The following is a 57,671-nucleotide window of genomic DNA, read 5'->3' as shown; positions in this document are numbered from 1 at the left end:
TCCGATGCTGCCCCTTCGGCAGGTAATCGTAGTAGGCACGATAGGTGTCCTGCGCGCGCTCCTCGAAAGCCGGCGTGGCGCCTTCGCTCTTCTCGCCTTGCGTGGCGATGACCGAATCGCGTCCAAGCCCGCCACCCAGCACTGTCGCCCCGCCAGGCAGCGGATCGCTCACCACGACCCAGCGCATGTCGGCCTGCGCGTCGATATCCAGACGCACGCGCAATACCGCACCACGCACGAAGCGATCTCCCGAACGATCGGCGGCGTCCTGCACTTGAACACTGCGCGTCACGCGATAGCCGGCGGAGAACGGCGCCTTGAGCGGAACGGCGGCCAGGCTCTGGATCGTTGCCCAAGGCTTGCCGACGCCCGTCTGGTCCAGGCGCAATACATCGCGCGCGCTGTCCTTTGCGGCAGCCGCGTTGCTCAACCATGGCAACGAGACGGCCGGCGGCACGGTGCCCGCCTTGAGCTTGTCCCAGTCGACGGTTTGCACGCTGCCGCTCGTCTGGTTGTCGCGCTGCCACTGAATGGCCGTGTGTCCCGTCGGCGTGTCGCGCTCGAATCGTGCCGAGAATCGATCCACGGCCAAACCGCCCCAGACGTTCGCCGTGGTCGTCGACCAGGCCCCGCGCGACTGCAGTCCCAGCAGGCCGATCACGAGACGCGGCATCTCGTCCTTCCATGCCGGGTTCGCGTTCATCAGCAACGCCAGCCGCGCCGCGTTAGTCTCGGGGCCGACCATCAGCCACCAGAGCCCGTCGCTTGCCTGCGTGGAGAAACCCACACGTGTTCCCTGATATGACAGACGCGCCCGCAGGATCTGCTCGGCCTGCGCCATGCGCTCGGCACGCTGTGGCGCGTCGGGCAGGCGCTGCAGGATCGCGTACCAGTCGATGACCGCAGACGTCGGCCAATCGTTCGGCGCTAGGGTGAGCGAACTCAGCATGCGTGCGCTTGCCCGACCGTACCGGGACAACGCTTCGATGGCGCTCAGCTTGCGCAACGTCAGGTCGTCACGCGGGGCCCAGAAGCGGCGCGTGAGACGCCCTTCGACGAACGCCGTCAGTCCGTCCTCCATGCGTGCCAGCGTGTCGTCCGGCAACGCATAGCCTGGGTCGAGCGCCTTCGCTTCGCTGCTTACGGCCAGCAGATAGGCAGTGAGCGTATCGCTGCCCTGATTCGCAAAACCCTCTTGCGGCGGGAAGTAGCTCGCCAGCCCGTCGTCGTCGAGATACGACGGCAGCGTGCCCATCACCCGTTTCCACTGCGCAGTGTCGCGCATGCCGATCGCCTTCGACGCCAGTTGCTCCAGGCAACCGTACGGATAGACCTCGAACCAGCGCTTCACTCCCGGCAATCCCTGCGACAGACGCGGTTGCAGGCTGATGCGAACCCCGCCGCGCAACTTTCCGGTGCTGTCTGCCACCGCGCCCGCTGGCGGTGCCATGGGCAGCGTCAGACTGCCTTCGACCTGCGTGAGCACCGACTGCTGGACGCTCGCAGGCAACGACGGCTGAATATCCTGCCCGACCTTGATGGCATCGCTCGCGGCGGGCGCCGTGCCCGTCGCCAGTGCCTGTGCGCTGACTTCCCACAACACGCGTTGGGCACGCGTGTCCGCCAGTCCGGCAGGCGCCGTCACGTCCCACGTCACTTCACGCGATTCGCCGGCCGGCACGTCAACCCGTTGCGGTGCCAGGGTCAGTTGCGTGGCGCGTGCGATCAACTGCACCTGCATTGCATGTTGCGTGGTATTGCGCACGGTGAACTGGGCACGATACATGTCGCCCTCGCGCACCAGCGGCGGCAAACCCGAGATCAATTGCAGGTCCTGCGTGGTGCGAATGGTCGCCGTCCCGGTGCCGAACCAGCCAAGCGCCTGCGCACCGGGCCTGCCATCATCGGCCACGGCCACGATGCGGAAACTGGACAGCGCGTCGCCCAGCGGCACGTCCACACTCGCCTCGCCCTTGTCGTCGAGCACGACGCGCGGTTGCCAGAGCAGCAGAGTGTCGAACAGCTCGCGCGTCGGACTCTTGCCGCCGCCGCCGCCCGCCGGTACGGCCTTGCGACCGTAGTGGCGGCGTCCGATGATCTCCATCTGTGCGGTGGCCGTCGTCACGCCGTAGCTGCGACGCTGCCACATGGCATCGAGCAGATTCCAACTGGTGTTCGGCGCCAGCTCCAGCAGCGCCTCGTCGACGGCCGCAACGGCAACCTCGGTGCCGGCCACGACCGGCTTGCCGTCCGGCTGCGTGACTTTGATGCGCACCTTGGCATGACCGCGCACCGGGTACGTCGCCGCGTCCGGCTTTACTTCCACGCCAAGACGCTGCCCCGCCGTGCCCACACGCAACTCGGTCAAGCCGAAGCGATAGGCCGGTTTGCCCAGATCCACCAGCCCCGTCGGGGCCTGATACTCCCGGCCCTCGTACCAAAACGCCCGGAACCATTCCAGCGGCTGCTTCCAGCCCCATTGGAAGAACGAGTACCAGGGCACTTCATGGATTCGACCGCGCACCGCGAGCACCGACACGTAAACGTTGGGGCCCCAGGTGGGTTCGACCTTGAGCGAAATGCTGGGGTCCTTGCCGGAGATCTCCATCGTGCGCGTCTGGATCACGCCTTCGCGCTCGATCGCGACGAGCGCCGTTGCCGAGCGGAACGGCATGCGCACCTGAAGCTTGGCCGTCTCGCCCGGCTCGTAGGCCCGGCGCTCCGGCAGCACATCCATCCGGTCGGTATTGTCACCGCCGAACCAGACCTCGCCGCGTCCCGTCACCCACACGCTCGTTGTCGACGTACTCAGATTGCCCTTGTCGTCCTTGGCCTGTGCCACGAGCGTAATTTCGCCCGGCTGCGAGAGCGAAACGTCGCACGCCAGCAAACCGCGCTCGTCCGTCTTGCCGCTGCACACCGTGCCGAGATCCTTGACCTCGGTGTGGTTGTCGTACGCATAGAACCCCCCCACCATGCGCTTGCGACTGCTGGTGGTCATCCGCGCCTCGGCGCGCACGTCCATCGCCACCCCGGCCTTCGGCTTGCCCTGCAAATCAAGCGCGAGCGCCTTCACCGGAAGCTTGTGGGTCACCGACACCCAGCTCTCGCTGCGCACGCCTGTGATGAGATTCGCGGGCCACAACGTGGCATTGCCCCGAAGCGTCTGAATTTCGCCGTTCGGATCCGCGAAGCTCGCCTCGAGCACGAGATCGCTTGGACGGTCGACCTTGGGCAAGTCCTTGAGCGTCAGATTACCTGCACCGTTTCTGTCGAGCACAAGCCGCTGCTTGTCGGCGACCAGCTTCTGATCGCTCGCTCCCGCACTCTCGTCATTGCCCTGATCCCCGTCATCGGCCCCCGACTGCGCCGACGGCGGACGGTACGGCGTGAAGCTGAAATCGTCGTACCCGTCGAAGGTCATGTCTCGCACGCGCAACAACGCCGAGACGCGCACCGGCAAGTTGCCCGCCGGGCCACCCGCCACGTAGTTCACCTGCACATTTACCGGGGCTTCGGTCTTGTTGATGAGCGGTGACTTCGCGGCATCGCGCACACTAATCGATCCGGCCAGCACCGGCAGCCGGAAAGCCTCCACGCGGAAATGCCCCGCGTCGAGCGATGAGGGATACGACTTCGGACGCGAATCCGCCTCCGTGTAGTCGAGCGTCACCGCGTACTCGCCAAGCTTCGCGCCCTGCGGAATCTGGAAAGTGTTTTCGGCGAGCCTTCCGTTGCGCCACTTGATGGGCTGCGTGTAGGTTTGTCCGGAACCCTCATGGGTGATCGTCAATTGCGACGGCAGACTCGCGGGCAACACCAGCCCCTGCATCGTTTCCTGACGGATGAAGTGCTTCATCGACACCGTTTCGCCAACGCGGAACAGCACGCGGTCGAATACCGTTTGCGCGCGCACGGTGGGACTGCTGCCACCGTCGGTCGGCACATGAAACCGCCAGGGCTCGATGCCGCGATCCCAGTCGGAAGACACGAACGCCATGTCGGGATCGTTCCCCTGCGTGCGGGCGACCACGAAGTACCCCGAGCGCATCGACTTCTCGCAGTACCGGTATCGCTCGAGCGACTTGTCGATCTTCGCCACGCCCGTCTTGTCGGTCACGGCGCTCGCCACTTCGCTGCCATCGCAATCGAGCACTCGCACCTTCGCATTGGCCACCGGCTGGCCTTTGTCCAGCGTCGTCACCCACGCAATGGAATTCTCGCGGCCCATCTTGAAATGCACCCCAAGATTGGTGACGAGCACCGTCGTGCGTACGTACATCGGCAACGACTTGCCCAACAGGGCCGCCCCGAGCGATGGCGAGGCCAACTCCACGACATAAAAGCCGGGCTTCTGGAATGGAATGCCGACCACTTCGAACGGGCGCGGATCTTTCTCCTTGGGCACGGGCAGGGTCAACGCCTGGACGCCAGGCCATCCGGACAGCAACGACAGGCTGCGCGTGTCATAACGCGTGATCTTGTCCTCGACGATCACCGCGGCATTCGGCCCGAACGCCACATTGGCCGCTGGGGCCGTAAGAATCGACGGCATCTCCTGCGCAATCTGCTTGCGGGTCATCGTCGTTTCGTCGAATCGGCGCACGCGCGACATCCAGTTCATGACCTCGGCGTCGTCGTCGACCCGCAGTTGCAGGGTGCGTCCGCTCTCGCCGCCCCCGCCGGTCTTTGCAGCCTCGCCAGCCACGCCCAGCCCGTTGATCTGCAGCGCGGGCTCGACCTTGCGCAGCGTGACCGGCAGCATCGGCGGCATGCCGGGCTCGGCAAAGCGCTCCACAATGCCGAACGGCGCGGCCGCGAACTTGGCCAGCGGCGGCATCGTCGCCGTCTTCGTCTTCAACGGGAATTCGCCTGCGTTGTCGAGCGCTCGGCCACTGTCGTCCGTAAATCCTTTCGGCAGCGAGATCGTCAGCTCGGCCTTCTCGGGGAACGGCGCGTTGAAAGTGACATCGCTCACACTGGACGTGCGATCCGAATCGCTGAACGCCGGCGACCGTTCGGCACCCGCGCCATGCAGACGAATCTTGGCCGCCATGTCGCGCGCAACGGGCGAGTTGAACGTCAGACGCAGTGGCCGCAACGGCGTGCAGGGCGCGTTCGCGTTCTCGCGCTCGCAACTGAAACTGGCCGTGAACGGTTCACGCACATCGTATTCAAAACGTCGCGCCTGCTTCGTTGGCACGCCCGATGGCGTGGTGATACCCGCGCCCCACACCAGATGCATCTTGGCGCCCGCCGCAAGCGTTCGGTTGCATTGCAGCATGACGACACGCGCGGCCTGCTTCTCCAGACTGAAACGCTTGAGCAACGCCGAACGCGTGTCGCCCTCGATTCCCTTCACGCCGATGCGTTCCCCAACCCCTTCCGTCTCGCACCAGGCGTGTTGAATCACACTGGCGGGCTGCGCCGCGCCATTGAGCGTAAGGATGAAGATCTGGTTTTCGTCGATGGGACCGTACGACGGACGGATGGCCGTGACGGCCGGGCCGCCCGTGTTGAACGCGTAACGCGTGGTGCCCGACAGCGCGGCGCCCGAGACGGCGGACAACCCGCCGCGCAGCTCCACCGAGCATTTCGCACCCGGCGGCAGCGACGACTTGAAATCGTAGACCCAGATCTTCGGTTCGAGCCAATGGCCCTCGCCTGCGAGCGACGTGTCGGAGCACTTCACGGCGGCTGGCGCCTGCGCGCGCGGATCGCCCGCCGGCACCATGGCTTCGTCGAACTTCACGACGACCTGGTCCACACTCGCGACCTCGCCTTGCGGACTGACGCTCGTGACGCGCGCCGCCTGCACGGGCGACGCGGCGAACCCACCAAGACACAGCACCGCCCACACCCACGGCGCGGCCGGCCAGACGCGTTGCGTTCGGCTTTGCATGCCGGTCTCCTCCCGAGTTCTGGTCAGGCGATTCTACCCCGCAGTCGTTGGCATTTCGAACCGTTTCCCTTCCCATGCACATCGGGAAACCGCATTTCGGATCGGCCGCTCGACCAAGGCGGAATCTTCTGGGTTGGGTTCCAGGATTCGCCTATGTCACACTGGCACCTTTCCATGTTCGCAACGTGGGCGCGTCATGTCTCTAGCCATTCTCCACCCCAAGAAGAACGCACTGGTCTATCTGGTGAAGATTCTTAGCGGCTCGCTGATCGTCTGGTTCGGCCTGCGGGCGGCAGGCTTTCCAGAGCCTTATTGGGCAATGATCTCGCTCATCATCGTGACCGAACCGGACCCGATGCAGGCGCGCAGCAACTTCAAGGCGCGCTCGATCAACACGATCACCGGGGCCGTCATCGCTTGCATCGTCTTGCTCGTCTTCGGGCCCGGGCTGGCGGCCATGCTTGTGGGCATCACGCTGGCCACGCTGGCTGCAATGCTGGTGCAGAACTATCCGGCCAATTGGCGTCTGGGCCCGGCCACGGTGGTCATCCTGATGTCGGCAGCGTTGAGCGGACAGGGGCAAGGGCTGCATCAGGAGCTCAGCCTCGCCATGTTGCGCGTGATCGAAGTGCTGATCGGCTCCACTGTCGCGCTCATTCAGTCGCTAATCTATGGGCGCTACGTGAAGCCCTGGTTGATGCCTACTGACTGAGCCGTCGAACATAAGGCCGCGCAAACGGCTTGCCGTCCGATCCATCGATCGGACAAGCGAACGCCTGCCCCAAGCGCGCAGGGACATGCCGGGACATCCGGCAAAGGGCGGGAAAATAGCGATGCGAGGCAGCGTGGCGCCGCACCCGCTCAGCGAGACGATTGTCGGTTCGCCAGATAGTGCAGCGGCAGCGCATTGCTGCGCTTGAAAGCGCTGAGCACGATGTTCGAGCGCACGTTCTCCACGCCCGGCACCTGCATCAGCCGCTTCATGACGAAGGCCGACAGGGCATTCAGGTCCGGCACCACGATGCGCAGCAGGTAATCCGCCTCGCCAACCACCGCGTGACACTCGAGCACTTCGGGCAACAGATCGATTTCCGCCTGAAAACGTTCGATGACCTGATCGCCATGATGTTGCAGACGCAACGTCGTGAATGCCGTCACGGCCAGACCCAACGCCTCGGGTCGCAGCACCACACGATATCCCTCGATAACGCCTTCAGCCTCGAGCCGCTGCAGGCGGCGGCCTATCTGCGACGCGGAAAGCGCCACGTGCTCCGCCAACTGATGGTGCGTGGCACGCCCCTCCTTCTGCAACGCGTCCAGAAGAGCCAAATCGAAGTGATCCAGAACAAGCATGACGATTCTCCGCAATAATTCACATTTTTATGCGAAATTTATGCAAACGACTTTCACCACAGGCGCATTATGCGCCCATTTCGCATGCCATGCGCACTACACTTTCAATCACTGTCACTGCCTGATTGAGTCGTTCGCATCATGTCCCTTACTGCCATGCTCCGAGAGCAATTCGATGCCGGTCTCACGACCCGGCCCGACTTCACCATTGAACAACCCGTCGATCAATACGGCGCGGTCGATCACGCGGTGTGGCAGCAACTCTACGAACGTCAAACGGCGATGCTGCCGGGCCGGGTCTGCGATGCGTTCATGGACGGCATTCGCGCCCTCGACATGGACGCGCGTCGCGTGCCGGAGTTCGAACACCTGAACGAAAAACTGATGGCGGCGACCGGCTGGCAGGTCGTTGCCGTACCCGGACTCGTGCCGGACGACGTCTTTTTCGAGCATCTCGCAAACCGCCGCTTCCCGGCGACGTGGTGGATGCGCCGTCCCGACCAGCTCGACTACCTGCAAGAGCCCGACTGCTTTCACGACGTCTTCGGTCACGTGCCGCTGCTCGCCAATCCGGTGTTCGCCGATTTCATGCAAGCCTACGGCAAAGCCGGCAAGGTCGCGCAATCGCTGGGGGCACTCCCGTTGCTCGCCCGCCTGTACTGGTACACCGTCGAATTCGGCCTGATGCGCGACGGCGACGGCCTGCGCATCTATGGCGCCGGAATTGTCTCGAGCCGCGGCGAAACCGACTTCTCGCTGACCTCGCGCGCGCCGAATCGGCTCGGATTTTCGCTCGAGCGGGTACTGCGCACGCAATACCGCATCGACACATTCCAGCAGACGTACTTCGTGATCGACGACTTCGCCCAACTGTTCGACGCCATGCGTGCCGACCTGCCCACGCTGTTCAAGACGTTTGCCGAGCAGCCGGCATTCGAGGCCAACGCCCGCCATCCCGACGACACGCCTATCCTGTTGCCGGCATGATGCACCGTCTGGCAGGCCCCGGGTCGCGCCGCGGCCTGTCGTTCGACGCCTCCTGGCGCCCGGTCTTATGTCCCGACCCTTCGCGTTATAGGACAGGGCTCACGCACACGCCCAGCTCGCCTGTGAAACAATAGGTCGCATGAACCGGCAACCCTGCCGCTTCGTGGGCGCTGCGTGCGGCCCAGCCGACAACCCTCCTGACAACCGTACGCAGCCATCACTGACGCCATGCCGGCGTCGGTGCATGCCCGTTGGCCCGATTTGCACTGAACGCTTTGAAAGGAATGCCATGACAACACGACTCTCCTCCGAGGCACGCGCCAGCCTGACCGAAGTGCTGCCAGAGTGGCACCAGGTGGTCGGACGCGACGCCATCCAGCGCAGCTTCACATTCCACGACTTCAATGAGGCCTTCGGCTTCATGGCGCAGGTCGCGCTCAAGGCCGAGAAGATGAACCACCATCCAGAGTGGTTCAACGTCTATAACCGGGTAGACATCACCCTCTCGACGCACGACGCCGACGGCCTGACCCAACGCGATGTCGATCTGGCCGTGGCCATCGACCAGTTCGCAGGCGATCGCGCCTCCAACTGACCTGCCGCTGCGCGCTTGCTGCCGCGGGTAACGCCCGACGCGTTCAGCGCTTCGGTGCGAGCAGCGTGCCACGGCACGCCTTGGTACCGCAGTGGCAAGCGTATTCGCGTTTCAGTTTTGCCGTGTAGCGCGCGTCGATCACCAGACCGTAGTCGTAAAACAACTCTTCGCCAGGCTCGATGTCGCGCACGGCATAGATATAGACATGTTCGCCCTCTTCACGCGCTTCGCAGTTGGGCGAGCAGGCGTGGTTGATCCAGCGGGCGTTGTTGCCGTCGACCTTGCCGTCGATGCACCGTCCGTCTTCCAGACTGAAGTAGAAGGTGTGCGTCGGGTGGGCCGGATCGTGAGGATGGCGGCGCAAGGCCTCACGCCACGAAATGATCTCGCCCTTGTACTCGATCACGCGATCCCCTTTCTTGAGACGCTTGAGCGCGTACACCCCCTTACCGTGGACGCCGGACTTCCTGACTTCGATTCTGCGCTTGGCTGCCATCTCTGTGCGATGAGGTTTCGTGGATGCAAAAAAGCGCAGTGTACAGGCAGGCGACACTCATGTGCGTGACAAGCGTCGACGAAAAAAAACGTCACCCGGTACCGAATGACGTTCTCCCCCTGGCTCGCGCCGCCTGCGCGTGACGAATGCCGGCCAGCCGCTCAGGTTTTGCTATACAGCTTCCAGACTTTGCGCTGCATGGCGATGTCGGCGTCCTCATGCGCGTTGCAGTCCAGCGGCAGGCGCGAATCGTCATACGTCACATTGAAGTGATCGCAGCGGTATTGGCCTTTGCCGCGCGCCGAGACTTCGAAGTGGCTGCACGTCAGGCACATGCGTTGCGGTGGTACGTCGCCCCGCTCCTGCATCGTGAAGATCAGCTTGACGAGCGTTCGGTAGAGTTGGGCACATTCCTTCTCGCCCAACGATTCCGACGCCGTGGTCAGGAAGTTCGGCCATTGCGACGCCTTTTTGGCTGCCGTCTTGCCGCGCGCAGTCAGACGCAGCGCCAGGGCACGGCCGTCGTTCGCATCGCGACGCTTCTCGACCAGGCCCTTGTTTTCCAACGTGCTTACGGCCTCGCTGACCGTGGCCGATGTGAGTGCGGCATCCTCCGCAATCTCGCCCAATCGCATCGGCACGCCACGCGAGAGCAAGAGCGTCAGAATCTCGCCCTGCGTCGGCGTCAATCCAGCCATTGCCGCGCCCTCCCAGGCGTGGCTCCGTAACGCGGTTCCCATGCGCAACAAACCGGCTGTCACGCGCTTGGGCAGCGCTTCATCTAGTGGGGTCGGAGTAGCCATGATTTTCGTTAGGATTTCTAAAAACTATACGTCAGTAAAACAGCTTGTCAAATGAACTTACGGGCGGTGCATCACACGTCTCGTCATTGCCTTGCATCCATGTCGGCGCCCCGCCCGGGGGAAACCCTAAGCCACTTCCGTGTCGATACGCGACGGCAAGTCGCTGTTGAACCCACCGCCCCACCACGATTCCATTGTGTGTTCTGAGTTTGATTTTGGCGTATCAGTTCTTGTACTGATCTCCCAAATCCTACTCAAGATGTTTACAAAATATTGGTGTCCTGCGCACTCGCTTTGCGAAGGATCAAATTGGGAAAAACATTTCGCATCCCATGCCAATTACGCGGCAGATCGAACAGGCGTCGCCCGCAGCGGCCGTTGGGAACCGCCTCGCATCCCGCACGATCTCCGCGCACATCGGCAAAGCCTCGCCAGACATGGCTCGCAGACCTTAGCGATCCCACCCACGGGCCACCATCGCGGACAACGATCTTGTGAAAATCCACTCGATTTTCGAGACATTTCGGCGCCATCCGACATGCGGCGTGAGCGTACCCGATGCCCTGCGTTTCGTAGCAAACGTCCAACGACATGCGAATCATTTGAAACGCGACCGTAAATCGCCAATCGGCGAGGGAGGTGCTGCGCAGGAAACTGGAGGGAAGTGCGGGGCAACGTGTCCGCGGGAGGCCCCTTCCGGACACGCGAATTGAAGAATTTGACAGTACCAGCGATCTCGCTCGTTACATTCAGCAAAACCAGCATCTTTCACTTCTTGCACCACGCACGCCAAGTCACATTTCAAAGTGGCGAGATTGTATCCGCGAACCGTTCGGCTAACGCAGGAACGTCAAAATTATCCACAAAACCCCGTTTTCGAGGGTGTCCTGCACAATATTTAGGCGCCTGTGGATAACTTTCTGGATAACCTGTCGGACTGGTTGTGCATGGGTTCGGGATAACTCGCGAATCTTTCCACAAGGCCAAAAACTGTTCCGAGTTGTTCTTGGGATACCCGCTGTTTTTCCATCCAGTTCTCATTCGGGCAACTTTCTGTTTACTCGACGTTAACTGTGGTTATCCACAGGAGTCGGCCGCCTTTGTTAACTACTACTATGTATACATACAGTAAACCTATTAAAACCTTAAAACCTTGCTATGGGCGACGCAAAAGCGGCAAAACGCGCTCAGCCTGAATCGTGGAAAACGCGTCGCTCGCGAGGCACGATTCGGCCAACGGCTCAGGGACACGGCGCGTCGTGGGTGGGCCTAAACGGAAACGGTTGCTGCCCGGTAGCGCGTGCCGGACGGTTGTGAAACGTACGGGCAAGAAAAAACCCCGCCAAGGCGGGGTTCCTCACACCGATCGCTTAACAACGATCGCGTCCGGAGACCGACGGTACCCAGTCCGGCCCGTCGGCCAAGGCCTCAGTTCATGCGGCCCATCGCAAGCATTGTTGGCGAACCATTTCGTTGAGTGACTTGGCTTCCCCGTGGACATCGCGCAACCAAACAGCGTCGTTCTTGCCAGATGCGACAAGCTGACGGACTTCTTCGCAGGCCGCTTCGGCCTCCAGCACCGCGGCGTGCGGCGTGATGATCTCCAGCGTCCGCATGATGTGATGCCCCAATGTGGTGCGCTCGCCGGTCTGAGGATCGACGTAAGCCCCTTCCAGCCCAAAGCGGCAAGCTTCGAAGCGATTGAACGTGTAGACGAGGTAATCGTCCTCGCTCAGCACGAACGGACGCTCCTCGAGCAGATAACGGGCCAGGGACTGGATGTAACAGGCGATAGCGGCCGCGCGGCCGACCGATAATGGGGTATCCATGACTCGCACTTCGATCGTCCCAAAACCCGGTTTCGGCCGAATATCCCAGTAGAAGTCCTTCATGCTCTCGACGACGCCGGTTTTCACCATCTTGTCGAAGTACGTCTCGAAGTCTTCCCACTTCAGCACGAATGGCGCACGCCCCGAGAGCGGGAACGCGAACACCGAGTTCAGACGTGCCGAATGGAATCCCGTGTCGACACCTTGCACATAGGGCGACGAGGCCGATAGCGCGATGAAGTGCGGGATATAGCGCGACATGGCGTGCAGCAGGTACAAGGCACTGTCCGGATCCGGGCAGCCGATGTGCACGTGCTGGCCGAAGACCGTGAACTGCTTGGCCAGGTAGCCGTATAACTCGGACAGGAAGTGAAAGCGTGGCGAATCGTAGATCGTACGTTCGCTCCAGCGCTGAAAGGCATGGGTGCCGCCGCCGCACAGGCCGACGTTGAGCTGCTCGCTCGCCGCCACCAGCACGTCTCGAACCCGGCCCAGCTGCGCGACGGCATCGCTATGTCGATGGCAGATGTCCGTCGACAGCTCGATCATGCTTTCCGTCATTTCCGGCTTGATCTCGCCAGGGTGTGTCTCCTTGGCCACGAGCCGCATCAGATCGGCGGCGGCTTTGGTCAGATCGTAATCGTGGCGATTGACGATCTGCATCTCCAGCTCCACACCGAAAGTGCACGGCTTCGAGGGAATGAATGCTTCTAATGACATGGTTTAATCCTTCCGTTCGCCGACCAGGGCCAACGCCCAATAAACCACCAGCGGCGCGACCAGTTGCAGTGCTGCGACCGTGCACATCACTACCGCCTTGAGCGTCGGGTCGAACTGCGGGTAAATGTCGTACGTGTCGGCAACGAGTACGAACGCGAGACTGGCCATCGGGCACAACGACAACCCGAGCGCGACGGCCTGCTTGTAACTGATCCCCGCCTGACGGGCGACGGCGACCGTGCCCACCACCTTGGCGATGCCGCGCACCACGATGATGGCTGCCGCGGCCAGACCGCCGATCACAACGTATTCCCACCGGAACGCCAGCGACGTCAGCACGAAGAGCACCACCGCAAGCAACCAGCCGGCCGTGCCGAAGTACGCGGGCCAAAGCTGCGGACGCTCATCCAGATTTCGGAAAATGATCCCGGCAAGAAGCAATGTGAGCGAGTTCGGTAACTTGAGCATATGCACCAGCGCGACCATCAGCATGATCAGGCCGATGAGAATCACGAAAGCATGCTGGTCCTGGCTACCGAACTTGCGAAAGATCAGATTGCACGCCTTGGCCAGTACGAACGCCAGCACGATCGAGCCAATGAGCAGGTACAAAGGGTGAAACAGGACGACCCACACGCTCGAGTGGTACGCCTGGTGCATCCATCCGTAGACAAGCTTCACCGCGACGACGGCGTACACGCTGTTAAGCGCCGCCAGAGCCAGCAAACGCTCCGTTACCTGCCCCTCGGCACGCAGCTCGTTCTTGAGCTGGATCACCACGGCCGGCGAGGTCGCCATGCTGATGGCGGCGATGAGCACTGCGCTCAGCGGCGCCACCCCGAACACCCACAGCACGGCATAGACCGCCACGAAAGTGAGCAAAGCTTCGAGCGCGCTGGTAACGATGATCCAGGGGTTGGCCCGCATCCATTTCAGGTTGAGGCGGCTGCCCAGTTCGAACAGCAACAAACCCAGCGCCAGATCGATCAGCAGCCGGATGGCCGCGCTCGTCTGCGCGTCCAGCATCGAGGAAAGACCCAGGGTACCGCCGACCAGCCCGACCACGGCGTAACCGGTGATGCGCGGCAGGCGCAGTCTCCGGAAACAGATTTCTCCCGCGAGTCCGGCAAAAACCAATGCCAGCCCAGCGAAGAAAACGGGATCGGGCGTCGGCGGCCAGCCCGGAAAGAGGGACAGTTCCGACGTCATTAATGCTCGCTTTGCGCCGCTTGACGGCGCATCAAGTGGTGGAAAGGAAAGAAAGTCGCGCGCGGGGTTGCAGATTAAGAACAAATGCACGACGAACCCGAAGGGTTGGGCCCATTTTGCCACACTCGGTTTCCGACGCTTCCAAACAGGCGTCTCGATGGCAGGAGGTTTGACTTGGCACAAACCCGTTTCATCCCGATGCCGAACGGTGGGGACGGCGCACCTTGGAGGCGGGATATGGCCCTTCAGCGAGGAATTACGGGGGCAAGCCCCGAAGGGGCGCCGCCCCCGCATGGGGCGGGGTTACGAACGCTATAGGGTCAGATTCGATTTATTGAATCCCCGTGTATTTTCGGAGAACGACGGCAGGCGGGCGTGGGCCGCGCGTCATGAAGGAACGTGGGAAACGTCGATGGGAGATAGCGAGGTCGCGGGTAGCGGGTAGCGGGGGCGGCGCGCGAAGGATCCGGCCAAGCCCGACGGCGCGCGAAGCCGGCGTGCCTGTTGGGGCACGCGCGTTGTCAGCCTTTGCGCAGCCAGTGCATCAGGTATCGCGCCGGGTCGATGGCGTCGGCCAGATCGCTGCCGACCGGCCACGGTTCGCCCTCGATCTGACTGGCGACCAGCTCCGCGCACAACGACGCGAACACCAGGCCCCGAGAGCCGAACGCGAAGCTGGCATACAGGCCGTCAAGGCGCGGCAGATCTCGGAGATGCCCGCCGCCCAGCTGTTGACGTTGCGTGTCGAGAATGGCCATGTCAGGCAGTTGCCCCGCCATCGGCAGGCGGTCGGGCACCATGGAGCGAAACGCCGTGCGCCCGCCCAATTCGGCGGCGGCGTGCTCGCTCGCCAGCCCACCATCACCGAGCGTGTTCGCATGGGCTGGCAACAGCGCGGCAAGCCGACGCAGATTGGCCTGGTGATCGGTGACGCGTATGGCCTCGGCCGGGTCGTCGAAGCCGTAGGTCGCGCCTGTGATGGGCCCAGTGCCCCCCAGCGACGACGGCGTTACGTAACCGTCTCCGCAGACCGGCACGCGCAGGTCGGTCAACATGTCGGGGGGCAGGAACGTCAATTGCCCGCGCACCCGTTTGACGGGTAAAAACTCGGGCGCGAGGTACGGCGCGAGCAGTTTCTGGGAGCTGTCTGCGGCCGTCACAACGATGGCGTCGGCCTCGGCCAACACGTGACCCGCTTCGTCGATCGCGGTCCAGCGGCCATTGCAGCGTTCGAGCCGTTCCACGTTCACGCCGTAGCGGGCATCGAGCAACGGCCCGGCAGCAACCAATTCGGCCCGGCAGAGCATCGCCGGCGCCAGCCAGCCGCCTTCCGGAAACCAGACGCCGCCGCGCGCGAGCGTTTCGCCGGCAAGCGCCGATGCTTGCGCCGCATCAACCCACTTCGCGTACGTCTGCGGATACCGGTGCGCCGCTATGAGTTGCGGCAACGCGTGCGCCTGATCGTCGTCCGTGGCAACCTGGAGCAAGCCGTCGGCATGCCCGGGCAGTCCACCCGGCAGCGTTCTCCACTGCGAGAGTGCGTACAGAAAGCCCGCCCGCGTCAAGCGAGACAGCACGTTATCGTCAACCGAGAGTTGCGGATGAAAGACCCCCGCCGGGTTGCCCGACGCCGCCGTGCCAGGCGCTTGTGCCCGTTCGAACAGGCGCACCCGCCAGCCGCGGGCGACAAGACGCCGCACCATCGCCGCCCCCGCCATTCCCGCGCCGACCACAATCGCCTCACGGGCGCGCTGCGGGGGCACGGTGGGCGGATCGTAACGCCGCATGCGATAAGGCGGCGCGTAATCGCCCGCAAGCACGTCCGGCTTGCCGCCGTGTCCGGCACGCGGGGCGACTTGGAAACCCGCGCCGATGAGATCACGTCGTACCGCTTCGACGGCGGTATGCGTCGCCAGCGTGGCCCCGTCACGTGCCAGACGGCCAAGCGTCTTGAAGACGTTAGGCGTCCACAGATCGGCGTTTTTTTCAGGCGTGAAACCGTCGAGATAAAACGCGTCCGCGCCGGCTCGCAGCGACGGCATCAGATCGAAGAAGTCGCCGAAACCGACGCTCAGGACCACGCCGGGCGCCGGCTCCAGCCGGTGCCAGCCTGCCACGGGGCCTGGCCAGACGTCGCACAGCTTCTGTACCAGCGGCGCGAGTTGCGTCATGCCGGGCAGCACGAGCATCGCCTCGAGACAATGCCGTAGATCCTGCACCCGGAACGGAAACTTCTCCACCGACACGAAATGCAGCCGCGCGGGCCGTTGCGGATCGTCCCGCCAGGCGGCCCACGTTGCCAGGAAATTCAGACCCAGGCCGAAGCCGGTCTCGACGATCACGAAAGCCTCGCGACCGCGCCAGCGTTCGGGCAGACGGTTGCCGCCCAGAAAGGTATGTCGCACCTGACCGAGCGCGTCGTCGGTGCGGTGATAGGCCTCGTCGAAGACTGTCGAACAGGGGGTGCCGTCCGCGCCGGTCGCGGGTTCTGCCGGCATGATGGGACTGGCGCCTTCGCGACGCTTCATTCGCCGCCCCGCTCTTCTGTCACGATCTCGATGAGTCCCGGTAGCGACACCACGCCCAACCATTCGCCCGCCTCGTTCGCCACGGGTACCCAGTCGACGTGCAGCTTGCCGACGGCGCGCAGCGCGCCGACCAGCGTCATCTCGCCATCGAGCGCTTTGCACGGCACGATCACCTCCGTCCAGACAGCGGGTTCGCCGGTGGCCTGCCGCCGCCACCAGCGTGCGGCGTCGAGTGTTCCGACAAGACGGCCGTCCTGGTCGCGGACGACAACGTTGCGATAGCCGGTGGCGATAAAGCGCTCGCCGAGGGCTTCCGAGGTCATGGCGTCGTTGACGACGGCGTCGTTGTCCGTCGCCAGCGACGACAGGCGCATCTCGCTGCCCTCGCCAGTCATCGACAGCCATCGGCCTGCCACCTGATTGCGGCGCAGCGATTTTGCGTAGACGGAATCCGCGCGTAATGTGTGAGCTGTGATGTAGGCCGTCACGCACGCCAACATCAGCGGCAGCACGACCTGATAACTCAGCGTCATCTCGAAGATCATCAGAATCGACATCAGCGGCGCATAGGTCGTTGCCGCAAGGAACGCTCCCATGCCGACCACGGCGTAGCTGCTCGCCACCGAGGCGGCGGCGGGCGCGAGCGCATTCATCGCCATGCCATAGAGGCTGCCGAGCGCGGCACCGACGAAGAGCGTCGGCGTGAACACGCCACCCACGGCGCCGGAGCCCGCCGACGATGCGGTCGCCAGCACCTTGAACACCAGCACCATTGCGAGCGCTTGCCATGCCCAATGCGTGTGCAGGATCGAGTTGACCACGCTGTAGCCGTTACCCCAGACGTGCGGCACCTTCAGCGACAGTATCCCCACGATGAAGCCGCCAAGTGTGAGGCGCAGGAACAGCGGCACGGGTAGCGCGCTGAAACGATGCTTGGCGGTGTCGAGCAGGCGCAGGAACAGCGGCGCGAGTACGCCGGCGAGAATGCCGAGGCCGACGTAGAAAAAGACTTCCCAGCCGGAAACGAAATCGAAGCGAGGCATCTGGTAGACCGCTTCGTAGCCGAGAAACTGACGGATGACGATATTCGCGATGACTGAGGCGACGACCAGCGGGCCGAGCGTTGCGGTTGAAATCGAGCCGTAGACGATTTCGGAGATGAACAGCGCGCCCGCGATCGGCGCGTTATACGCCGACGTGATACCGGCCGTCGCCCCGCAAGCGACGAGCAGGCGCAAGCGCTCGGGCGGGAAGGCGAGCATGCGGCCGACGAGCGACGCGAACATTGCGGCGAGTTGCACCATCGGCCCTTCCCGGCCGATCGACGCGCCCGAGGCCACCGAGCACAGCGACGACAAGCTTTTGACCAGGGTCTGGCGCAGGCTCAGCACGCCGGTGCCGATGGCAATGGCTTCCATGTAGTCGTCGGAGCCCTTCTTCGGCACCCACAACGTGGCGAACTGCAGGATCAGCCCGGCGATCAGGCCGCCGGTGGTCGGCAGCAGCAGGCGTTGCCACCAGTTCAGGCCTTGCGCCAGCTCGACCATGCCGCTGCGATGGCCGGCGAGGAGAAATTGCAATCCCGAGAGCGCTTCGCGAAACGCCACGGTGGCCAACGCTCCCAGCAGACCGACGATGCCGGCAAGCAGCAACGTGATTTGCAGGGTATTCGGGGCGAACTGACGCCGCACCCATACAACGACGGGCGATTTCGCCCAGGCAGATACTGCTGACACGGATAAAAGACAGTCGAGATCGGAATTGGGTCTCATGGTATCGAGCGACGCTCATTTTTGAAAGCGCGCCGCTGGACGGGGGATTTACGCAACAAAAACTGAGTGATGCTCAGATAATGTGATTTTTGGGCGCCGCCGACAGTCCGCGCGAAGCGGTTCGAGCGGACTCGTGCTCGAACGCGTCGGCGTGCGGGGAAGATGGGAGAGCAGAGCGACGGATCAGTCGGGGGCTCCGGGCGCAGTATTCGGATACGCCTTTACGCTGTCCTTGAACGATTTCACCATCTTGAGCATCGGGCCGAGCACCCATGTGTTGCGCACGAGAATATCGGTCTCTTCTTTCGGATCCTGAATGAGATGGAAGAGGTAAGGCGACTCGAGCTTATTTGCGCCGGCGTTCACATACGGCTCCCACACGAAATGGAGTTTCCAGTCGCGCCATTTCACCGCACGCAGTTCGTCTTTGATATAGAAGAGAAAACCTTCCCGGTTCGAAGCAGTTTCTTTGCCGAGAAGAAAGTTGAGCTGACTCACGCCGTCGATGGGTCGTCCGTCGTCGGGCATGTCCCCGTCGATCAATTCTGCAAAGGTGGGTAACAGATCGACCACGTGGACGATCTGATTGTTGACGTCGACAGGAATTTTGCCCGGCCAGCGCGCGATGAACGGCACACGCAGGCTGCCCTCCATTGCCGTATGGTAAGTGCCCGTCCAAGGGCCTGCCGTGCCGCGATAAGGCGCGCGGAATTCGGGGCCGTTGTCGCTGCAAAATATCAATAGCGTGTCGTCGGCAATGCCGAGCGCATCGAGCTGGTCGACGATCTGGCCCACGCGGAAGTCCATTTCCGCGAGCGAGTCCGCGAATTCGCCCATGCCTGTCTTGCCCTCGAAATCCTTGTGAGGCAACGTCGGGAAATGCAGATGTACGAGCGGCAGATAGAGGAAAAACGGCTTGGCTGCGCGCACGTTGCGCTCGATGAATGCCTTGGACCGTTCGACCAGTTCCTCGTCGATGGTCCGACGCGTTTCCAGATCGTAGAGCTTGACGTTGCGAGACGGCTCCCCCTTCTTGCCTTCCATGATGTACGGGAGTTCAGCAACGCTCGGATCGAAACCGATCGAGCTCGTGAACTGTGTCTCATCGGTGGTGCGTGGAATGCCATACCACTCGTCGAAACCGCGATCCGACGGGTAGCGGCCGTCGATATCCCCCAGATGCCATTTGCCGTAATGCGCTGTCGCGTAGCCCGCGGCCGACGCCATCTGTGCGAGCGTCCATTCCTTGCGTTGCAGTCCTTGCGGCAGCCCCGGCGGTACCGACTGGAAGGCGCCGGTCCGAATCGGATGGCGGCCTGTCATGAGTGCGCTGCGGGTGGGGACGCAGTCGCTTTCGACGTTGTAATTCAGGAGACGCATGCCGCTTGCCGCGAGTGCGTCGATGCGGGGCGTTGCGGCGCCCCGCATCATTTCGCCGCCGCCGTAGCAGCCCAGTTCGCCCCAGCCCAGGTTGTCGGCGACGATCAATACAATATTCGGTTGAGTGCTCATGATAAAACTCGATACGGACGGTTTAGTCAGCAGGTTGATGGTCGCCGAACTTTCGGAGGCAAATCAGCAGTGAGATCACGCTGATGACGGCAGCGACGGTGATATACACCGCCGGCACCAATCGGCTGTGGGTCGCGCTAATGCCCCATGTCAGGATCAGCGGTGCAAAGCCGCCGAAGATCGCGACCGCCAGGTTGTGCGTGAGCGCGAGCCCTGTGGTGCGCACGCGGCTTGGGAAGAGTTCACTGAGCACGGCGGGCATCGGACCCTGATAACCGCTGATCGCAACGCCGAGCACGGCACAAATGATGATGAACGCAAACGGTGTCGGGCTTGCAATCAGCCAGGCGAAAAGCGGCACCGCCACCAGACCGATCAGTGCCGCCGCGACGAGCAGCGTGGTCTTGCGTCCTTTTCGATCGGCGATCGCGCCGGCAATCGGACACGCGACCATTTGCAGCGCGCCCATCAATAAAGTGCCGGCGAAAGCTAGCGACGAATCGATGCCGAGCTGGCGCGTTGCGAACGTCGGCATGTAAAGCACGATCACATACGAGGACGACGTCACCAGCACGTAGATGCCGATGGCCAGGGCGAGTCGGACCTTGTTGTTCTGGAAGGTGACGCGCACCGGGCTGGTCGCACGGGCGTCTTTCGCGAACACCGGCGTCTCGTCTACATGACGACGGATCACGTACGCAATCGGAATAATCAATAAGCCGAAGAAGAACGGCACGCGCCATCCCCAATCCAGCATCTGCTCGGGCGACAGATAGTGCGAGAGCAGCGTGCCGAAGAGCGATGCGAGCACCGCCGTACCGCCTTGTGCGGCCATCTGGAAGCTTGCATAGAAACCGCGTTGGTGACGCGGCGAATGTTCGACAAGAAAGCTCGTTGAGGCGCCGAACTCGCCGCCTGCGGAGATCCCCTGAATCAACCGTCCGGCCACGACGATGATTGGCGCAGCGATGCCGATGGACGCATATGACGGCGTGACGGCAATCATCAAGGTGCCCACCGCCATCAACGCTATGCTCAGCGTAAGACCGCGCTTGCGGCCATAGCGATCCGAGTAAGACCCGAGAATCAGCGCGCCAAGCGGGCGCATCAGGTATGAGGCGCCGAATGTGCTAAGCGCGACGAGCAGCGACGTGAGTTCGCTCGCCGACGGGAAAAATAATTTCGCGATCGTGACGGCGAAGAATCCGTACACCACCAGATCAAACCATTCGAGCGCCGTGCCGATCGTCGCGGCGACAACGACGGTGCGCAAGCGACCGCCATGGTTTGGTGCTGCCAACGTCGCGGCCGCGGCCGAGCTTTCCACGTTTGTCATGTCCATGTCCTGTTTCCGCTGTCTCCATACGGTTTTCCGTAGTCGTGACAGGAAGTATTGGCAGCACAAATTCGTGGTACAAGCACGGGATCGCTATTTTCAATAACCAATGGTTATCATGAACCTCGACGATTTGCGGTATTTCCTGGCGATTGCCGACACCGGACTGTTGCACCGGGCGGCTGAACAGGTCGGGGTAAGTCAGCCGGCGCTGACCAAAGCCGTTCGCCGCCTGGAAGCAGAACTGGGTGTGGCGTTGTTCGAGCGCTCGCCGAAAGGGATGTTGCTCACGCGATTCGGCACCGAGTTTCAACGGCACGCTGCATCGTTGCGCACCGCGTACGAAGACGCGCTGAATCAGCTTGGAGAAATGTCGGCCGGAGAACTGGCCAAGGTTCGACTGGGGGCGACGCCGGCGGCTGAGCCGCTCGTGGATCGTGCATTTCTGGCACTGGTCAGGAACCGCCCCGCGCTACGTCTGGATCTGACGGTTCAATTGTCCGATACGCTGATCCGGGGACTGCTGGACGGAGAGATCGATCTGGCGGTCGGCCCATTGCCGGCAGAGTTGCCGGAAGCCCTGCGAGCCATCCCGCTTCTGACGGAATCCACGTTTGTCGTATGCCGGGCGGGTCACCCGCTTTGCTCGACTACCGGTAGCGTTTCGCCGAGCCAGCTTGGGAGCTACCCATGGATTTTGCCCGGGCACGGCGTCTCCGCGCGGCAGCAAATCGATGCGTACTTCAGGAAGCACCGTGTCGAAGGACCGCGGGTCCAAGTGCAGAGCAGTTACAGCTCCCCGGTCGGCGTGTTCTTCCTGGTCGCCAACACCGACATGCTCGGCATCTGCAGCACACAGCATCGCCCGGTGGCCGAACAGTTGGGGCTCAAGACCCTGGTTGCGAGCCAAGCGACGTGGTCCCGTCAGATAGCGATCCTGACGCGCAAGAGCGGCTCACTCTCTCCATTAACGCAAACGTTTCTTCAACTGATCGTTGAAGAGGCGACTTTCAGCGCCTGATAAGCCCCTAAGCAGACCGACCAAGCTGGCAAGTGGCAACGCAATTTGCAAGGTGTTCGGGGTGACGTGATGGCTCACCCACACAGCCAGGGGAAATTTCCGCCCTAAAACCGAGTAATGCTCAGATAACGCAATTTTGCCGTCGTGGATGGCGTATTCATCATGCGAGTTGAATGCCAGCGACGAGGACATCGATTTGCCGATTCCCCCGTTCTCATCTCACAGCGGCAAACGTCAGAGACGGCGACCGACGCGGAGATTTTCTGAGCGTTCTTCAGATAAAGGTAAATTTTGAGGCCGCAAACGCATTGGAACGCACGCGCGTGACGGTTTCCCCGAAGCGGTTGGCTACCGACAGGGCTATGGGCCGATGGCTGTGCCGTGTGACGCACCGTCTGATGAAGCCCGTGAAGCCCTCCGTCATTGCACCTGGCCACATTCCACGCGGTGAAATAGAATGGCGCGCAATTGAATTGGATTTGAAGAGTTGTCTGCGAATGGCAGTGAACAAAAAAGCCGCACAAAAAACACCCGTGCACCTGGAAGATCAGTTGGGTTTCGCGCTGTACTCGGCATCGCTTGCCATGACGAAAGCCTATAAACCGGTGCTCGATAGACTGGGTCTGACGTATTCGCAATACCTGGCGATGCTCGTGCTTTGGGAGCAGGACGACATTGCCGTCAATCAGCTTGGTGCGCGCCTCGGACTCGACTCCGGCACGCTGACGCCGCTGCTGAAACGACTCGAATCCATGGGGCTTTTGACGCGTCGACGAGGCGAAGTGGATGAACGTCAGGTGTTCATCGATCTTACGCCACGAGGGGTGAGTCTGCGTCGTGACGCGCGTCAGGTGCCCGCGCAAATACAGGCGGCTACGGGTCAGTCCGATGCCGCGCAAAAGACCTTGCGCACGCTGCTTCTTCAGCTCAAAGACACCCTGAACGACGCTTGATCTCAAGCGAAACGCGCGCTTCCCTTTGGGTAAGCGCGCGTCATTCAATTGTGCGCAATGGTTTGCGCGAACGGGGAAAGATCAGCTAGCGGGGACGAGCGATTCAATGCCATCGATCTTGTCGACGGTATAGCCGGCATTGCGCCAGGCGTCGAGTCCACCGAGCAGCGGACGAACTTCCGCGAAGCCCTGCTGACGCAGGCGCTGCGCCAGGCGCGCGGCCGACACTTCGTTCGGGCACGCGCAAAACACGACGATGCGGCGATCGCGCGGCACATCTCGCAACTTTTCCTCGATTTCGCTCGGGGCAATGGCCAGCGCACCGGGGATCGTGAACGGATCGACCGCCCGAAGCGCGGCGGAGCGCACGTCAATCACAACGGGCGTGACGTCGTCTTTCATCCAGCTTTCCAACGTCTGAACGCCAATGCGCGCCATGCGTAGCGAGCGCAGCAGACGGTATCGATTGAGCCAGCGGTTGAGCAGATACAGCGCGAAAACGAGCACGATCAGCCACAGCACGCCGCGGCCGAGCGTGTCGAAGGTGTCGAGCAGGGCGACGATGTGCGAGGCGAAGCCCACGCCGAGCGCCACGGCGACACCCGACCAGACCAAAGCGCCGATTGCGTCGTACATCAAGAACGTGCGCCACGACACCCCCAGCGCACCAGCCATCGGCACCGACAGCGCCGAGAGTCCCGGCACGAAGCGGGCAAACATCAATACGCGCACGCCGTGGCGGCCCATCGCACCCTCCGTGCGGCTCACGCAGGTATCAGGCGAGATCGACAGGCGGCACATCAGCCGCAAAATATGGTGGCCATAGCGGCGTCCGGCGAGAAACCAGAGCGCGTCGCCCAGCAGCGCGGCGCCGATCGCCAGCGCGACGATCAGCGGCGCCGGGAACAGCGATGTCGACGCCGTGACAATGAGTGTGGGATAGGCCGGCAACGGCAGCCCCAATGCCTGTCCGAAGATATTCAGAAAGACCAGCCAGAGCCCGTAGCGGGCGATCAGATCGAACAGCATGCAGGATCCCTGTCGGCAAATAGTCGCAATACCGCATGGTAGCGTCCGGCGGTCACAGCCAGAAGCCGCGAAGCGGAGACGTAGTGTTGCTTTTCTGGAACGATTGCGGCGTCGCGTTGCGACGGGTGGGGTTCGGGGACCTCACGGGGCGCCCGCGTCAGTGCCCGACCGCCGCCTGGGCCCCGCGCTTCGGTCGAGTCAGCCAGACGAGCACCGCCATGGCGAGAAAGACATATCCCGACAGATGAAAGATGTCGTTCGTCGCCAGCATGAACGATTGACGTGTCACGAGATCGTTGAGCATGCCGAAGTCGGTCCCGTTCGCGAGTTCCAGTCCTTGGCGCAGTTGGTCGAGATAGCTCGTCGTCGCGTTGGAATACGGCGTGAGGTTCTCGGCAAGCCGGGCGTGATGGTAGATCGCCCGGTCCTCCCACAGGGTGGTGCTCACGGCTGTGCCGATAGCGCCCGAGAGCGTGCGGAAGAAGTTCGACAGGCCGGCCGCCGCCGCCAGGCGCTCGTCGGACATGCTCGAGAGCGTGATGGTCGTCATCGGCACGAAGAAGCACGCAATGCCGATGCCCTGGACGAGCCGGGGCTCGATCACCTTCGCGAACGACAGATTCAACGCGAAGTGCGAATTCCAGAACGACACGCCGGCGAACACGACAAACGCGAACGAGGCCACCGCGCGCAGGTTCAGCCGGTTCATGTTCTGGCCGATGATTGGCGAGAGCACCAGCGCCAGCAGGCCCACGGGGGCCGTTGCCAACCCGGCCTTGCCTGCCGTGTAGTCCATCACCGTTTGCAACCACAGCGGGAAGATGACCACCGAGGCGAAAAATGTCATGAAGCCGAACGAGATCACCACGACGCCCAACGCGAAGTTGCGATCCTTGAACAGCGTGAGGTCGACGATGGGCTTGTCGGACGTCAGCTCCCAGATAATCAGGAACGACAGGCAGATGGCCGCGGCGAGCGCGAGCGTGACGATCAGGCCGCTGTTGAACCAGTCGCGGTCCTTGCCGAGGTCGAGCATCATCTGCAACGAACCCACGCCGATAGCCAGCAGCGCCAGACCGATCAGGTCGATGGGCAGCTTCTGGGTCTTCGTCTCATGCCCGCGCAGCAGGACGAAGCAGGACACGGCGGAGAAGATCCCGACCGGCACGTTGATGTAGAAGATCCATGGCCAGGTGTAGTTGTCGGTGATCCATCCGCCCACCACGGGACCGAAGATCGGCGCGACGATCACGGTCATGGCCCACAGGCCGAGTGCAAGACCGCGTTTCTTTTCCGGGAAGCTGCGCAGTAGGATGGTTTGCGAGAGCGGCACCATCGGGCCGGATACGAGCCCCTGCAGCAGCCGGAAGAGGACGAGCGTCTCCATATTGGGCGCCAGACCGCACAACATCGACGCCACGGTGAACGCCGCGACCGACGACACGAACAGCTTCGCCTCCCCAACGCGACGTGCCAGCCACCCGGTGAGAGGCACCGCGATGGCCGCCGCCACCGCGTAAGAGCTGATGACCCATGTGCCCTGGCTGTTCGATACCCCGACGCTGCCTGCAATGGTGGGCACCGCAACGTTGGCGATGGACGTGTCGAGCACCTCCATGAAGGTACCCAGCGCGAGGCCTACCGTGAGAATCGCCAGTCGCGTACCGGTCAACGGCGCGCCCTGCGGCGCTGCGGTGGCGTTTGCGGTGGCTGCGTCGGCCATGTGAAGTGTCTCCGTGGAATGCTGGCCGGGTCGCAGCGACTCGGGCCAATGTGATTCCCGGATGGTGCCGCAGAACGGCGATGGTGTGCGACGAGGGTTTGGAATTCTCGCTCTAAATCGTCAGGATGCGCGCCGATTGGCTGATCGGACGGCGCGCGTTTGCGCGGATCACGCGCCCGGTAAGGGTTTGGGACGAGACTGTTTCGTTGGGTGTAATCGACGTGCGGCAAATGATCTTCGTTTGGCGAACGCAAGACGTTTTTGCCCCTTGACGTCGCCGGGCCGTCGAGATTGAATCGCCGCTGACGTCCGACGTGTGCGAAGCCACGTCGCGGCCCCCTGGGCGTCGTCGTGCAGGCTCAACTACCGTTCGCTCGTCCGCGCTTTTGGCACCCCGGCGACTGCGAAATCACAGGATCAGCCCATGCAGCCAGGTAGCGTCGTTCCGCTTCAGTACAGTGAATTCCTCGTTCTGCTCTCCTTCGTGATCTCGGCGCTGGGGGCCTATGTGGCGTTGGTGGCCGCGTCCCGTATTCGCGACGACGACGGCCGCATCAGTGTCGGCTATCTCGTGGTGTCGGCCCTGGCCTTGGGGGGCATTGGCATCTGGGGCATGCATTTCATCGGCATGGCTGCGCAGCGCATGCCATTCCCCGTGTCGTATTCGCTATGGCCGACGCTCGGCAGCCTACTGTTGGCCGTGGTGGTTTCGGGGGCGGCGCTCTGGTATGTTGCGCGCGCGCCCTATCGCAATGCCGTGCGCTGCGTGATCGGTGGCGTGGCGGGTGGCTTGGGCGTCGCGGGCATGCACTACCTGGGGATGAACGCCGTGCGCACGCAGGCGTATTTCGAATGGAATACGGCCATCGTCGCCCTGTCGGTGGTCACTGCGATCGTGGCGGCGAGTGTGGCGCTCTGGCTGGCCTTCCATCTCGAGACGAGTCTGCAACGAGCGCTGGCGTCGCTGGTGATGGCGGTGGCCGTTTGCGGGATGCACTACACGGGCATGCGCGCCGGCACGATCATCTGCACGTCGTCCACGCCTGCGCAGGTCAGCATGCGGCTGCATGGCGACATGCTGCCGTATGCCGTGTTCCTGATCGCCTGCGTGGTCCTGCTCGCGATGGCGGTGCTGCTGTATCGTACGTCGCGTCGTCGGCGCGAGCGCATGGCGGCGCGCCTCGACGCCCTCATGCGTCAGCACGCGGGACCTGTCTGACCTCGCAGTGGCATGCGTCTGAAATGCGAAACGCCGGCCCGTCGAAAAGACGGGCCGGCGTATTGATGGCTGAGCGCCCTTCGGCGCCGCGCACGGTTCAGTGCAGGATGGGGCTGCCTCCGACAGGCATGACATCGCCTGTTTCGATCAGGTCGGCGATGAAGAACGGTTCGGTGTTGAGTTGTTTCGATGCACCGGGCTGGCCGGAATACCAGCACACCATTGCCATGTCGCCCAGCACGCGGGTGACGATGCCCATGGCACCCTGCGGCACTGCGATGTGATTGGATTTGACGATCGATCCGACTTGCACTTGAGCCTCCTGCGAATGACGAAAAACCGATGCACCAACCGGTCGGCCAATGCATCGTCATCCGACTATACCGTATTGCGTTATTGGCATCGCCGATTTCTCGGGAGCGGTCGTGCTAAAGCCGTCGGACGCTCCGCCGTGGTGTTGCGCGAGCACGCGGTAGTGCGGGCCACGTGGCGTGCGCACCGAGTGGACGAGCGCATATCCCTCGCAATGCCACACGATCGGACGGGGATTCAGATCGGACGGCGCGCGCCGCGCATGGCGCAGCAGCGTCACATGCGGGCGAAACGATTGCGTGACGACGGGCGCGCCGGTTGCGCGCCATTGCGAGAGGAGTGCATCGCGTGTGGCGGTGAGGCTCTCGGGCACACCGGTCGCGCCAGCCCAGACAACCTTGCGATCGGCCCAATAGCCCAGATGGTCGAAGGTGAGCGTGAACGGCGTGAGCGGCGTGCGTTGCATGAGCGCGAGCAGTACCGGCAGACGGGTGGGATCGACTTCGTCGAGAAAGGCCAGCGTCAGGTGCAGCGTTTGGGCACGCAGTACACGTCCGCCGCATTCCGCGTGAGCTGAAGCGGCCCACTCGTGAAGCTGCGCACGTACACCTGACCCAGGCCACAGGGCAAGGAAGAGTCGCATGAGAACACCACAGGTTGGATCCTGCTGATGATTCTCATAGTAGACGGGCTACCGGTCGAACGCCAGTTGGGCCGGGGGCGGGCGAGCGGTACCCGACGCTTCGACGAGGCGCGCTCGCTGGCAGCAAAAGCGTGAGGCTGGCGCGGTGCTCGTTCCGTCAATTGGTCGAGATGGCGGGGGTGATGCCGCGACGGCCGCGGCGGGGCGACTCCGCCGGTTTCTCTTGGGGTTTGGCCTGCACGGGCGGATGCATGATGCTGTTCCAGTTGTTCTGGATGGCGGTATCGGCGGTGTCGTGGGAGATGGCGCGTGAGATGTCGGCGCTCGGATTGAAGACGCTCGATCCCGTGGCGCCATTGGCGCCGGCCGACGTCGTTGCATTGCCTGGGTTGGCTGCTGAGGGGGTGTTCTGTGCGTGAGCGTGCGTCGTCAGCATGAACGTGGCGCAGACGGAGACGATGATGGCGGGCAGAATCACCCGGCGGGAGGTTTGCAGCACGGGCGTGTTGAGCGTACGTTGGCCGGTGGAATCGTGGGTCATCAAGTGTCTCGGGCAGAGCGATGCAACGTCGCCGACAGCGCATGCCGGGGCGACGTCGGGATCACGTCATTTTTATGGAATCAGTAGCTGCCGGGCGGGGGCTTCCAGCCCGGGGGCGGTGGCGGCGGTGGCGCATAGCGCTGCACCGGTTGGGGCGGCATCATCATGTCGCCGCGAACCGGGACACGATTGCCGGCCGCATACATGCACTGAACGTAGGCCTGATCATAGCGGCTTTGGGTGACGTATGCAGACGATTGCGCGTTGCCCATGCCGACGGCACTCCCGGTGAGCAGGCCCGCCCCGGCACCGATGGCGGCGCCAGAGCTTCCGCCGAAGGCTGCGCCGGCGGCCGCGCCGATGGCCGTGCCGAGGACGGCGCTGCCGATCGCGCTGTTGTTGGCAGCGGTGGCGGTATCGAGTCCGCCGTTCTGGCCGGAGGCGTATTGGCGGCAGTTGAAATCGTCGCGACGGAACTGGTCGAAAGATTTACCGGTGCCGGGTAACGCCATGAGACTCGGGCCGGTGGGGACGACGGCGCATCCTGCGAGCGTCGCGGCGGCGATGACGATGGCCAGCGGTGCGGTGAGACGTTGCGCGCGCCGCTGGCGTCCGGTGGCGGGCGTTGCTTGGGGCGATTGAGGCGAGGCAACCGACTGATGACGCGCTCGGGAGACTGACGATTCGAATGACATGGTGCGTCTCCCGATCAGTTCGACGCCGGTTGCGCGGGCACTTCGCGCCATCCGGCCGGACACGTTTTCACGTAGGGGTAGTAGGCGCCGGCCTTGTCGCAGTAGTACCAGGTGTCGCTGTTCGCGCCGGACGGGTCGCCCTGAGCGCCGGGTTGCGGTTGTTCGATGTACTGCTGCGGCTGGCTGGGAACGACGACAACGGGGGGCGCGTAATACGGCGCAGGTGGATAGTAGGGATAGCCGTACGGGTAGTAGCCGGGGCCGACCCAGACACGCACACCACCGCCATGCCAGGCGAGCGCGCTGCTGCTGGCCATGGCAGCGGCCATGGCGACGACGCCAAAGCCGAGGACAACAGGGAGACGTTTCACGACACTGACCTCGAAATACGAACGCCGGGCGCGGTGGATTCCGCCTCGCGTACGCGTGTCGTCAACGGGGGGAATGTGACCCGACGAGACGCAACGCCGCCCGGGAGTTGATGATTTCCAGTCTAGGCCCGTCGCCCCGACGGAGCAATTACGACGCCTGTGAGAAGTGTTTCAAAGCATTACGTTTTCTATGGGACGGCACGACGATGGCGGACTTTCGCAACGCGCAATGCCCATCACTTCCCGATACAAAACCGGCTGAAAATCACCCCGAGCAGATCGTCCGATGTGAATTCACCGGTGATCGTGCTGAGTTGCTCCTGCGCGAGGCGCAACTCCTCGGCGAAGAGATCGAGCGCGCTTGCGTTGCGGCGAGCATGCGCGTCCGCCATCTCGATATGGTCGCGGGCCGCGCGCAGTGCCGACAGATGTCGTTCGCGCGCGAGAAACACCCCTTCATTGCCCGCTTGCCAACCGGCAATCTTGAGCAGCTCCGCGCGCAGCAGATCGATCCCCTGCCCGCCCTTTGCCGATAGCCGCACGCCGAGCGGCGCCGCGCCCTCTTTCGGCAACACCGTCGCCGGCTCGCCCGCCAGATCCGTCTTGTTGTACACACGCACGATGGGCACATGCTTCGGCAACTGCTTCGCGATGACCTGGTCTTCCGGCGTCATGCCGGTGCGCGTGTCGAGTAAATGCAGCACGGCGTCCGCCTTCGCGATCTCGCTCCAGCTACGCGCAATGCCGATGCGCTCGACTTCATCCTCCGTTTCGCGCAAGCCCGCCGTGTCGATGATGTGCAGCGGAATGCCGTCGATCTGAATCGTTTGTTGCACCTTGTCGCGTGTGGTCCCGGCAATCGGCGTGACGATGGCCAGCTCCGCACCGGCCAGCGCGTTGAGCAACGACGACTTGCCCACATTCGGCTGCCCCGCCAGTACCACATTGATCCCCTCGCGCAGCAACGCGCCCTGCCGCGCTTGCGACAGCACCCGCGCCAGTTGCGAGCGAATCCGCTCGAGCTGCCCAAAGGCATCGGCTGCCTCCAGAAAGTCGATTTCCTCTTCCGGGAAGTCGAGCGTCGCCTCGACCAACATGCGCAGATGAATCACCAGATCCACCAGCGAATGAATTTCGCGCGAGAACGCGCCGTCGAGTGACCGGCTCGCCGAGCGCGCCGCAGCCTCGGTGCTCGCCTCGATCAGATCGGCCACGGCCTCCGCTTGCGCGAGATCGAGCTTGTCATTCAGAAACGCGCGATGCGTAAATTCGCCCGGCGTCGCCAGGCGTACGCCCAGTTCCGCCCCTTCATCGAGACACCGCTGCAACAGCAACTGCAGCACGATCGGTCCGCCGTGACCCTGCAATTCCAGCACGTCTTCGCCCGTGTATGAATTCGGGCCGGGGAAGTACAGCGCGATGCCGCGATCGAGCGCCTCGCCGGTGGCATCGAGAAACGGCAAATACGACGCATGACGCGGCTTGAGCGGCTGGCCGACCAGATGCGCGATCACACGCTGCACGGCGTCGCCGCGATGCTTGCCGAAGGACACCCGCACCACGCCGATCCCGCCGCGTCCGGGGGCGGTGGCAATGGCAGCAATCGGGACGGCGGAGACAGTGGCGCTCATGGCACGGTTCTTTGAAAATCAGAGGCTTATTTTGACATGTACCAAACAAAACCGCCCGCGAGAGACTCGCGGGCGGCTGTGTCAGTCAGACGGTCGGACCGGAATACGTCAGGCCGCCTTCTTTTCCTTCTTGTTGCCGAGCATTCGGTTGATCGACCATTGCTGTGCAATCGACAACGAGTTGTTGACCACGTAGTACAGCACCAGGCCCGAGGGCAGGAAGAGGAACATGAACGAGAAGATGAGCGGCATGAACATCATCATCTTGGCTTGCATCGGATCCGGCGGCGTCGGGTTCAAACGCGTCTGGATGAACATCGACACGGCCATCAGCACCGGCAGGATGTAATACGGATCCTGCGTCGAGAGGTCATGAATCCAGCCCAACCACGGCGCACCGCGCATTTCCACGGACGAGAGCAGCACCCAGTACAAGGCAATGAACACCGGAATCTGGATCACGATCGGAATACAGCCGCCGAACGGATTGACCTTCTCGGTCTTGTACAGCTCCATCAGGGCCGCGTTCATCTTCTGCGGATCGCTCTTGTAGCGTTCGCGCAGTGCCTGCATCCGCGGCGTGATTTCCTTCATGCGCGCCATCGACTTGTAGCTCGCGGCCGACAGCGGGAAGAACACCAGCTTGATGATCACGGTCACGGCAATGATCGCCCAACCCCAGTTGCCGATCAGCCCATGCAGCTTCGAGAGCAGCCAGAACAGCGGCTTGGCGAGGATCGTGAAGTAACCGTAGTCCTTCGTCAGCTCCAGGCCGGGCGCAATCTGCTCGAGCATGTGCTCTTCCTGCGGACCGGCGAACAAGCGCGCATCGACCGTCTCGCTGCCACCGGCCGGAATGCTCGCGAGCGGTTCTTTCACGCCCACGCGATACAGGCCGTTGTCCAGCTTGCCGATGTAGTTGTCACGCTTGGCGCCTTCCTTCGGAATCCAGGCCGTGGCGAAGTAATGCTGCACCATGCCGATCCAGCCATCGCTCGACTGCTTGACGTACTTCGCCTTGTCCTTGTCGATGTCGCTGAACGTGATCTTCTGGAACTTCTCGTCGCTGCTGTAGACCGTCGGGCCCGTGAACGTGTGCGAGAACTTCGCGCCGCTGATCTCACGGCCGTCGCGCACCAGTTCCATGTACAGCGTCGGCTGAATGGCGGCGTCGGACTTGTTGACGATCGTGTTCGACACGTCGATCACGTAGCTGCCGCGATGGAACGTGTAAGCACGTACCAACTGCAGGCCGCCCTTGACCGGCGATTCGAACTTCACGGTCAGTGTGTCGCCCGTCATCGTGGTCGGGCCCGGCACCTGCGTGAAGATGTCGTTGTGGTTCGGGAAGTCGCCGCCGATCAGACCCGTGCGAGCGTAATACTGCTGGCTCGGCGTGTTGTCGAACAACACCACGTGCTTGTCGGCCTCGGTGGCGTCGGGCCATTGCTTGAGCGCCAGGAACGACACGGTGCCGCCTTGCGCGCTGATGTCGGCGTCATAGACGTCGGTCGTGATGCGGACATTCTGCGCAGCGGCAGCGGCCGGCGCGTTGCCCGGGGCACTCCCCGCCGCGGGCGCCGCGTTGGCACCTTGTGGCAGGTCGTTGGCCGGCGTCGGACTTCCGCCCTTGGCGGCCGGGGCGGAGACCTCGGGCGTCGGGAAGAACAGCGACGAATGGCCATTGGCGCGTTGCCAGTTGTCGAAAAGCATCACGACAGACAGCGCGAAAATGACCCAGAGAACGGTGCGTTTGATGTCCATGCGGTAACTCGTGGTGGACGAAACTCAGGAATGGCCCGGCGCGCGGCACGTAACTGCCGATGCGGCCGCAGGCCCGGACGAGACCGTCTGCCTGGCTCGCGACGTGCCGCTTCCGGCGGCCGTATCGGCGGCGCCTTGGTCGGTGTTATCGGGAGCGTGACAGACGTGTCGAGCCGGCGGTACAGGATCGAAACCGCCGGGGTGAAACGGATGACAGCGACATAGACGCCGGGCCGCGAGATAAGTGCCGTAACCGGCACCGTGCTCGACGATGGCCTCGCGCGCGTAGTCGGAGCAGCTCGGATGGAAGCGGCAACGGTTTCCCAGCCAGGGACTGATCACCAGCTTGTAACCGCGCAGGAGCAACAACAGCACGCTTCGCATCTCGACTCCGCCTGTCAGTCCGGCCGAAGTGGCCGGTTGGGCGGCGCATGCCCGGGGTCGGGCGCTACCGTGTAGGACTCACTACCTTCTGTCTTGGCGTCGGTCGTGCGGCGCTTGCGGGCGGCTTTCTCTGCCGCGTCGAAGAGCTGCGCGAATTCAGCCTGGCACAGTGTATTCAACACTGGCGCGGCCGCCGCCGTGTACGTCCCCTTGTCGAAGCGCCGGGTCAGTCGCAGCACGAAGTCCCAGCCGGCCAGCGCGGTGCGGCGCTGGCGAAACATCTCGCGCGCCTGACGCTTGATCAGGTTGCGAGTGACCGCGCGGGGCGCGTGCTTCTTACCGACGACAATACCGATGCGGCCCTCATGAGGCGTGGCATCGATATCGACAAGGGCGTCCGGCGCAGACTCGCGCCAACGCATATACAACACGAAGTGCGCGCTGCGGCGCAAAGGACGCAAACTAAAAACGGATGAAAACTCATCCGTTTTGAGAAGTCGCGCAGCTTTGGGAAACCCCATTGCCGGGACTTCGCGCCTTGCGGATTTGACGCGCAAACCGCGGTACGACCGAGAACCGCGATTAGACGGCCAGGCGCTTACGGCCCTTGGCGCGACGAGCGGCGATGACCTTGCGGCCGCCACGGGTCTTCATGCGAACCAGGAAGCCATGGGTGCGCTTGCGGCGCGTCACGGAAGGCTGAAATGTACGTTTCATGATGCACTCACTGTGTGAAAAAATTCCCGCGCAGCAGCATCGTGAAACGCCACATGGACACCGTGAAAACCTGCAAATTCAAGGACTTTCACGCGCGGCCCAGCCGTCGGGAGTTGGATAGAATCCGGTTATCTTTCTAACGAACCCGCTATTTAATCGGCTTTTCCGTTGTGTGTCAATAGGTTAGCCATGACACGCGATACGCCGGTACGCGACCGGCACCGTCGCCGGCGGAGATCGGCCAGCCAGCGGCCTTCCGGCGGTCGATGATGGCTGAAATCGCTTGAATCGCTGATTTCTGCCGATAGGGAAACACCTGACGACGAAGATATCCCGGCGGTCGCGGCAAATCGTCGTATTTGCTGGGCATTTATGCAGGGATGGCGCGAAGTCAGGCGGGTTAACGCGGCCCGCCCGCCCGGAGACGCCGGCGCTGTGGGCATTCCTGTGGATAACTCGCTTTGCCAACGCTTTGGCGGTAAAATCCCCCATCATTTTTTTTCCCAGCAGAGTACCGGTGACGCCGCCATGTGGACAGCGCGCCGGGTTTTGTCGTCTGCGCGCGCCGACACCGGCCGTACGCGCGAGGCAAAACCCGAACGCAGCGCCATGGTTCGTGGTTTGCCGGGTACCTGCAATGCGCCGCCGGTCTGACTCGACCCCGGCCGGTCGTGGCCGTCCGAGCGTTGCTCGGGAACGGGATCGCCGGCTTGGTTTGCGACGTTCTGCCCCCATGTCTGATGTATCGGATAGTGGGTGGCATGAGCGTCGGCCGAACGAGTCGGACGAGCGCCCGCGCCACCTGGATACGCCCTGCATGAATGACTTCTGGCAACACTGCGCGACACGTCTCGAACAAGAGCTGACGCCCCAGCAATTCCGTACCTGGATCAAACCGCTGGCGCCGCTCGACTTCGATGAACAGGCGCGCACGCTCAAGATCGGCGCACCCAATCGCTTCAAGCTCGATTGGGTGAAGAGCCAGTTCTCCGGGCGAATCCAGAGCATGGCGTCGGACTTCTGGAATGCGCCGATCGAAGTAACGTTTGTACTCGATCCGAAGGCTGGCATGCGCGTGCCTTCGTCGACCCCCGCCCCCACGCCTGCGCCGAGCGCGGCGCCTGCCCCGGCGCCCGTTGGCGGCGCGCGTGCGAATCCGGCCGTGGCTGCGTCGCAGGCTCCCGCGAACGGCGGTCGTGGCGCCGATTCGGCGTCGCTCGACGGTGAGCGCCCCGATCTGGAAGCGAGCGAGGCCGACGCGGTGCGCCGCAATTGGCGGGTGACGCCGCAAGAGCCAGTGCAATTGGGAGAAGTCGAGTCGATCTACGAGCGCTCGAAGCTCAATCCCGTGCTGACCTTCGACAATTTCGTGACCGGTAAGTCGAATCAGCTCGCGCGCGCCGCGGCGATCCAGGTCGCGAACAATCCCGGCACGTCGTACAACCCTTTGTTCCTTTACGGCGGCGTCGGCCTGGGTAAGACCCACTTGATCCACGCCATCGGCAACCAGTTGCTGGCCGAGAAGCAGAATCCGCGTATCCGGTACATCCATGCCGAGCAGTACGTGTCCGACGTGGTCAAGGCCTACCAGCGCAAGGCATTCGACGAATTCAAGCGCTACTACCACTCGCTCGATCTGTTGCTGATCGACGATATTCAGTTCTTCTCGGGCAAGAGTCGTACGCAGGAAGAATTCTTCTACGCTTTCGAGGCGCTGATCGCGAATCGTGCGCAGGTGATCATCACGAGCGACACGTATCCGAAGGAGATTACCGGCATCGACGACCGGTTGATTTCGCGCTTCGATTCCGGGTTGACGGTGGCCATCGAGCCGCCCGAGCTGGAAATGCGTGTGGCCATTCTCATCAAGAAGGCGCAGGTCGAGGGCGTGGGGCTGTCGGAGGACGTGGCGTTCTTCGTCGGCAAGCATCTGCGCTCGAACGTGCGTGAGCTGGAAGGCGCGCTGCGCAAGATCCTGGCTTACTCGAAGTTCCACGGTCGCGAGATCACCATCGAACTGACGAAGGAAGCGCTGAAAGATCTGCTGACGGTTCAGAATCGTCAGATTTCTGTCGAAAACATCCAAAAGACCGTGGCCGATTTTTACAATATCAAGGTCGCGGACATGTATTCGAAAAAGCGCCCGGCCAATATTGCACGACCGCGGCAGATCGCCATGTATCTGGCGAAGGAGCTGACGCAGAAGAGTCTGCCGGAAATCGGCGAGCTGTTTGGCGGGCGCGACCATACGACGGTGCTGCACGCGGTACGCAAGATTGCGGAAGAGCGCAGCAAGGATGCGCAGCTCAATCATGAGTTGCACGTGCTGGAGCAGACGCTCAAGGGGTAAAGCCGGGCGGATGCGCGGGGTGGCGGGCGGGGTCGCCGGCATCCCTGTGGATAAGCGGGGGGCGGTTTGGGGGAAACTGGCGTTTTCGGGCACAATAGCGGGTCGGCGCACAAAGCGTCCCCGGTTCGTCCACAGCGTTTTCCGCCCTGTTATCCCTTCTGCAAGCACTTGATCGATAAGGGAATCTTCGGGTTTTCAGCAGAAACTGGCACCCGTTAACAGTTACTACGAAGGATAAATATGCAATTGGTCAAAACTCAACGAGACAATCTGCTGCGGCCGCTGCAAATTGTGAGTGGCATCGTCGAGCGTCGCCACACGTTGCCGATCCTGGCCAATTTGCTCATTCGCAAGCACGGACAGGACATTTCCTTCCTGTCGACCGACCTTGAGTTGCAGATCACGACCACCGCCGACTGCGGTGCCGGCGCCGATGACGTGGCGACGACCGTGGCGGCGCGCAAGCTGCTCGACATTCTGCGCAACATGCCCGACGCCGAAGTGGCGCTGTCGCTCTCGGACAAGCGTCTGACGGTGCAGGCCGGCAAGAGCCGTTTCCAGTTGCAGACGTTGGCGGCGGAAGATTTCCCGACGGTGGCCGAGGCCAAGGACTACGCCGCGAGCTTCTCGCTGCCGCAGCGTGCGTTCCGCCAACTGTTGGGCATGGTGCACTTCGCAATGGCGCAGCAGGACATCCGTTACTACCTGAACGGCATGCTGCTCGTGGTCGAGGGCGAGAAGATCGAAGCGGTCGCAACGGACGGTCACCGTCTGGCGTACTGCAACACGACGATTGCCGGCGAAAAGTTCGCGCGTCAGGAAGTCATCATTCCGCGCAAGACGATTCTCGAATTGCAGCGTTTGCTCGAGGACATCGACGATCCGGTGAAGATCGACGTGGCGCCGAGCCAGGTCAAGTTCTGCTTTGCGAACGTCGAATTGGTATCGAAGCTGGTCGAGGGCAAGTTCCCCGATTTCAATCGCGTGATCCCGAAGGGGTATAACAAGAGCTTCGTCATCAGCCGTGAAGAGTTGCATCGTTCGTTGCAGCGTGCGGCGATCGTCACGTCCGACAAATTCAAGGGTGTGCGTTTCCTGGTCAGCGACAACCTGTTGAAGATCAGCGCGAACAACACGGAAAACGAAGAAGCGCAGGAAGAGATCGAGATCGATTTCACGGGCGAGTCGGTGGATATCGGCTTTAACGTGACGTACCTGCTCGACGTGTTGTCGAACCTCAAGGTCGAACAGGTGAAGGTGAGTCTGGGTGATGCCAATTCGAGCGCGTTGATCACCTTGCCGGACAACGACGAATTCAAGTATGTCGTGATGCCGATGCGCATTTGAGCGGATATTCCGCCGTACGCGCCGTCACATGCGCGAAGGGGCCGAGCGCCCCTTTGGCGTTTCTAGAGAATTATCCTTTTGCGGGATAAGCCGCCTTTGCGGCGCCGATGGCGCGCGGAGGGGGCAGGTCATGAAGCAGTAATTCGTCAGTTAATGACGCAGTAACCGGAAGATTGTCATGAGCGAACAGCAAAAGCAGGCCGATAGCGGCTATGGTGCAGCCTCCATCCAGATCCTTGAAGGTCTGGAGGCTGTGCGCAAGCGTCCCGGCATGTACATTGGCGACACGTCGGACGGCACGGGCCTGCATCACCTGGTATTTGAGGTGTTGGACAACTCGATCGACGAGGCGCTTGCCGGTTACTGCGACGACATCCACGTGATCATTCACGCGGACAATTCGATTTCCGTGACGGACAACGGTCGCGGCATTCCCACGGGGATCAAGTTCGACGACAAGCACGAGCCGAAGCGCAGCGCGGCGGAAATCGTGATGACGGAACTGCACGCGGGCGGCAAGTTCGACCAGAACAGCTACAAGGTGTCGGGCGGTTTGCACGGTGTGGGCGTGTCGTGCGTGAACGCATTGTCCACGTACCTGAAGCTCACCGTGCGCCGCGACGGCAAGAAGCACTTCATGGAGTTCCACCAGGGCGTGCCGCAGAACCGCGAGCTTGAGGTGGTCAATGGCGTTGAGACGTCGCCGCTGAAGTTGCTGGGCGACACCGACAAGCGTGGCACCGAGGTGCACTTCCTCGCGGACGAAACGATCTTCGGCAAGGTCGAATTTCATTACGACATTCTCGCCAAGCGTATGCGCGAGCTGTCCTTCCTGAACAACGGTGTGCGTATTCGCCTGACGGATCTGCGCACGGGCAAGGAAGACGATTTCGCGTTTGGCGGCGGCGTGAAGGGCTTCGTCGAGTACATCAACAAGACAAAGACCGTCTTGCATCCGACGATCTTCCACGTCACGGGTGAGCGCGACGGTATCGGCGTGGAAGTTGCGATGCAGTGGAACGACAGCTACAACGAGACGGTGCTGTGCTTCACGAACAATATTCCGCAGCGAGATGGCGGCGCGCACTTGACGGGTTTGCGTGCGGCGATGACGCGCGTGATCAACAAGTACATCGACGAGAACGAGCTGGCGAAGAAGGCCAAGGTCGAGACGACTGGCGACGACATGCGCGAGGGTTTGACGTGCGTGTTGTCGGTGAAGGTGCCGGAGCCGAAGTTCTCGTCGCAGACGAAGGACAAGCTGGTGTCGTCGGAAGTGCGTGCGCCGGTGGAAGAATACGTGGCGAAGGCGCTCGACGAATTCCTGCAGGAGACGCCGAACGACGCGAAGATCATTTGCTCGAAGATCGTTGAAGCGGCGCGGGCGCGCGATGCGGCGCGCAAGGCGCGCGAGATGACGCGTCGCAAGGGCGTGCTCGACGGCGTGGGTCTGCCGGGCAAGCTGGCGGACTGTCAGGAGAAGGATCCGGCGCTGTGCGAGATCTACGTGGTCGAGGGCGACTCGGCAGGCGGATCGGCGAAGCAGGGGCGCGACCGTAAGTTCCAGGCGATTTTGCCGTTGCGTGGCAAGGTGCTGAACGTTGAGAAGGCGCGTTTCGACAAGCTGATTTCGAGCGAGCAGATCGTCACGCTGATCACCGCGTTGGGTTGCGGCATCGGCAAGGACGACTACAACATCGACAAGCTGCGTTATCACCGCATCATCATCATGACCGATGCTGACGTGGACGGCGCGCACATCCGCACGTTGTTGCTGACGTTCTTCTACCGTCAGGTGCCGGAGCTGATCGAGCGGGGGTATGTGTATATCGCGCAGCCGCCGCTGTACAAGGTCAAGCACAACAAGGACGAGCGTTACATCAAGGACGAAGGCGAGCTGGCGCAGTACATGTTGAAGCTGGCGATGAACAATGCCGAGCTGACGCCGTCGACGGGGGCAGCGCCGATTGCTGGCGATGCGCTGGGCGAGTTGACGCGCAGCTACCAGTTGGCCGATGGCGTGATCGATCGTCTGAGCCGGATTTACGAGGCGTCAGTGCTTACTGCGGTGACGGAAGGCGTGGAGATCCAGCTGGACAATGAGGAAGCGGCGAAGCGCACGGCTGCGGCGTTGCAGGCGGCGCTGAGCGACGATCCGTTGGCACCGGAGATCACGATTACGGCGGTGATGGAAGACGTCGAGAATGCGGAACCGGTGGCGGCATTGCGCGTGGAGCGTCGTCACCATGGCAACGTGAAGCTGAGCGTGATCGACCAGGGCTTCCTGCAAACGGCGGACTATGCGCAGTTGCAGAAGACGGCGGAAACGTTCAAGGGCTTGATCGGTGAAGGGGCGACGATTCGACGTGGCGAGAAGTCACAGTCGGTGTCGAACTTCAAGGCGGCGATGAAGTGGCTGATGGCGGATGCGGAGCGCAACGTCTCGAAGCAGCGCTACAAGGGGCTGGGTGAGATGAACGCGGCCCAACTGTGGGACACCACGATGGACCCGACGGTCCGCCGCCTGCTGCGCGTACAGATCGAAGACGCGATCGCTGCGGATGGGATCTTCACGACGTTGATGGGTGATGATGTTGAACCGCGTCGCGCGTTTATTGAGTCGAATGCGTTGCGGGCTGGGAATATTGATGTTTGATGGTGTTTGCAGATAGACGCATAATCTGAGAAAAAAGGACCCATAAGTTAAGAAACTTATGGGTCTTTTCTTTTGGTAGTTTGAGCTTATCGAGGATTCATTGACCGGCACCGACGCTCTTTAGCTTCGCGTAAGCCCGGTCTCTGCGTTTTTCAGTGGATGAGGGCAAGACCCGGAATCTGGCGAAGTCGGTGACGGTGGGCGAAGAGCGGTAACCGCGGCGGCTGGTTGTGGCAATACGGATTAGACGCGATTACCGAGCGGCGAAATATCGTTGGGAGAAGTCGTTATTCTTCTGCAAGTGATTGATTTCGCAGCGTAGCCACTTCTAATCCTGCTAGCGGAAGTCGCCCGATTTAAGCCGGAAATTCCGAGAAAACTGGCGCGAAATGAATCCGTCGGGCGAAAACCCAAAATCGGGTTTGTATCTGCTATGGTGGTTGGCCGGGGTTAACCAAGCTTGAGGGGGGAAATTATGGATTATCTGGAGCGGATGTACCAGGAGCCGATGTTCGGCAGCGGCAATGAGAGCGCCGCCGATGTGGCCTATTGTGGGCCGACCTTTGGCGCGCTGGGGTCAACAAGCTCAGGGCCTGTGCTGCCTGAGCCGGACGTCCAGGCACCGGCCCGGGCAGCACCTCTCGCGCGTGCTCGCGAGTTTGGCACGTCGCTATTGAGAGACCCCTATGTTCAGGAGGGTATCGCCCTGGCCGTGACCGCGGCTTCGGTGTATGTATCTTGCAAGATGACCCGTTGGCTCAGCCGGCGGCGCGACACTGCTCGCGCAAGGCCCGCATCCCTCAGAGATTGACGGGCAGCGAGCGAAGCAGAGTGGTTGTGAGCGAAAAGTAGCCGTTCTCCAGCCGCGGCGCACGAGCAAGCCTCCAAGCCTCCGACTCTGGATGCATGAGCGCCGCTTCGAGCTGGTCCAGGGTTGAGTCGCCCGCCCGGACAATATTGATGCCGTGGTCCAGCGGCAAGATGCTCGCCGCCAGTCGTACCGGGCGTACGGAGGCCGCGATACGTGGAATGAGCAGGCACTCGATATCCAAGTCCTGAAGGAGATTGATGTCAACGTCGGTTGAAATCTGACCCCTTTGAACTGAACCCCAGAAGTTGGACGGGCCCGGTGGGTATATTTACTGGTCAAGCAAGCCTGTAGGTCCTTTGCTCGCTGGCTATCCAGTGTTTCAGTTTCCTGACGTCTGCTAACAGGTTGACGGCGGGCCCGTCCACCTCAAGCACCACGGCCTTTGACGGTCGCATGTCAAGAATCCTTGCGCCAGCATGCTCGCAAATCAATCGAAGCTCGTCCTGCGGAATCTCTCCTGGACCTCTGAATACCAGCACAAAGCGACTCATGACGCTCCTCCACCCATGTGAGGCAACCCTTTCCCGACATCGGGCGCCTTGAACCCCAGCGACTTGCACTGGTCGTATAGCAACGCCTTCAAATCGGCCAAGCGCTCAGGGCTGCGCGACCGGCCTTTCAACTTGGGTGACGACTCCAGCAGCCTGGCCGCTAGACCTGAGACCACTGGACACGCCATTGACGTCCCATCCTGCGCAGCATACCCGCTTGTCCCGATGGTCGAAATGACCGCTACGCCAGGAGCCGCAAGGTCCACTTTCCCCCAGTTTGAGAAGTCTGGAACATAGTCGGCCGTGTCATCGCCGACCGAACGGGACTGATGCACCGTATGCGCCGATGTAACAGGAAATGTTCCATGTCGACCTAGCGCCGCTACTGAAACAACGCTTGCATAGACTGCCGGATACTGTGGGACGCTACTACCGTCGTTTCCTGATGCTGCCACGACCAAAATACCAGCAGCCTCAGCATCTTCAATTGCAGCCTGAAGCACCGCGTCCTCGTCTCCTTGGCCGAGGCTCAGATTGATGACGTCAACGCCAGCGTCGACCGAGGCTTTGATTCCATCGTACACATACGTGGTATCAGTTGTCCTAGAATCGCGCTCAAATACCCGGATGCTAATCAATTCGGCGTTCGGCGCCAGTCCCTTTGCAACACCACAGGCACCGATGATTCCGGCGACGTGGGTCCCGTGCCCGGTCCCGTTGTCACCAAGGTCATCATCCTCGTCGGCTTGTGTGAAAGAAGTGCGGTCGGTCACATTCGTAAGGTCGCAGTGCGTATCAACGCCGCTGTCAATGACCGCGACTTTGATTTTTGACGCATTGGGTTCGCAAGCTTCCGGGCAAAGCGCATCGGAGCAGTGATACTTCAAACAGTCTGCCGAAGCCGGCGATAAGCCATGCAGGGCGAACTCGACCACCTTCGACGAAGTTACGCCGCGCCGGAGCTCAGTCCAGTAGTCCGAGAAGGGAGCAACCAGGATAAACTCCGCCAGCCCGCTCTTGGTGTCAATTGTCGCGTGTCCACGCGCATTCGTGAGAGCAACGTGTGGGTCTTCAACGCCCACTTCCTTCAGCGTTACTGGAACCTTCGAAATCGGGCGCCCGCTTGTGTCGGCTACCTTGATTTTGAAGGAGCCACCTGCGGTCCACGAGAATCCACTGAAATCAAACGGCGCTTGTGCACTCAGGACGCTCTCAACATCAACAGCGGCGAGGCTGTAGGTGCGGACGGGATGAAGAGCTACGCCAGCGTTTGCGGTCTCAAAAGCTCGAGCCTGCTCATCTGTCAATTCCAGAACCGTGACGTTCTCATCAACAGACGATGTGGTGACAGGAACCTGTGCTCCTTGCGGGAAAGCCTTGGAGAGGAGCGAACGCAGGAATCCCTGCTTGCGGCCAGATTGCGCAAACGGACCGACGAACTCCGTCTCTTCGTCGGCCTTAGCCAAAACAATATATCGCTTGCTTTGTTCAGACATTTCTTTGCTTTCAGAATTTTGTTATCGAGCCTGCGGACGAATCCGCATTGCAGCACGAATGTCATTCATTCGCACTGCGGACGTAGCCACCAGTTCCTGAGCGAGGTCACCGTACACGTTGGCGGTCCCATCGGGGTCAGAGATTGTCAAAATGACCGCAAACGGAATCCCATCCTTGGGAAACTCGGCTTGGTCTCTCAATAGGTAATTGACGCTCAGCCGCCACTCATGCGAGCGACCGACGCCGCGGAAATTGCCCTCAAGAACCTTCACCGGACTCCACTTCAATCCGTCCACGAGAAGCGCAGCCTCTCGTGAAGTACGCTTTAGGCCATGAGCGTGGACCGGCTTCGCACGTCCGGTCCATCCGGCCTTTCCTGCATCCTCGTCATCGTCAGATTCGACGTCTTCGTCGTCAGCACGCGAAGCCTTGACGTTCGGTACACGCTGTCGGAGCGCCGGCTCCAGATTGATGCGTGCGACCTCTGCGCCGTACTTGAAATCGAGCGGGGGCGAATAGACGAGTGTGAGGCGTGCAACACCGCGGCACCGCCCTTCGGAATCAACGAGTTCCCTGGGCCAGCTGAAGTCGATGATTGTGTTCTCGTCAACGTGCAGACTGTCAAACACGACGACACCGAACGTATGCCTGTCGAGTTGGAGGGACTGGTGGCTCGCGCGCGGATACCCGAAACCAATCAGGCTGCGGCCGATGCGTCGAGCCTGCTGGCTTTGAAACGCCTTCTCGAAGTAGGTATTGTGAAGAAAGAGTGCTTGAACGACTTCGCGCGGCGCGACTCCAGCGAGCTCCATATCGAGTGCTGCCAGAGTTTTAGCGACCAAGGGAGCCGCCATACTTGTACCCTTCACCGCGGCCAACATACCGTCTTCTGAAACGCTTGAGAGCCCGGATAGGTCGTCCTTGCCGTCCGCGCCCCCAATGTGGCTAACGTCTGGCTTTACCGAACCTCGCACACCGGGGCCACGTCGGCTGTAACGTGCCGGCACATCAGGCAGACAACCTCTAACGCCAGCACCATTCATCGCGCCGACGGAGATGTTTAACAACGAGTCTGCCGGCCCCCAAAGGGTGTCCGACTTGCTTTCAATGAGTTGCGCCGCGGCAACCGAAATCACCTTGTCCCATTCTGGGCGCCTGTCTTCGTCCCGGACATTCCCCGCAGAGATGACAAAGAATACGTCATGCTCACGAGCAATCTTGTCGAGCCGCGTCGCCTCCTCGCTAAACGCGTTAGGTATCACGTCCTCTTTATTGTTGAGGCTGAAGTTGAATACACGTACCCCGTACTTATCCCGACAGTCCGCGACAACGCGCTCAAGCTCGTCCATGAACTTGGCGGACCCGTTGCCATAATGTCTTCCGAAGTATTCGTCCTTCGTATGAAGCGCGATGTCAATCAGCCAGCATCCGTTCTCTTCGAAACGCGATCCATAACCCGGATTGAAATGTTTCGCGCCGACAAGTAGACCTGCAATGTTCGTTGCATGGTCCAGGTCGCGCTGGCTCGCGGGTATCCTTCCGTAACTTCCTTTAACCCAGGCAGCGAATTTATCCGAGATTCCGCCGTCAACCACTGCGACCATTGGGTAAGCGACGCCGCCTTCGGGTTGAGGAATATCCGCCGGCGTTACCGAGATGACGGTCGACCTGCGTTGAACGCGTTGTGCAACGGCCGATACGTTAAAAGAGCTTTTCCGGTCTGAAGACAAAATGCGCGGAACGGAGACAGTACGCACATTCGGATGCTCGCCGAGAAAAGCAAGCAGCCGATGGTGGGAGTCATCTGAATAGTCGCCATCGGCTATGAACTGGTCGCCGAATTTCGAGAGCTCTGAAATGCCTCGGATGACAGCGAATCCAGGGGAATCGGTCAGTCCAATGTACGCGAGATGAATCGTAGGTAGGGTCTCATCAAGGACGACATATATTCCGAGTTTCTGCGATAAATCCTTCAATGAGCGAACGAATGAATCTGCCGGGTCATCCTTGAATGTCGCACTCCCTTTCCCGGCGTTTAGCTTTTCGAGAGATGACGTGATGGGCTCAAAAAGGCGCACTGCGTACATCGGCGCCAAGCCCGTTTCAGCAAATGTCGAAATGGCATATTCGGCGTCCGGTAGCCGCCTGTCTGCTGATGACCAAAGGCGAAGACTCTCGAGCGCGCCGACCTCAGAGCGCTCGCGATTGGGGTTGACGACCCACTCGCCGTGCTTATCACGCTTGCGAGTCGTAGCGTTATCGGCCCGTCCGACGCTAGTAAGCACATCACCCAGCCCTGTTGCGCTCGTGCGGACGATAAGCTCCCCTATGTCATCGCCCCCGACAACGGGTGCACTGTCCGGCGTGAAGAGCTTACGAACCGGACGGTGGGTTTTCGCCCACGCCTTCTCTTGGAGTCGAACCTTGACGAATCCCGAAGAGCAAAATCTTGCGGAGTTTTGCCGCAATTGCCCTTGAATTTCCTTCAGGCTCGAGGTTACTGACGCGCGAAGCTCGGCGAACGCCGCGTCACGGTCAGCAAAGAAATCCGTCTTCTTGCTACCTGGATTAACTTTGCGCGGTTGACGTAGAACCTTCGGGTTCTGTACGTATAAAAGTGGATAATCCCCAGCCATCACCTTCCCCGGAACCGGGTCAAGCGACCCAGCGGCTTATTGTCGTTCTGTTGACTCCAAAAACTTCCCCGAGCTCCACGGTATTGAACGCGTAGCGTTCAGCAAATGCGCGGGCAAGCTCTCGCAATGGCAAATTGAGTATGCCAATAGCGTCGCTGGGCACTCGAGCAGCATGAATACCCATGACAGTCTGCAATCTTTCCGCAAAGGATAGCTTCGGACCATCTAAAATCCAACTCTTTTTCAGCGATTTGACAACGTCCTGAATCTCGGCCCCCGAAGCCCCTTCCAGTATCACGGCCAGCAATTTGGCTTGGCCGTGGCTAAAATTGAGCGGTTCCGCGTAGCGACCAATGATTTCGATTCTTGCATTCAGCTCGGGCTTCGGCAGCTCGACCTGGAGCTCGAAACGCCGCCAGACTGCGGGGTCGAGCAGCTGGGGATGGTTTGTAATTCCTATCGTGAGCCCTCTCTCGGCGCGCTCATCGAGCTTTTGCAGCAGCGTATTGACCACTCGCTTAATTTCGCCGACTTCGTTAGGGTCATCGCGCAGTTTCGCAATAGCGTCGAACTCGTCTAGAACGAGCAATGCCCGATGACGATTGGCAAAATCAAAGAGATTGCCGATGTTCCTTGACGTCGTGCCGAGGAACGAAGACATCAATCCGTCAAGACGAGCAAGGATAACTGGCAGGCCGAGTTGCCCCGCAAGCCATAGCGCAAGTTGCGTCTTCCCAGTGCCGGGCTCGCCGAACAGAACGCAGCTCCGTGCCGGTTCGATGCCAACTTCACGAAGTTCTGCTGCGCGTCGACACTCGACAATCCAGGAGTCGACTCCACCGGCAAGCCTTGACGGGAGAATAGGGCCTTCGGCCGGAAGCGATTTGCTGTGAATGATGCTCGCCAGAGGCGCGGAAGTTTCGCGGTCCACGGGAATACGAGAGGTCCGGGTCAGCTCATCGCCAGACAACTGAATCACGCCGCTCGATACAGGCTTCTCGTCTGCGCGCGTCGAAGTGCTTATCAGGCTGCGAATCGCCTGCGCGCCGCCCAGGTCGCCACCTTGCTCCAGTTCATCGGCTGCCTGCAGCACTAGGTGAGGGTCAACTGCCTTGCCGAGCGCGAACTGGCATAGCTGCACGAAAGTGCCGAAAGAGTGCGACTTTGAAGACTTCACGTGCATTAGTCCGCGGAAAATGTGCGTATGAGACTATATCGCGAACAATCCGTCAACCTTCCTGGTGGGCCGGACATGCGCCGACCCGCGGTCCAGCGTCAGATGGGCGACCTAGCTCAAGGCACCTCGAAGCGCCTCTTGGCACCACTCCCAGGCTGCGATGGCTTTGCCCGACGTGAAGAGCGCCGCTGCGCCCAGGAGCACCACCTGCGTGACCACGTGCCGGCGCGGCGAGTTGCGCCACGTCAATTTCCAGAGCCACGCGAACCAACCGTAGTTCGTCGTCGCGAAGGCGCGCAGCCCCGAGAGCGCGTTGGAAACAGACGCAACGAGGACGAACACGATGGCTGCACTGTTCTGCAAGACGACGTGGCGACCATATTCAGTCAGCCGTTGCCAGAACTCGATGAGCGAACCGTTCGCCGCCAGGTCCTCAATCGGCTTCGGGATGTTCTGGCCAATCAGCTGGAGCATGAGGTAACCCGCGAGTGCGAAAACGATTGCGGGAACGCTCGACATGGTTGCCGGCTGCGTGTCCCTGTCCCGTATGTATGCGATAACCGCCGCGATGAGGCTCGGCAACACGGCCAAAGCGATTGCGTGCTGCATCGCCGACATCAGCTGCTCGTAGTGGCGAAAGAATTGCCAGACCGCGAGCGCGCCGAAGAGTACGGCGGCCGGCAACTCGCTGTCCGTCCCGCCACCGTCGCGCGGGGGCTCACGGTACATGTTCGTGACGTAATTGTGGTTATGGTTGTGACTATTATTGTTCGTGACCTTGTTGGTCACATTCACCTTGTCACCGACGTGGTTCCTCTTGCCGTTGATGCTCACTGACGTGTTATCGAAGTTGCTCATTGTTCACTTCCTTTTAAAAGTTTTTGCAGCAGAAGACGAGGGCTGGGTTATCAGACCGCGATGAACCCGGGGTTAAGCGCGTTGAAGTCGTGTTCATTGACGACCACGCTGCGAAATCTGAGGGCGAACATGTCGGCGTCGAGCACCTCGCTCGGCGCGCTTCCGTGCAGGACGCGAAGTGCCTCGGAAACGCATAGCGCGGCGGCGAATGCGCCGACGAACGCCGCGCCGACGGCTTTGCCTGCAAGCTCCACGACACCGCAGCGGCCGAGCTCACCTTTCTCGAGGAGGTCGGCATAGAGACCTTCGATGATGGGCTCCTTTTGCGGCTTCTGCGGCCACGTCTGGGCCGTTGTGCGCGACGCAGGGAAGGTATGCAGGCGCACGCTCTGAAAGTCGTCGTGGCGGCTGCCGAGGCCCGCCTCAACGATGAAGCTTGCGCCCGCGCTTTCGAGCGCACGGCGCGCCTCCGGGTTATCGACGCCGCAGAACAGCAACGACGGCTCCCCCAGTCCTATACGGGTCTCGCCGTCGAAATAGCGCTCGACGATAGCCGTGGAAAATCCGTGCTTTTCGAGCCACTCTGCGACCACGCGCGTTTTTCTTCGCCCCTTGTCTTGCTTCGCGGTCAGCACGGAGGTGCTCTCAGTCGACACGCCGACGCGGTCGACATCCTGCAGAAGAACGTGTGGCGGCTCGCGCGCGCCCTTCGGGTACGGCAGCAGGCTCAGGCACCATGCGAAGGCCTGCCCGAGATGCCCCAGGCCGAGCAACCATGTAGACGACGGCAGCACCTGCAGCACGGGCCCGTCGCATTCGCGAGACTCCCAGTTAGCCTGCGCCGGAGCCCACAACGAAATGCCGGCAGGCTCGTAACCCGTCGGCACCGTATCTGCGACATGCTGGAAGGCCTGACTGACGGCGAGCGCTGCCGCAGCGACGGCCGTCAGCGGCATGACGTAGCCGCCAGTCTCGTCGTCGATGCTGTGGCGCTCGTCAGCTGGCGACGTCCCGGCGCGCCAGCCCGACATGAGCAAACGCACGTGAAATGGGGCGATTCGCGTCCGGACGCTGCCGATTGCGATGGTCGGTCGGCCAGGCGCCGCATCAGCGATGATTGCGCCCGCCTCGCACAGCGCGCTCGCGAGCGACTGGTTACTACCAAGCGAAGGATGCAGGATGACGTCGCCGCAGCCTGACACCGACACGCCGCCGAGAAAGGCGCGGCGACCGAGCATCACGACCGCAAGTGCGGCCACCTGCTCGTGAAAATCTGCCGGCGCCGTCAGCTCCAGTTGCAGCTGATACTTCTCTGCAATCTCTTGTGCTTCTTCAAAGGATTTCGCCTGACCGCTGTCGATTAGCCGCTTTACGGTTCGATGCAGCGCGTCGGCGTCATATTGGGACGACATTCCTTCACCTCACAGGCCGATGTAGAAAAAGCCGGGGTTACGGGCTTCGCCGACTGTCTCCCATTCGTGGGAACCGCGATAAACGTAGATGCCCATGTTCGTGCGCGAGAACTTTCGCGCTGCGAAGTCAGGCAGGATGAGCCCGATGTGCCCCTTCACGGCGACCATCGGGTTCTTCCTATCGGTATCGCTTTGTCCATACTCACCGGGATGGGTATGGATGTCTGCAATGACGGACAGCTTCTGTTCGCGACAGATTTCCCACAGCCGCCCCATGCGCCGTCCGTCGATGTGCACATAGCCAGACTCGAGCGCCTTGGGGTCAAGGTCGTCGTAGAGGACGTACGAGTGAATCGTGCGAACGTCCCCTTCGCACAGCCCCATCAGAAAGGCACCGCTTTCGCGAACGCCTGCGCTGCGCGCGCGAAGGTCCTTCACGAGTTCCTGCCACAGCACCGCCGAGCAGGCCAACTTATGCTGCGGCGACCAGATGCGGCGTAAAGTCTTGCGAATTGAGAAGGACATGAAGTTCCTCGAGAAACTGAACAATCGACCCGTCGGGCTTCCACAATCTCGCGGGCATCTGCGTCACCCAGTTCGTGTGTCCCTGGATGGTGAGCCGGTCGCACGCCAGATAGAGTGCGGAACCGCCGAGCCAGTCAGGCCGAAACACATCCTTTACCCGCCCCCCCTTGCTGCGCGGCCACTTGTGATGAGCGAGCGGCGCGTTCAATGCCGCGTCCCATGGCTGCGCGGTAGGCGGTTGAGCGGGAAAGCCCGAAAGCTCAAAACGAAACGCGAACGAACCGACCGCGGCGGTGACCTCTATCACCGCATGCGGCCAGTCGAGCGTCAGAAGGCGCCACTTGCCGTCGGTCACCCCCATCTGGAACAGCGCCCGGTCGATGTCCGCCTGGAAAGCGCGGGCATCGGGGGTCGCCAGCTGTTGAGCGGCATTCATCGTTTAGCCCTGGAAACGTTCGTTAGGCACGAGGTCGAACGACAGGTGATGCTGGCGCTCGTGCGTGAGCGTGCCGATATGGGTCGAGCCAGCAGGGCGCTCCGTCGTACCGCTCAGTTGCAGCACGTGTTCAGCGGCATGCGCGGCGTCGATGCCGAACGCCTTGTCCGCCCATTGCTTCAGACGGTGAATCGTCATCGCGGGCGGCGCCTGGCGGGAAACCTCGCGACCGTTAAAGTGGACCACGACCTTGAGCTCGTGATGACGGTGAAAATGCAGCTTCGGGTGCGGCTTGCTGCGAAGAATTTCAACCAGCATTTCCTCGGTCAGCACGACGTCGCCGTCCTCCTCAAAGACCTTCAGGTCCACCTCCACGCCGCCAGCAACGGCGTGGACAATCTCAACGAGCGTGATGCTCTGCGGATGGTCCATCGTATGAACCTGACGCGAGTTTTCCATTTGATAGAAAATTGGCATGATACGTAATCCTAAATGTATTGGCTTTCGCAGCGGATGCCGCTCATTGCCCTGACTAACTTATGGCAGGTTCATTCAAAAACCGGCAATGCAACCGCAAAAAATTTCCATCGCGAAGGCGCTTCCAGTCACATGACGGCGAGAATCCTCACCATCGTCGAACCCTTCAACAGTGATATGGCTGTGACAGCCACAAACTGGCAACACCTTCGAAAAATTTTTTTGCCGCGAATGCGGCCTCCAGCTGGCCGACAGCGCGAGCCATACGCAACCATCGACGAACCCGTCAGTAGCGGTTTGGCCGCGACGGACGGAATTCGGCAATGCTTAAGCGAGAGCTATGGGTGGCGCGGATGGTCCCGGACGGAGGTTGGGTCGCAGGTTGGCAGCGGTCCGCGCCGTCATAGTGACTACCGCGGCGTTCTCAGGAACAGAAGCAGGAGGAAGAAGGGGGGGGCAGTTGGAAGGCTTTCAACCGCTAGCGTGTCTTGGTCACTGAAATATCGAAGAAACATTTCAGTGACCAATCGCAAGACTTATATCTTCAGGGCCGACGAAAGCTCCGAACGGAGTCAGACAAACTACAGGACTGGTGTCAGATATTCAGATTTGCTTGCTCAAGTTTCATCCGAAAAGCGGTTCATCACCTCGGATACCTCCTCGGTAGATAGATTAGCTGATGTCAGCGCCTCCGCGAAAGACTCCTGCCGGGTCTCCCGAGGCTCACCCTGGCTTAGGGATGAAGTCGTGAGCCTAGCCATTTGGGGGCTTGCCAACAGATGTGCAGTGACGATGTCCCTGGTAACTTCCAAAGCCGAAGCCAGCTCACCAATCAGACGTCCAGGGATGGTGGCGTATCGAATCTGTCTGTCCCGAAGCTTTGTCACAACCTGCTTTGGCAACTGCAGTCTCTCCACCAGTCGCCCGAACTCACCCCGGGACAACCGGGAAATTGGATTCTCGGCCTTCGCCGACGGCACCGATGCGCCCTTCTTTGCGAATTCATACCGAAAATTATGGAAATGACTTACCGCGAGCTGGGCCGCAGCCTCGCTCGCCTGCGTTTCAACGGGCTTGTCGTGAAACTCATCCTCCACGAGTGACGCGGCGAACTCGACAAGTTCCTCCTTGAACTGCGGGAACGCCTCGATGTATCGATGCAATTGGGCCGCCGTGGGGAGACTCTGCTCAGCCGCGAATTGCATCAGGACTTCGTCGACTTGCGGCTTGCTCTGCTTGATGTTGGTCATCTGTTACTCCTTGAAGTTTGCGAGCTTCTCTACGACCTGGTCCTGACGGTACTGAACCGCCCGACGTTTGATTTGGCATTCTTCTGCAATCGTCGTCTCGCTTGGGTCAATCGATTCAATCTGTACGCCGAGGCCGAGCAGGATGGCGACCTTCCGCAGTTTCTCGGGTAGTGCGCCAATTTGCGTGAGGAGCTGCTCGGTGAGCGCGCCCCGTTCTGGGTCGGACAACCACCCGGGTGGAAGCTTGTCGACGTCTCTAAATGCGTCGGTGTCGTCAGAGGCGGACTCCTCTTCGTCGTCCTTCGAGGTCGTCGAGACATAGCGTTGCCTCCTGCTTTTTTCGCGCCGCACTTCGCTGTGTATAAAGCCAGCGACCGCCTTGGAGAACGCGACCTCAAAGAAATCAAGGCTTTCAGACTTGGTCACGATGTCGAACGCCAGTGCCTCACCAAATGCACTGTTGACGTTTTCCAGAGCCTCCTGCGAATACATGCCGCGAACATGGAGCTTGTGTGCAGCGACGGTCGAAAACCGGCTCAGCACGCGACTGACGAGCTCATTGAGCACAGGCTCAGGCTGCCCGTCCCGGATGAGTGCAACCATCGCCTCGACACTGCAACGCCCCTGCGCGCCCCGCGAGGAGCCACGCAGACGGTCAATCAGTTCCGTCGGCCCCAGCTTGCGCATCTCGGCCAGCTCCGCCTCAACCTGCTGTCGCCGTTCGAACGGCTGGCCAGCAAGCGTCTTCTTTGTCAACTTCTGGGCCATACGCCCTCCCCTGGTAACGCCTGATAACTACCAATGGCAGTGCCTGTGAAAAACCGGCAAAAAGTTTCTTAAAAAGTTTTTGGAAAGGAAATTTTTCATGATGCGAAAAATGCTAGGCAACCGTCGCAGCAGAACTCGCCAAAGAGTCAGGATTCTCACAAGTTTCCGCCGGTTCAAGAATAAACCGAACAGGGTAGTAGCAGTCGGCCGCTGCAGCTGCCACCAAGTTGCGCGAAGTGAAGCTGCCAAACGCGTCGCTATCTGGCTGAATAGCGGTCAGACATACATCTGCAGCCCGTTACGATGTGCTGCCTTGCGGGTAGGATGAGCACCCGAGCAGAAATCGTCGTGGCTGCGCGCGGCCTTGTGCGCACGCTTACCCAGCATCTGCCAATTGCAGAGCAGCTCGGACTTCAGGTGCTTTCAACCTCCAGTACGCGGTGGCTGGACCGACCAGCCTTTCGTAGACGTCTTCGGAGCGTGCGGGGTACGTTGAACGAAGGAATCGACCAACACTGGGAGCGAAGGGATGCGCGGAGCGGACGGCTACACCGAGACGATGTTCACGATGGCGAAGCTCGATGACTTCGTGCCGGCCAATCACCCACTGCGACCGATTCGCCTCTGGTTGAACGACGCTCTCAAGCGCATGCTGATGGAGCAAATCTCCTACAACATGCTGTTTCGTTGGTTTGTCGGCTTGGCGATGGACGATGCGGTGTGGGACCACTCGACGTTCAGCAAGAACCGCGACCGAGTGCTCGTGCACGATGTCATCGTGGGCTTGTTTAACGAGACGGTAGAGACGGCGCATGCACGCGGTCATCTCTCGGGCGAGCACTTCAGCGTCAACGGCACGTCGATTCAGGCGTGGGCGGGCCATAAAAGCTTCGTGCGAAAGAGCAAGTCGGATGACGATACGCCGCCTGGGGGCGGTGTTCGCCAGCGCGAGGATTGGCACGGCGAGAAGCGCAGCAACGAGACGCACGAATCGAGCAGCGATAGCCAGGCGAAGTTGTTCCGCAAGAATCGCAACACCGGCGCGATACTTTGCTATATGGGGCACGTGCTTACGGACAACCGGCACGGACTGGTGGTCAACGCGCAGGTGACGCAAGCCAACGGTACGGCCGAACGTGACGCAGCAGCCGATATGCTCGCCGATGCGGCGCGCCTTGCCGATAGGCCGATTACGGTGGGTGCCGACAAAAATTACGACACAGCGGGATTCGTCGCTACGTGCCGAACCAATCGTATGACGCCACATGTTGCACAAAACGACGCGCGCGCGGGTGGTTCGGCCATCGACGGTCGCACGACTCGCTGGGCTGGTTATGCGGTCAGTCAGCGCAAACGCAAATGTATCGAACAGGTGTTCGGCTGGGGCAAGACGGTTGGCCGGATTCGGCAGGTCATGTGTCGCGGGCGCGAGCGAGTCGAGCAGTTGTTCCTGCTGACGCAGGCCGCCTATAACCTCACGCGCATGCGAACGCTCGCAGCGAAAGCGGCGTACAGGCGACAGTGGGTGAGCGAATGACATCGAATCGGTTCGAATTTAGGAAATCCAACATCAAAACGACATGACCCGAATCGGCGTGACGGCTCTTTGGGAAGGTACCGCCGCGCCACGACAGGGACACTTCAACAGCCTGCTATAGCCCCAGCACGCGGTTCAAGCCGTATTCCTGCAATGTCGATCCGACCGTGGTCGGTTACGACATAAGCCGATTGCGGTAAATCCAACGCAAGGCGCATCGATACCCCTTCGCGCAGCGTCGCGATCCCTACGCGCGCATCGGCATCGATCGGCAATGCACCTGCTCGCACGTCGGCCGGATCACCGCTCGCGAGGGTCACGAACCGCACGTCGGGTTGCGCCTTCGAGCAACTCCCCATCGCCCAGCGCGGCGTGCCGCCTGGCGCAAGCGGCTGCAGCCAGATTTGAAACATCCGCGCAAGTGCGTCTTCGTCGTTGCGCTCGGCGTGATGAGTGCCCGTACCCGCATGCATGGCATGCACGCTGTCTACGACGAGACGTGCACGATTGCCCCGCATCGTCCTCATGCGTGACGCGCCCAATGAAGTAAAAGGCCGATGTTCAGTCACGATACAGCCTCCCAAGGAGGCCGACTGCGCCACGCGATGTGGGCCGTCGGCCTCGACGCTTGCTTCGTTCAGATCTGTTGTTGACCGCCGTCGACGAACAGCTCGGTCCCGTTCACGAAGCTTGCATCGTCGGAGGCGAGAAACAGCGCAGCGCTTGCGATTTCCTCCGGCTCGCCGAGACGTGCCAGCGGGATCTGCGCGGCAAGGTAATCAGCCAGACCTTGCCGTTGCGCGGCGTCGTCGCCAGCCAGATCGAGCAGACCGGGCGTGCGGGTCGCACCCGGGCTGATCGTATTCACGCGGATCCGGCGCGGCTTCAGGTCAAGAATCCAGCTGCGGGCAAACGCGCGCACCGCCGCTTTCGACGCCGAGTACACGCTGAACGCCGCGGTACCCGAGCTGCCAGCCGTCGAGCCGGTTAGGATCACCGACGCACCGTCGGCCAACAGCGGCAACGCCTTCTGCACCGTGAACAACACGGCCTTCACGTTGCGATCGAATGTTTCGTCATAGTGCGCCTCGGTAATCTCGCCGAGCGCGAGCATCGAGCCGCCGCCAGCGTTCGCGAACAGCACATCGAGACGGCCGTGCGCTTCGCCGATGTGCGCGTACAGGGAATCCAGCTCGTCCAGCTTCGTCGAGTCGACGCGCAGGCCGGTGGCCGTGCCGCCGGCTTCACGGATCGATGCGACGGCCGCATCGAGTTCGGCCTGACGGCGGCCGGTCAGATACACGTGCGCGCCTTCGGCGGAAAAGCGTTGCGCGGTGGCCAGACCGATGCCGCTGGTGGCGCCGGTGACGAGGGCGATCTTGTTGTCGAGCTTGCGTGCCATGGTGTTGCTCCTTCGGTGTGTTGGGTCGATCGGTGGCGCCGGTATGCGGCGTTCGCGGCGGATTGTTTGCTGCGATGTAAGGAGAATATCGATGGCTCGACCTTTTCGAAATAGAATGCATTGCAAACCAACGTTGCAAATTTGAAATGATGGGGAATTATGTCGAAGCTGCCTGATTTCGAAGGGCTCGCGATGTTTGCCAAGGTGGCCGAGGAAGGCTCGTTCGCGGCCGCTGCGCGCGAAATGGGGGTGTCGGTCGCCACCGTGTCGCGCGGCGTCGCACGTCTGGAGGACCGCCTGGGCGCACGGCTGCTCAATCGCACGTCGCGCCAGCTCGCGCTGACCGAGTTCGGCAGGACGCTGTGCGAGAAGGCTGGCGAGATCTATCGGCAGGCCGAGGCCGCGGAAGGCGCCGCCCGCGAATTGTCGGTGCAGCCTCGCGGGCTCGTGCGACTGGCGGTGCCCATGTCGTTCGGGCTGAGGTGGGTTGCGCCGCTGATGCCGGAATTCTTCCGCCGCTATCCAGACGTGCAAGTCGATCTGCATCTGGCCGATTCGACGGTCGATCTGGTCGCCGAAGGGTTCGATGCCGCACTGCGAATCGCCGCGCTGCCCGATTCGGCGCTGGTCGCGCGGCGTCTGTGTGCGGTCACGCAATATGTCGTCGCGTCGCCGGCCTATCTGGCGCGCGAGGGACGGCCGGTGCATCCGCGTGAGCTTGTGGGCCGGCCCTGCATGTCCTATGCGTATCGCGCGCGCAGCGATGTCTGGCGCTTCACCAACGACGCTGGCGACGAGCAACCGGTGATGCCGACCGGCCCGCTGCGGGTGACCAATTCCGATGCGCTCCTGCCGATGCTGCTGGAAGGGCTCGCCATCGCAGAGCTGCCGGAATTCATCGCGGGCGAATATCTGGGCGACGGACGGCTCGAGGCGATCCTCACCGACTGGTCGTTGACGAAGGGCGGCCTGTACTTCGTCACACCGTCTGCGAGGGCGCGGCCAGCGAAGGTGAGCGCGTTGTCAGACTACCTTGCCGAGCACCTGAGCGAACCGACCTGGCGATGGCCGAAGTAATCACTGTGCATTAGCCAATGACGTCATTGCGATAATGCGACGACAAGTTTCAATCACTTCTGCTCTGGCCCAGATATAGCTGAGCAGATCACCTCGGCCCCGATGAGGCGCAAGAGATGGGTTTCGCTTGCGGCTCAGAGATCGAGCACCAACTCCGCTGATTTCGCGCGCGATACACAGACCATGATCTGCGTCTCCTCCTCGTCGTCGCGCAACACGAGATCCCGATGATCCGCCTCGCCTGAGCACAGCCCAGTTCTGCATGAACCACAGGTGCCGCTTTCGCACGAACTCGGCACGCGAACGTTTGCGTCGCGCAACACGTCGAGGATCGAGCGGTTGGCGGGAATGTCGAACGACGTACCGGTGCGGGCAAGCCGCACGGTGAACGGCGTGTTCTCGCGCGTATTCGCGTTGCTCGCACCGAAGCTCTCGAAGTGAACGGTGCCCGACGGCCAGTGACCCGTCATGTCCCGCACGGTGTCCATCAGCGCCTGCGGGCCGCAGCAGTACACATGCGCTGACTTTGGCCGCTCGAACACAGGCCAGAAGTCGAACGCTTTCGACGGATCGCCGTGATCGTGGTGAATCGTCACGTCCGAGCGCCACTCGTCGCTGCTGAGTTCATCGACGAACGCCGTGCCTTCCGGATCGCGGGCGAGGTAGTACAGCTTGAACGAGCGCAGGCCCTCCGCTCGCAACTGTCGCGCCATCGACAGCATCGGCGTAATCCCGATGCCGCCTGCGACGAGAATGAACGACTTTGCCCGTTCGTCGAGCGGAAATTCATTGCGGGGCAGAGATACATCCACGTCGTCGCCCTCTGCCGTGTCGTCGACGAAGCTCATCGAGCCGCCGC

General features: G+C 61.6%; 47 protein-coding genes and 1 pseudogene (2 of these 48 cut by a window edge). 11 read left to right on the top strand and 37 right to left on the bottom strand.

Going from position 1 to position 57,671, the window contains the following annotated elements; translation table 11 throughout:
* A protein-coding gene (locus PCE31106_RS16310; protein ID WP_150563989.1) for an alpha-2-macroglobulin family protein crosses the window boundary here: on the bottom strand, positions 1-5,902 show its 5' portion. It extends 131 nt beyond the left edge of the window; the window shows 5,902 of its 6,033 coding nt (coding positions 1-5,902); its start codon is at positions 5,900-5,902; the stop codon falls past the left edge of the window.
* A gap of 196 nt (positions 5,903-6,098) precedes the next feature.
* Between PCE31106_RS16310 and PCE31106_RS16305 the strand changes: the two genes are divergently transcribed.
* A complete protein-coding gene (locus PCE31106_RS16305) occupies positions 6,099-6,614 on the top strand; it encodes an FUSC family protein (RefSeq protein ID WP_017233862.1) in 516 nt (171 codons plus the stop codon).
* 149 nt (positions 6,615-6,763) lie between these two features.
* Here PCE31106_RS16305 and PCE31106_RS16300 read toward each other — a convergent pair whose 3' ends face one another.
* Positions 6,764-7,255, bottom strand: coding sequence for an Lrp/AsnC family transcriptional regulator (locus PCE31106_RS16300; protein WP_017233863.1), 492 nt, complete (start codon positions 7,253-7,255; stop codon positions 6,764-6,766).
* Positions 7,256-7,396: 141 nt separating this feature from the next.
* Here PCE31106_RS16300 and phhA point away from each other — a divergent pair, with 141 nt between their 5' ends.
* The gene (gene phhA / locus PCE31106_RS16295; RefSeq protein WP_150563988.1) at positions 7,397-8,242 is read left to right on the top strand and encodes a phenylalanine 4-monooxygenase; all 846 of its coding nucleotides are present in this window, start codon (positions 7,397-7,399) and stop codon (positions 8,240-8,242) included.
* 289 nt (positions 8,243-8,531) lie between these two features.
* Positions 8,532-8,837 carry a 4a-hydroxytetrahydrobiopterin dehydratase gene (locus tag PCE31106_RS16290; RefSeq protein ID WP_017233865.1) on the top strand — a complete coding sequence of 102 codons (306 nt, stop codon included), beginning with the start codon at positions 8,532-8,534 and terminating at the stop codon, positions 8,835-8,837.
* A 43-nt stretch (positions 8,838-8,880) separates the two neighbouring features.
* Here the strand turns inward: PCE31106_RS16290 and PCE31106_RS16285 are convergent, their stop codons facing one another.
* From PCE31106_RS16285 to PCE31106_RS16250, 8 genes are all read right to left on the bottom strand, one after another.
* Positions 8,881-9,333 carry an SET domain-containing protein gene (locus tag PCE31106_RS16285; RefSeq protein WP_017233866.1) on the bottom strand — a complete coding sequence of 151 codons (453 nt, stop codon included), beginning with the start codon at positions 9,331-9,333 and terminating at the stop codon, positions 8,881-8,883.
* A gap of 161 nt (positions 9,334-9,494) precedes the next feature.
* Positions 9,495-10,136 (bottom strand): MarR family winged helix-turn-helix transcriptional regulator, encoded by a 642-nt coding sequence (locus PCE31106_RS16280; protein ID WP_174975236.1) that lies wholly within the window; start codon positions 10,134-10,136, stop codon positions 9,495-9,497.
* Between the two features lie 1,433 nt (positions 10,137-11,569).
* Positions 11,570-12,685 carry a YbdK family carboxylate-amine ligase gene (locus PCE31106_RS16275; RefSeq protein ID WP_150563987.1) on the bottom strand — a complete coding sequence of 372 codons (1,116 nt, stop codon included), beginning with the start codon at positions 12,683-12,685 and terminating at the stop codon, positions 11,570-11,572.
* A gap of 3 nt (positions 12,686-12,688) precedes the next feature.
* Positions 12,689-13,894: a cation:proton antiporter gene (locus PCE31106_RS16270; protein ID WP_150563986.1), complete on the bottom strand. Its 1,206-nt coding sequence runs from the start codon at positions 13,892-13,894 to the stop codon at positions 12,689-12,691.
* 521 nt (positions 13,895-14,415) lie between these two features.
* Complete coding sequence (gene mnmC / locus PCE31106_RS16265) at positions 14,416-16,422, bottom strand: bifunctional tRNA (5-methylaminomethyl-2-thiouridine)(34)-methyltransferase MnmC2/FAD-dependent 5-carboxymethylaminomethyl-2-thiouridine(34) oxidoreductase MnmC1 (RefSeq protein ID WP_150563985.1); 2,007 nt, start codon at positions 16,420-16,422, stop codon at positions 14,416-14,418.
* The gene (locus tag PCE31106_RS16260) at positions 16,419-18,194 is read right to left on the bottom strand and encodes a ClcB-like voltage-gated chloride channel protein (protein WP_437343825.1); all 1,776 of its coding nucleotides are present in this window, start codon (positions 18,192-18,194) and stop codon (positions 16,419-16,421) included. The genes mnmC and PCE31106_RS16260 overlap by 4 nt, the downstream gene beginning before the upstream one ends.
* 183 nt (positions 18,195-18,377) lie before the next feature.
* Positions 18,378-19,706, bottom strand: coding sequence for an arylsulfatase (locus tag PCE31106_RS16255; RefSeq protein WP_150563984.1), 1,329 nt, complete (start codon positions 19,704-19,706; stop codon positions 18,378-18,380).
* Between the two features lie 22 nt (positions 19,707-19,728).
* A complete protein-coding gene (locus PCE31106_RS16250; protein ID WP_437343824.1) occupies positions 19,729-21,048 on the bottom strand; it encodes an MFS transporter in 1,320 nt (439 codons plus the stop codon).
* A gap of 112 nt (positions 21,049-21,160) precedes the next feature.
* Here PCE31106_RS16250 and PCE31106_RS16245 point away from each other — a divergent pair, with 112 nt between their 5' ends.
* Both PCE31106_RS16245 and PCE31106_RS16240 read left to right on the top strand, forming a co-directional pair.
* Entirely contained in the window at positions 21,161-22,063 is a 903-nt protein-coding gene (locus tag PCE31106_RS16245; protein ID WP_174975234.1) for a LysR family transcriptional regulator, read from the top strand.
* A 497-nt stretch (positions 22,064-22,560) separates the two neighbouring features.
* Positions 22,561-23,016, top strand: a complete 456-nt coding sequence (locus tag PCE31106_RS16240) for a MarR family winged helix-turn-helix transcriptional regulator (RefSeq protein WP_150564013.1) — start codon at positions 22,561-22,563, stop codon at positions 23,014-23,016.
* Positions 23,017-23,097: 81 nt separating this feature from the next.
* Here PCE31106_RS16240 and PCE31106_RS16235 read toward each other — a convergent pair whose 3' ends face one another.
* A complete protein-coding gene (locus PCE31106_RS16235) occupies positions 23,098-24,045 on the bottom strand; it encodes a DedA family protein/thiosulfate sulfurtransferase GlpE (protein ID WP_150563981.1) in 948 nt (315 codons plus the stop codon).
* 157 nt (positions 24,046-24,202) lie between these two features.
* Positions 24,203-25,768, bottom strand: coding sequence for a DHA2 family efflux MFS transporter permease subunit (locus PCE31106_RS16230; protein ID WP_150563980.1), 1,566 nt, complete (start codon positions 25,766-25,768; stop codon positions 24,203-24,205).
* 424 nt (positions 25,769-26,192) lie between these two features.
* On the opposite strand from PCE31106_RS16230, the gene PCE31106_RS16225 reads away from it, so the two are divergent.
* Positions 26,193-26,987 carry an MHYT domain-containing protein gene (locus PCE31106_RS16225; protein ID WP_150563979.1) on the top strand — a complete coding sequence of 265 codons (795 nt, stop codon included), beginning with the start codon at positions 26,193-26,195 and terminating at the stop codon, positions 26,985-26,987.
* 97 nt (positions 26,988-27,084) lie between these two features.
* Here the strand turns inward: PCE31106_RS16225 and PCE31106_RS16220 are convergent, their stop codons facing one another.
* The 10 genes and pseudogenes from PCE31106_RS16220 to rpmH form a co-directional block, all read right to left on the bottom strand.
* Positions 27,085-27,300, bottom strand: coding sequence for a hypothetical protein (locus PCE31106_RS16220; RefSeq protein ID WP_017233878.1), 216 nt, complete (start codon positions 27,298-27,300; stop codon positions 27,085-27,087).
* A 57-nt stretch (positions 27,301-27,357) separates the two neighbouring features.
* Entirely contained in the window at positions 27,358-27,942 is a 585-nt protein-coding gene (thpR, locus tag PCE31106_RS16215; RefSeq protein ID WP_017233879.1) for an RNA 2',3'-cyclic phosphodiesterase, read from the bottom strand.
* Between the two features lie 157 nt (positions 27,943-28,099).
* Positions 28,100-28,483 (bottom strand): hypothetical protein, encoded by a 384-nt coding sequence (locus tag PCE31106_RS16210; protein ID WP_150563978.1) that lies wholly within the window; start codon positions 28,481-28,483, stop codon positions 28,100-28,102.
* An 80-nt stretch (positions 28,484-28,563) separates the two neighbouring features.
* On the bottom strand, positions 28,564-29,178 hold the full coding sequence (locus tag PCE31106_RS16205; RefSeq protein WP_150563977.1) for a YMGG-like glycine zipper-containing protein: 615 nt from the start codon (positions 29,176-29,178) through the stop codon (positions 28,564-28,566).
* A 14-nt stretch (positions 29,179-29,192) separates the two neighbouring features.
* The gene (locus PCE31106_RS16200; protein WP_150563976.1) at positions 29,193-29,549 is read right to left on the bottom strand and encodes a hypothetical protein; all 357 of its coding nucleotides are present in this window, start codon (positions 29,547-29,549) and stop codon (positions 29,193-29,195) included.
* A 236-nt stretch (positions 29,550-29,785) separates the two neighbouring features.
* Positions 29,786-31,180, bottom strand: a complete 1,395-nt coding sequence (mnmE, locus tag PCE31106_RS16195) for a tRNA uridine-5-carboxymethylaminomethyl(34) synthesis GTPase MnmE (protein WP_150563975.1) — start codon at positions 31,178-31,180, stop codon at positions 29,786-29,788.
* A 108-nt stretch (positions 31,181-31,288) separates the two neighbouring features.
* Positions 31,289-32,944: a membrane protein insertase YidC gene (gene yidC, locus PCE31106_RS16190; RefSeq protein ID WP_017233885.1), complete on the bottom strand. Its 1,656-nt coding sequence runs from the start codon at positions 32,942-32,944 to the stop codon at positions 31,289-31,291.
* 174 nt (positions 32,945-33,118) lie between these two features.
* Positions 33,119-33,328 (bottom strand): annotated as a pseudogene (yidD, locus tag PCE31106_RS24565) (membrane protein insertion efficiency factor YidD); the annotation flags it as partial.
* A gap of 14 nt (positions 33,329-33,342) precedes the next feature.
* A complete protein-coding gene (rnpA, locus tag PCE31106_RS16180) occupies positions 33,343-33,849 on the bottom strand; it encodes a ribonuclease P protein component (RefSeq protein WP_083902298.1) in 507 nt (168 codons plus the stop codon).
* Positions 33,850-33,910: 61 nt separating this feature from the next.
* Complete coding sequence (gene rpmH / locus PCE31106_RS16175; RefSeq protein ID WP_010806664.1) at positions 33,911-34,045, bottom strand: 50S ribosomal protein L34; 135 nt, start codon at positions 34,043-34,045, stop codon at positions 33,911-33,913.
* Between the two features lie 817 nt (positions 34,046-34,862).
* On the opposite strand from rpmH, the gene dnaA reads away from it, so the two are divergent.
* From dnaA to gyrB, 3 genes are all read left to right on the top strand, one after another.
* A complete protein-coding gene (dnaA, locus tag PCE31106_RS16170) occupies positions 34,863-36,395 on the top strand; it encodes a chromosomal replication initiator protein DnaA (protein ID WP_150563973.1) in 1,533 nt (510 codons plus the stop codon).
* 240 nt (positions 36,396-36,635) lie between these two features.
* A complete protein-coding gene (gene dnaN, locus PCE31106_RS16165) occupies positions 36,636-37,742 on the top strand; it encodes a DNA polymerase III subunit beta (RefSeq protein ID WP_017232945.1) in 1,107 nt (368 codons plus the stop codon).
* A 178-nt stretch (positions 37,743-37,920) separates the two neighbouring features.
* The gene (gene gyrB / locus PCE31106_RS16160) at positions 37,921-40,398 is read left to right on the top strand and encodes a DNA topoisomerase (ATP-hydrolyzing) subunit B (protein ID WP_150563972.1); all 2,478 of its coding nucleotides are present in this window, start codon (positions 37,921-37,923) and stop codon (positions 40,396-40,398) included.
* An 800-nt stretch (positions 40,399-41,198) separates the two neighbouring features.
* On the opposite strand, the gene PCE31106_RS16155 is transcribed toward gyrB, so the two are convergent.
* The 12 genes from PCE31106_RS16155 to PCE31106_RS16105 form a co-directional block, all read right to left on the bottom strand.
* Entirely contained in the window at positions 41,199-41,378 is a 180-nt protein-coding gene (locus tag PCE31106_RS16155) for a hypothetical protein (protein WP_150563971.1), read from the bottom strand.
* A gap of 166 nt (positions 41,379-41,544) precedes the next feature.
* On the bottom strand, positions 41,545-41,760 hold the full coding sequence (locus tag PCE31106_RS24025) for a hypothetical protein (RefSeq protein WP_174975232.1): 216 nt from the start codon (positions 41,758-41,760) through the stop codon (positions 41,545-41,547).
* Entirely contained in the window at positions 41,757-43,256 is a 1,500-nt protein-coding gene (locus PCE31106_RS16150; protein WP_150563970.1) for a S8 family peptidase, read from the bottom strand. Before PCE31106_RS16150 ends, PCE31106_RS24025 begins: the two co-directional genes overlap by 4 nt.
* A gap of 21 nt (positions 43,257-43,277) precedes the next feature.
* Positions 43,278-45,893: a S8 family peptidase gene (locus PCE31106_RS16145; RefSeq protein WP_150563969.1), complete on the bottom strand. Its 2,616-nt coding sequence runs from the start codon at positions 45,891-45,893 to the stop codon at positions 43,278-43,280.
* A gap of 19 nt (positions 45,894-45,912) precedes the next feature.
* The gene (locus PCE31106_RS16140) at positions 45,913-47,070 is read right to left on the bottom strand and encodes an AAA family ATPase (protein WP_174975230.1); all 1,158 of its coding nucleotides are present in this window, start codon (positions 47,068-47,070) and stop codon (positions 45,913-45,915) included.
* Between the two features lie 111 nt (positions 47,071-47,181).
* The gene (locus PCE31106_RS16135) at positions 47,182-47,928 is read right to left on the bottom strand and encodes a hypothetical protein (RefSeq protein WP_150563967.1); all 747 of its coding nucleotides are present in this window, start codon (positions 47,926-47,928) and stop codon (positions 47,182-47,184) included.
* Positions 47,929-47,978: 50 nt separating this feature from the next.
* Positions 47,979-49,340 (bottom strand): thiamine biosynthesis protein ThiF, encoded by a 1,362-nt coding sequence (locus tag PCE31106_RS16130; RefSeq protein WP_150563966.1) that lies wholly within the window; start codon positions 49,338-49,340, stop codon positions 47,979-47,981.
* Positions 49,341-49,349: 9 nt separating this feature from the next.
* Complete coding sequence (locus PCE31106_RS16125; RefSeq protein WP_150563965.1) at positions 49,350-49,865, bottom strand: hypothetical protein; 516 nt, start codon at positions 49,863-49,865, stop codon at positions 49,350-49,352.
* On the bottom strand, positions 49,813-50,301 hold the full coding sequence (locus tag PCE31106_RS16120; protein ID WP_150563964.1) for a DUF7665 family protein: 489 nt from the start codon (positions 50,299-50,301) through the stop codon (positions 49,813-49,815). The genes PCE31106_RS16125 and PCE31106_RS16120 overlap by 53 nt, the downstream gene beginning before the upstream one ends.
* 3 nt (positions 50,302-50,304) lie before the next feature.
* Entirely contained in the window at positions 50,305-50,778 is a 474-nt protein-coding gene (locus tag PCE31106_RS16115; protein ID WP_150563963.1) for a hypothetical protein, read from the bottom strand.
* A gap of 617 nt (positions 50,779-51,395) precedes the next feature.
* Positions 51,396-52,028 carry a hypothetical protein gene (locus PCE31106_RS16110; RefSeq protein WP_150563962.1) on the bottom strand — a complete coding sequence of 211 codons (633 nt, stop codon included), beginning with the start codon at positions 52,026-52,028 and terminating at the stop codon, positions 51,396-51,398.
* Positions 52,029-52,031: 3 nt separating this feature from the next.
* Positions 52,032-52,796 carry a hypothetical protein gene (locus PCE31106_RS16105; protein WP_150563961.1) on the bottom strand — a complete coding sequence of 255 codons (765 nt, stop codon included), beginning with the start codon at positions 52,794-52,796 and terminating at the stop codon, positions 52,032-52,034.
* 529 nt (positions 52,797-53,325) lie between these two features.
* On the opposite strand from PCE31106_RS16105, the gene PCE31106_RS16100 reads away from it, so the two are divergent.
* Positions 53,326-54,333, top strand: a complete 1,008-nt coding sequence (locus PCE31106_RS16100) for an IS5 family transposase (protein WP_150563960.1) — start codon at positions 53,326-53,328, stop codon at positions 54,331-54,333.
* 104 nt (positions 54,334-54,437) lie between these two features.
* Here PCE31106_RS16100 and PCE31106_RS16095 read toward each other — a convergent pair whose 3' ends face one another.
* A complete protein-coding gene (locus tag PCE31106_RS16095; RefSeq protein WP_174975228.1) occupies positions 54,438-54,860 on the bottom strand; it encodes a pirin family protein in 423 nt (140 codons plus the stop codon).
* Between the two features lie 110 nt (positions 54,861-54,970).
* Positions 54,971-55,735, bottom strand: a complete 765-nt coding sequence (locus tag PCE31106_RS16090) for an SDR family NAD(P)-dependent oxidoreductase (protein ID WP_150563959.1) — start codon at positions 55,733-55,735, stop codon at positions 54,971-54,973.
* 159 nt (positions 55,736-55,894) lie between these two features.
* On the opposite strand from PCE31106_RS16090, the gene PCE31106_RS16085 reads away from it, so the two are divergent.
* Positions 55,895-56,812 (top strand): LysR family transcriptional regulator, encoded by a 918-nt coding sequence (locus PCE31106_RS16085; protein ID WP_150563958.1) that lies wholly within the window; start codon positions 55,895-55,897, stop codon positions 56,810-56,812.
* A gap of 134 nt (positions 56,813-56,946) precedes the next feature.
* On the opposite strand, the gene PCE31106_RS16080 is transcribed toward PCE31106_RS16085, so the two are convergent.
* Positions 56,947-57,671 carry the 3' portion of a PDR/VanB family oxidoreductase gene (locus tag PCE31106_RS16080; RefSeq protein ID WP_150563957.1) on the bottom strand. The gene runs 241 nt beyond the window's last position, so only the last 725 of its 966 coding nucleotides appear in the window; the start codon falls outside the window, past its right edge; its stop codon occupies positions 56,947-56,949.

Origin of the sequence: Pandoraea cepalis (assembly GCF_902459665.1) — a bacterium.
Lineage (GTDB): Bacteria > Pseudomonadota > Gammaproteobacteria > Burkholderiales > Burkholderiaceae > Pandoraea > Pandoraea cepalis.
The sequence above is the reverse complement of the archived record's forward strand: the minus strand, read 5'-3'. Positions and strand labels throughout refer to the sequence as shown.

Excerpts from the sequence above, each read along its gene's own strand:
- mnmE (WP_150563975.1), bottom strand. The coding sequence starts at position 31,180 with ATGAGCGCCACTGTCTCCGCCGTCCCGATTGCTGCCATTGCCACCGCC.
- PCE31106_RS16130 (WP_150563966.1), bottom strand. The coding sequence starts at position 49,340 with ATGTCGTCCCAATATGACGCCGACGCGCTGCATCGAACCGTAAAGCGG.
- PCE31106_RS16255 (WP_150563984.1), bottom strand. The coding sequence starts at position 19,706 with ATGAGCACTCAACCGAATATTGTATTGATCGTCGCCGACAACCTGGGC.
- rnpA (WP_083902298.1), bottom strand. The coding sequence starts at position 33,849 with ATGGGGTTTCCCAAAGCTGCGCGACTTCTCAAAACGGATGAGTTTTCA.
- PCE31106_RS16285 (WP_017233866.1), bottom strand. The coding sequence starts at position 9,333 with ATGGCAGCCAAGCGCAGAATCGAAGTCAGGAAGTCCGGCGTCCACGGT.
- PCE31106_RS16135 (WP_150563967.1), bottom strand. The coding sequence starts at position 47,928 with ATGAGCAACTTCGATAACACGTCAGTGAGCATCAACGGCAAGAGGAAC.
- PCE31106_RS16225 (WP_150563979.1), top strand. The coding sequence starts at position 26,193 with ATGCAGCCAGGTAGCGTCGTTCCGCTTCAGTACAGTGAATTCCTCGTT.
- PCE31106_RS16250 (WP_437343824.1), bottom strand. The coding sequence starts at position 21,048 with ATGGACATGACAAACGTGGAAAGCTCGGCCGCGGCCGCGACGTTGGCA.
- PCE31106_RS16105 (WP_150563961.1), bottom strand. The coding sequence starts at position 52,796 with ATGGCCCAGAAGTTGACAAAGAAGACGCTTGCTGGCCAGCCGTTCGAA.
- gyrB (WP_150563972.1), top strand. The coding sequence starts at position 37,921 with ATGAGCGAACAGCAAAAGCAGGCCGATAGCGGCTATGGTGCAGCCTCC.
- PCE31106_RS16270 (WP_150563986.1), bottom strand. The coding sequence starts at position 13,894 with ATGACGTCGGAACTGTCCCTCTTTCCGGGCTGGCCGCCGACGCCCGAT.
- PCE31106_RS16205 (WP_150563977.1), bottom strand. The coding sequence starts at position 29,178 with ATGTCATTCGAATCGTCAGTCTCCCGAGCGCGTCATCAGTCGGTTGCC.
- PCE31106_RS16290 (WP_017233865.1), top strand. The coding sequence starts at position 8,532 with ATGACAACACGACTCTCCTCCGAGGCACGCGCCAGCCTGACCGAAGTG.
- PCE31106_RS16110 (WP_150563962.1), bottom strand. The coding sequence starts at position 52,028 with ATGACCAACATCAAGCAGAGCAAGCCGCAAGTCGACGAAGTCCTGATG.
- PCE31106_RS16235 (WP_150563981.1), bottom strand. The coding sequence starts at position 24,045 with ATGCTGTTCGATCTGATCGCCCGCTACGGGCTCTGGCTGGTCTTTCTG.
- PCE31106_RS16305 (WP_017233862.1), top strand. The coding sequence starts at position 6,099 with ATGTCTCTAGCCATTCTCCACCCCAAGAAGAACGCACTGGTCTATCTG.
- PCE31106_RS16150 (WP_150563970.1), bottom strand. The coding sequence starts at position 43,256 with ATGTCTGAACAAAGCAAGCGATATATTGTTTTGGCTAAGGCCGACGAA.
- PCE31106_RS16090 (WP_150563959.1), bottom strand. The coding sequence starts at position 55,735 with ATGGCACGCAAGCTCGACAACAAGATCGCCCTCGTCACCGGCGCCACC.
- PCE31106_RS16245 (WP_174975234.1), top strand. The coding sequence starts at position 21,161 with ATGAACCTCGACGATTTGCGGTATTTCCTGGCGATTGCCGACACCGGA.
- PCE31106_RS16210 (WP_150563978.1), bottom strand. The coding sequence starts at position 28,483 with ATGACCCACGATTCCACCGGCCAACGTACGCTCAACACGCCCGTGCTG.
- PCE31106_RS16095 (WP_174975228.1), bottom strand. The coding sequence starts at position 54,860 with ATGAGGACGATGCGGGGCAATCGTGCACGTCTCGTCGTAGACAGCGTG.
- PCE31106_RS16260 (WP_437343825.1), bottom strand. The coding sequence starts at position 18,194 with ATGAGACCCAATTCCGATCTCGACTGTCTTTTATCCGTGTCAGCAGTA.
- thpR (WP_017233879.1), bottom strand. The coding sequence starts at position 27,942 with ATGCGACTCTTCCTTGCCCTGTGGCCTGGGTCAGGTGTACGTGCGCAG.
- phhA (WP_150563988.1), top strand. The coding sequence starts at position 7,397 with ATGTCCCTTACTGCCATGCTCCGAGAGCAATTCGATGCCGGTCTCACG.
- PCE31106_RS16230 (WP_150563980.1), bottom strand. The coding sequence starts at position 25,768 with ATGGCCGACGCAGCCACCGCAAACGCCACCGCAGCGCCGCAGGGCGCG.
- PCE31106_RS16085 (WP_150563958.1), top strand. The coding sequence starts at position 55,895 with ATGTCGAAGCTGCCTGATTTCGAAGGGCTCGCGATGTTTGCCAAGGTG.
- mnmC (WP_150563985.1), bottom strand. The coding sequence starts at position 16,422 with ATGAAGCGTCGCGAAGGCGCCAGTCCCATCATGCCGGCAGAACCCGCG.
- dnaN (WP_017232945.1), top strand. The coding sequence starts at position 36,636 with ATGCAATTGGTCAAAACTCAACGAGACAATCTGCTGCGGCCGCTGCAA.
- yidC (WP_017233885.1), bottom strand. The coding sequence starts at position 32,944 with ATGGACATCAAACGCACCGTTCTCTGGGTCATTTTCGCGCTGTCTGTC.
- rpmH (WP_010806664.1), bottom strand. The coding sequence starts at position 34,045 with ATGAAACGTACATTTCAGCCTTCCGTGACGCGCCGCAAGCGCACCCAT.
- dnaA (WP_150563973.1), top strand. The coding sequence starts at position 34,863 with ATGAATGACTTCTGGCAACACTGCGCGACACGTCTCGAACAAGAGCTG.
- PCE31106_RS16115 (WP_150563963.1), bottom strand. The coding sequence starts at position 50,778 with ATGCCAATTTTCTATCAAATGGAAAACTCGCGTCAGGTTCATACGATG.
- PCE31106_RS16145 (WP_150563969.1), bottom strand. The coding sequence starts at position 45,893 with ATGGCTGGGGATTATCCACTTTTATACGTACAGAACCCGAAGGTTCTA.
- PCE31106_RS16125 (WP_150563965.1), bottom strand. The coding sequence starts at position 49,865 with ATGTCCTTCTCAATTCGCAAGACTTTACGCCGCATCTGGTCGCCGCAG.
- PCE31106_RS16280 (WP_174975236.1), bottom strand. The coding sequence starts at position 10,136 with ATGGCTACTCCGACCCCACTAGATGAAGCGCTGCCCAAGCGCGTGACA.
- PCE31106_RS16100 (WP_150563960.1), top strand. The coding sequence starts at position 53,326 with ATGCGCGGAGCGGACGGCTACACCGAGACGATGTTCACGATGGCGAAG.
- PCE31106_RS16275 (WP_150563987.1), bottom strand. The coding sequence starts at position 12,685 with ATGTCATTAGAAGCATTCATTCCCTCGAAGCCGTGCACTTTCGGTGTG.
- PCE31106_RS16240 (WP_150564013.1), top strand. The coding sequence starts at position 22,561 with ATGGCAGTGAACAAAAAAGCCGCACAAAAAACACCCGTGCACCTGGAA.
- PCE31106_RS16120 (WP_150563964.1), bottom strand. The coding sequence starts at position 50,301 with ATGAATGCCGCTCAACAGCTGGCGACCCCCGATGCCCGCGCTTTCCAG.
- PCE31106_RS16300 (WP_017233863.1), bottom strand. The coding sequence starts at position 7,255 with ATGCTTGTTCTGGATCACTTCGATTTGGCTCTTCTGGACGCGTTGCAG.
- PCE31106_RS24025 (WP_174975232.1), bottom strand. The coding sequence starts at position 41,760 with ATGAGTCGCTTTGTGCTGGTATTCAGAGGTCCAGGAGAGATTCCGCAG.